At 34.8% G+C, this 57,671-nt stretch carries 52 protein-coding genes (1 of these 52 running past the window's edge); 33 read left to right on the top strand and 19 right to left on the bottom strand.

What is annotated here, in order from left to right:
* The 3 genes from LV89_RS16775 to LV89_RS16765 all read left to right on the top strand — a co-directional run.
* Nucleotides 1-339 carry the end of an arginine deiminase family protein gene (locus tag LV89_RS16775; RefSeq protein WP_109744079.1) on the top strand. It extends 1,101 nt beyond the left edge of the window, so 339 of the gene's 1,440 nt are visible here — the last part of the coding sequence; the start codon falls outside the window, past its left edge; its stop codon occupies nt 337-339.
* Between the two features lie 134 nt (nt 340-473).
* Nucleotides 474-1,403: a citrulline utilization hydrolase CtlX gene (gene ctlX, locus LV89_RS16770; RefSeq protein WP_109744078.1), complete on the top strand. Its 930-nt coding sequence runs from the start codon at nt 474-476 to the stop codon at nt 1,401-1,403.
* Nucleotides 1,404-1,829: 426 nt separating this feature from the next.
* A complete protein-coding gene (locus LV89_RS16765) occupies nt 1,830-3,155 on the top strand; it encodes a tetratricopeptide repeat protein (RefSeq protein WP_109744077.1) in 1,326 nt (441 codons plus the stop codon).
* Nucleotides 3,156-3,251: 96 nt separating this feature from the next.
* Here the strand turns inward: LV89_RS16765 and LV89_RS16760 are convergent, their stop codons facing one another.
* A complete protein-coding gene (locus LV89_RS16760) occupies nt 3,252-4,025 on the bottom strand; it encodes an AMP nucleosidase (protein ID WP_109744076.1) in 774 nt (257 codons plus the stop codon).
* Nucleotides 4,026-4,097: 72 nt separating this feature from the next.
* Between LV89_RS16760 and LV89_RS16755 the strand changes: the two genes are divergently transcribed.
* Nucleotides 4,098-4,553 carry a type I restriction enzyme HsdR N-terminal domain-containing protein gene (locus tag LV89_RS16755; RefSeq protein ID WP_109744075.1) on the top strand — a complete coding sequence of 152 codons (456 nt, stop codon included), beginning with the start codon at nt 4,098-4,100 and terminating at the stop codon, nt 4,551-4,553.
* A 35-nt stretch (nt 4,554-4,588) separates the two neighbouring features.
* Here the strand turns inward: LV89_RS16755 and LV89_RS25830 are convergent, their stop codons facing one another.
* Nucleotides 4,589-4,714, bottom strand: a complete 126-nt coding sequence (locus LV89_RS25830) for a hypothetical protein (RefSeq protein ID WP_262509867.1) — start codon at nt 4,712-4,714, stop codon at nt 4,589-4,591.
* Here LV89_RS25830 and pafA point away from each other — a divergent pair.
* From pafA to LV89_RS16720, 7 genes are all read left to right on the top strand, one after another.
* Nucleotides 4,713-6,371 (top strand): alkaline phosphatase PafA, encoded by a 1,659-nt coding sequence (pafA, locus tag LV89_RS16750; RefSeq protein ID WP_109744074.1) that lies wholly within the window; start codon nt 4,713-4,715, stop codon nt 6,369-6,371. The genes LV89_RS25830 and pafA overlap by 2 nt on opposite strands.
* A gap of 81 nt (nt 6,372-6,452) precedes the next feature.
* A complete protein-coding gene (locus LV89_RS16745; RefSeq protein ID WP_109744073.1) occupies nt 6,453-6,938 on the top strand; it encodes a GNAT family N-acetyltransferase in 486 nt (161 codons plus the stop codon).
* 94 nt (nt 6,939-7,032) lie between these two features.
* Nucleotides 7,033-8,535 carry a malate:quinone oxidoreductase gene (locus tag LV89_RS16740; RefSeq protein ID WP_109744072.1) on the top strand — a complete coding sequence of 501 codons (1,503 nt, stop codon included), beginning with the start codon at nt 7,033-7,035 and terminating at the stop codon, nt 8,533-8,535.
* Nucleotides 8,536-8,967: 432 nt separating this feature from the next.
* Entirely contained in the window at nt 8,968-9,684 is a 717-nt protein-coding gene (locus LV89_RS16735; protein WP_109744071.1) for a MotA/TolQ/ExbB proton channel family protein, read from the top strand.
* Nucleotides 9,685-9,790: 106 nt separating this feature from the next.
* A complete protein-coding gene (locus tag LV89_RS16730; protein WP_109744070.1) occupies nt 9,791-10,189 on the top strand; it encodes an ExbD/TolR family protein in 399 nt (132 codons plus the stop codon).
* Nucleotides 10,190-10,191: 2 nt separating this feature from the next.
* Nucleotides 10,192-10,689: a DUF421 domain-containing protein gene (locus LV89_RS16725; RefSeq protein ID WP_109744069.1), complete on the top strand. Its 498-nt coding sequence runs from the start codon at nt 10,192-10,194 to the stop codon at nt 10,687-10,689.
* A 246-nt stretch (nt 10,690-10,935) separates the two neighbouring features.
* Nucleotides 10,936-11,598: an MgtC/SapB family protein gene (locus LV89_RS16720; protein ID WP_109744068.1), complete on the top strand. Its 663-nt coding sequence runs from the start codon at nt 10,936-10,938 to the stop codon at nt 11,596-11,598.
* Nucleotides 11,599-11,679: 81 nt separating this feature from the next.
* Here LV89_RS16720 and LV89_RS16715 read toward each other — a convergent pair whose 3' ends face one another.
* Nucleotides 11,680-12,993, bottom strand: coding sequence for a gluconate:H+ symporter (locus LV89_RS16715; RefSeq protein WP_109744067.1), 1,314 nt, complete (start codon nt 12,991-12,993; stop codon nt 11,680-11,682).
* Nucleotides 12,994-13,274: 281 nt separating this feature from the next.
* Between LV89_RS16715 and rpsU the strand changes: the two genes are divergently transcribed.
* Both rpsU and LV89_RS16705 read left to right on the top strand, forming a co-directional pair.
* A complete protein-coding gene (gene rpsU, locus LV89_RS16710; protein ID WP_109744066.1) occupies nt 13,275-13,469 on the top strand; it encodes a 30S ribosomal protein S21 in 195 nt (64 codons plus the stop codon).
* Nucleotides 13,470-13,737: 268 nt separating this feature from the next.
* Complete coding sequence (locus tag LV89_RS16705) at nt 13,738-14,622, top strand: phage lytic cycle repressor MrpR family protein (RefSeq protein WP_109744065.1); 885 nt, start codon at nt 13,738-13,740, stop codon at nt 14,620-14,622.
* A 5-nt stretch (nt 14,623-14,627) separates the two neighbouring features.
* On the opposite strand, the gene LV89_RS16700 is transcribed toward LV89_RS16705, so the two are convergent.
* From LV89_RS16700 to LV89_RS16690, 3 genes are all read right to left on the bottom strand, one after another.
* Nucleotides 14,628-14,912: a type II toxin-antitoxin system RelE/ParE family toxin gene (locus LV89_RS16700; RefSeq protein ID WP_109744064.1), complete on the bottom strand. Its 285-nt coding sequence runs from the start codon at nt 14,910-14,912 to the stop codon at nt 14,628-14,630.
* Nucleotides 14,897-15,154 (bottom strand): hypothetical protein, encoded by a 258-nt coding sequence (locus tag LV89_RS16695; protein ID WP_109744063.1) that lies wholly within the window; start codon nt 15,152-15,154, stop codon nt 14,897-14,899. The genes LV89_RS16700 and LV89_RS16695 overlap by 16 nt, the downstream gene beginning before the upstream one ends.
* A 235-nt stretch (nt 15,155-15,389) precedes the next feature.
* Nucleotides 15,390-16,925: a MoxR family ATPase gene (locus LV89_RS16690; RefSeq protein ID WP_109744062.1), complete on the bottom strand. Its 1,536-nt coding sequence runs from the start codon at nt 16,923-16,925 to the stop codon at nt 15,390-15,392.
* A gap of 238 nt (nt 16,926-17,163) precedes the next feature.
* Here LV89_RS16690 and LV89_RS16685 point away from each other — a divergent pair, with 238 nt between their 5' ends.
* Both LV89_RS16685 and LV89_RS16680 read left to right on the top strand, forming a co-directional pair.
* Nucleotides 17,164-17,835 (top strand): hypothetical protein, encoded by a 672-nt coding sequence (locus LV89_RS16685; RefSeq protein ID WP_109744061.1) that lies wholly within the window; start codon nt 17,164-17,166, stop codon nt 17,833-17,835.
* Between the two features lie 66 nt (nt 17,836-17,901).
* Nucleotides 17,902-22,245: a GEVED domain-containing protein gene (locus LV89_RS16680; protein ID WP_109744060.1), complete on the top strand. Its 4,344-nt coding sequence runs from the start codon at nt 17,902-17,904 to the stop codon at nt 22,243-22,245.
* A 285-nt stretch (nt 22,246-22,530) separates the two neighbouring features.
* On the opposite strand, the gene LV89_RS16675 is transcribed toward LV89_RS16680, so the two are convergent.
* Nucleotides 22,531-23,649 carry a vWA domain-containing protein gene (locus LV89_RS16675; RefSeq protein ID WP_109744059.1) on the bottom strand — a complete coding sequence of 373 codons (1,119 nt, stop codon included), beginning with the start codon at nt 23,647-23,649 and terminating at the stop codon, nt 22,531-22,533.
* 409 nt (nt 23,650-24,058) lie between these two features.
* On the opposite strand from LV89_RS16675, the gene thrA reads away from it, so the two are divergent.
* From thrA to LV89_RS16650, 5 genes are all read left to right on the top strand, one after another.
* A complete protein-coding gene (thrA, locus tag LV89_RS16670; protein WP_109744058.1) occupies nt 24,059-26,515 on the top strand; it encodes a bifunctional aspartate kinase/homoserine dehydrogenase I in 2,457 nt (818 codons plus the stop codon).
* Between the two features lie 13 nt (nt 26,516-26,528).
* Nucleotides 26,529-27,605 carry an AAA family ATPase gene (locus tag LV89_RS16665; RefSeq protein ID WP_109744057.1) on the top strand — a complete coding sequence of 359 codons (1,077 nt, stop codon included), beginning with the start codon at nt 26,529-26,531 and terminating at the stop codon, nt 27,603-27,605.
* Nucleotides 27,602-28,288 (top strand): DUF4276 family protein, encoded by a 687-nt coding sequence (locus LV89_RS16660; protein ID WP_109744056.1) that lies wholly within the window; start codon nt 27,602-27,604, stop codon nt 28,286-28,288. The genes LV89_RS16665 and LV89_RS16660 overlap by 4 nt, the downstream gene beginning before the upstream one ends.
* A 129-nt stretch (nt 28,289-28,417) precedes the next feature.
* Nucleotides 28,418-28,963, top strand: coding sequence for a hypothetical protein (locus tag LV89_RS16655; protein ID WP_146199187.1), 546 nt, complete (start codon nt 28,418-28,420; stop codon nt 28,961-28,963).
* Nucleotides 28,960-29,895 (top strand): homoserine kinase, encoded by a 936-nt coding sequence (locus tag LV89_RS16650; RefSeq protein ID WP_109744054.1) that lies wholly within the window; start codon nt 28,960-28,962, stop codon nt 29,893-29,895. Before LV89_RS16655 ends, LV89_RS16650 begins: the two co-directional genes overlap by 4 nt.
* Before the next feature lie 235 nt (nt 29,896-30,130).
* Here LV89_RS16650 and LV89_RS16645 read toward each other — a convergent pair whose 3' ends face one another.
* Nucleotides 30,131-30,499, bottom strand: coding sequence for a VanZ family protein (locus LV89_RS16645; protein WP_109744053.1), 369 nt, complete (start codon nt 30,497-30,499; stop codon nt 30,131-30,133).
* 198 nt (nt 30,500-30,697) lie between these two features.
* Between LV89_RS16645 and LV89_RS16640 the strand changes: the two genes are divergently transcribed.
* The 3 genes from LV89_RS16640 to LV89_RS16630 all read left to right on the top strand — a co-directional run bounded on the left by LV89_RS16640 (nt 30,698) and on the right by LV89_RS16630 (nt 34,042).
* Complete coding sequence (locus tag LV89_RS16640) at nt 30,698-32,311, top strand: beta-N-acetylhexosaminidase (RefSeq protein WP_109744052.1); 1,614 nt, start codon at nt 30,698-30,700, stop codon at nt 32,309-32,311.
* A 114-nt stretch (nt 32,312-32,425) separates the two neighbouring features.
* Nucleotides 32,426-32,746: an MGMT family protein gene (locus tag LV89_RS16635; protein ID WP_109744051.1), complete on the top strand. Its 321-nt coding sequence runs from the start codon at nt 32,426-32,428 to the stop codon at nt 32,744-32,746.
* 183 nt (nt 32,747-32,929) lie between these two features.
* Nucleotides 32,930-34,042: a glucosaminidase domain-containing protein gene (locus LV89_RS16630; protein ID WP_158279613.1), complete on the top strand. Its 1,113-nt coding sequence runs from the start codon at nt 32,930-32,932 to the stop codon at nt 34,040-34,042.
* A 43-nt stretch (nt 34,043-34,085) separates the two neighbouring features.
* Here LV89_RS16630 and LV89_RS16625 read toward each other — a convergent pair whose 3' ends face one another.
* The 10 genes from LV89_RS16625 to LV89_RS16580 form a co-directional block, all read right to left on the bottom strand.
* The gene (locus tag LV89_RS16625; protein ID WP_109744049.1) at nt 34,086-35,009 is read right to left on the bottom strand and encodes a class I SAM-dependent methyltransferase; all 924 of its coding nucleotides are present in this window, start codon (nt 35,007-35,009) and stop codon (nt 34,086-34,088) included.
* Between the two features lie 13 nt (nt 35,010-35,022).
* A complete protein-coding gene (locus LV89_RS16620) occupies nt 35,023-35,802 on the bottom strand; it encodes a glycosyltransferase (RefSeq protein ID WP_109744048.1) in 780 nt (259 codons plus the stop codon).
* A 12-nt stretch (nt 35,803-35,814) separates the two neighbouring features.
* Entirely contained in the window at nt 35,815-36,180 is a 366-nt protein-coding gene (locus tag LV89_RS16615) for a DUF2304 domain-containing protein (RefSeq protein ID WP_109744047.1), read from the bottom strand.
* Nucleotides 36,168-36,902 carry a glycosyltransferase family 2 protein gene (locus LV89_RS16610; protein ID WP_109744046.1) on the bottom strand — a complete coding sequence of 245 codons (735 nt, stop codon included), beginning with the start codon at nt 36,900-36,902 and terminating at the stop codon, nt 36,168-36,170. Before LV89_RS16610 ends, LV89_RS16615 begins: the two co-directional genes overlap by 13 nt.
* Complete coding sequence (locus LV89_RS16605; RefSeq protein WP_146199186.1) at nt 36,895-38,976, bottom strand: DUF7657 domain-containing protein; 2,082 nt, start codon at nt 38,974-38,976, stop codon at nt 36,895-36,897. The genes LV89_RS16610 and LV89_RS16605 overlap by 8 nt, the downstream gene beginning before the upstream one ends.
* 81 nt (nt 38,977-39,057) lie before the next feature.
* Entirely contained in the window at nt 39,058-39,855 is a 798-nt protein-coding gene (gene mtgA / locus LV89_RS16600; RefSeq protein ID WP_109744044.1) for a monofunctional biosynthetic peptidoglycan transglycosylase, read from the bottom strand.
* A 126-nt stretch (nt 39,856-39,981) separates the two neighbouring features.
* The gene (gene hemW, locus LV89_RS16595) at nt 39,982-41,103 is read right to left on the bottom strand and encodes a radical SAM family heme chaperone HemW (RefSeq protein WP_109744043.1); all 1,122 of its coding nucleotides are present in this window, start codon (nt 41,101-41,103) and stop codon (nt 39,982-39,984) included.
* A gap of 47 nt (nt 41,104-41,150) precedes the next feature.
* Nucleotides 41,151-41,483: a hypothetical protein gene (locus LV89_RS16590; RefSeq protein ID WP_109744042.1), complete on the bottom strand. Its 333-nt coding sequence runs from the start codon at nt 41,481-41,483 to the stop codon at nt 41,151-41,153.
* A 3-nt stretch (nt 41,484-41,486) separates the two neighbouring features.
* Nucleotides 41,487-42,017 carry an ADP-ribosyltransferase gene (locus LV89_RS16585; RefSeq protein ID WP_146199185.1) on the bottom strand — a complete coding sequence of 177 codons (531 nt, stop codon included), beginning with the start codon at nt 42,015-42,017 and terminating at the stop codon, nt 41,487-41,489.
* 44 nt (nt 42,018-42,061) lie between these two features.
* Entirely contained in the window at nt 42,062-43,294 is a 1,233-nt protein-coding gene (locus tag LV89_RS16580) for a M16 family metallopeptidase (RefSeq protein ID WP_109744040.1), read from the bottom strand.
* A 112-nt stretch (nt 43,295-43,406) separates the two neighbouring features.
* Between LV89_RS16580 and LV89_RS16575 the strand changes: the two genes are divergently transcribed.
* The 9 genes from LV89_RS16575 (at nt 43,407) to LV89_RS16540 (ending at nt 54,115) form a co-directional block, all read left to right on the top strand.
* Nucleotides 43,407-44,063 (top strand): tetratricopeptide repeat protein, encoded by a 657-nt coding sequence (locus LV89_RS16575; RefSeq protein WP_109744039.1) that lies wholly within the window; start codon nt 43,407-43,409, stop codon nt 44,061-44,063.
* Between the two features lie 39 nt (nt 44,064-44,102).
* Entirely contained in the window at nt 44,103-44,261 is a 159-nt protein-coding gene (locus tag LV89_RS25260) for a hypothetical protein (protein ID WP_158279612.1), read from the top strand.
* Between the two features lie 22 nt (nt 44,262-44,283).
* Nucleotides 44,284-44,523, top strand: coding sequence for a hypothetical protein (locus LV89_RS16570; RefSeq protein ID WP_109744038.1), 240 nt, complete (start codon nt 44,284-44,286; stop codon nt 44,521-44,523).
* Complete coding sequence (locus LV89_RS16565; RefSeq protein ID WP_109744037.1) at nt 44,520-44,927, top strand: HNH endonuclease; 408 nt, start codon at nt 44,520-44,522, stop codon at nt 44,925-44,927. Before LV89_RS16570 ends, LV89_RS16565 begins: the two co-directional genes overlap by 4 nt.
* 51 nt (nt 44,928-44,978) lie before the next feature.
* Entirely contained in the window at nt 44,979-46,061 is a 1,083-nt protein-coding gene (locus LV89_RS16560; RefSeq protein WP_109744036.1) for a glycosyltransferase family 4 protein, read from the top strand.
* Between the two features lie 61 nt (nt 46,062-46,122).
* Nucleotides 46,123-46,773 (top strand): O-methyltransferase, encoded by a 651-nt coding sequence (locus LV89_RS16555; protein WP_109744035.1) that lies wholly within the window; start codon nt 46,123-46,125, stop codon nt 46,771-46,773.
* Between the two features lie 160 nt (nt 46,774-46,933).
* Nucleotides 46,934-48,670: a transglycosylase SLT domain-containing protein gene (locus tag LV89_RS16550; protein ID WP_109744034.1), complete on the top strand. Its 1,737-nt coding sequence runs from the start codon at nt 46,934-46,936 to the stop codon at nt 48,668-48,670.
* Between the two features lie 293 nt (nt 48,671-48,963).
* On the top strand, nt 48,964-52,242 hold the full coding sequence (locus LV89_RS16545) for a SusC/RagA family TonB-linked outer membrane protein (protein WP_109744033.1): 3,279 nt from the start codon (nt 48,964-48,966) through the stop codon (nt 52,240-52,242).
* Nucleotides 52,243-52,351: 109 nt separating this feature from the next.
* Nucleotides 52,352-54,115, top strand: a complete 1,764-nt coding sequence (locus LV89_RS16540) for a RagB/SusD family nutrient uptake outer membrane protein (protein ID WP_211321222.1) — start codon at nt 52,352-52,354, stop codon at nt 54,113-54,115.
* 85 nt (nt 54,116-54,200) lie between these two features.
* On the opposite strand, the gene LV89_RS16535 is transcribed toward LV89_RS16540, so the two are convergent.
* Nucleotides 54,201-56,630, bottom strand: coding sequence for a LysM peptidoglycan-binding domain-containing protein (locus tag LV89_RS16535; RefSeq protein WP_109744031.1), 2,430 nt, complete (start codon nt 56,628-56,630; stop codon nt 54,201-54,203).
* 346 nt (nt 56,631-56,976) lie between these two features.
* Between LV89_RS16535 and LV89_RS16530 the strand changes: the two genes are divergently transcribed.
* On the top strand, nt 56,977-57,549 hold the full coding sequence (locus tag LV89_RS16530; protein ID WP_109744030.1) for a DUF3109 family protein: 573 nt from the start codon (nt 56,977-56,979) through the stop codon (nt 57,547-57,549).
* Nucleotides 57,550-57,671 lie beyond the last annotated feature (122 nt).

Below are 57,671 nucleotides of genomic sequence, written 5' to 3'. Positions count from 1 at the left end.
GACCTTAATTGTCAGCCGCTTGATGTGAAATTTATTTACTCTGGCAATAATGAATTCCCGTATGGAGCAAGAGAACAATGGACAGATTCTTGTAATCTTTTGGCGGTTAAAGAAGGCGTTGTCATTGGTTACGACCGTAACGATAAAACCCTCGAAGCCTTTAAAAATGCAGGTTTTGAAGCCGTGAAAATGGAAGATTTATTACAAGATTTTGAAACAGGAAAAAAGAATCCCGAAACAATTACGGATACATTCATCATGTTGCCTTCCGCCGAACTTTCCCGTGCCAGAGGAGGCTCACATTGTATGTCAATGCCAATATTGCGTTCGGAATTTTAAATTAATATAGAACACGGATTTTACGGATTGGACACGGATGAATATTCTTAGTTTTGCAGGTATTTTACGGAATTAACAAAATTCAATCTGTGTCTAATCCGTAAAATCCGTGTTCCATCATATCACACAAAAATATGCGTTCACAAACTACTTCTAATATACTCATGATTCGTCCAGTGAATTTTGGATTTAACCAAGAAACTGCCGAATCAAATGCTTTTCAAGATGCAGCATTTGGAAAGCAAAATGCAACAAAAGCTCAACAAGTTGCTTTGCAAGAATTTGATAATATGGTAGAACAATTGCGTAAATCAGGCGTAAATGTCATCGTGATTGAAGACACTGCCGAACCGCATACGCCCGACTCAATTTTTCCCAATAATTGGATTTCTTTTCATGGAAATGGCTCGGTTATTACCTATCCAATGCAGGCAGAAAATCGTCGTTTGGAGCGTCGAGAAGATATTATTCAGCAAATAGGAGAACAATTTTATATCAACCGTAGAATTGATTTGTCGGGTTCTGAACAAGATGGAAAGTTTTTAGAAGGAACAGGCTCAATGGTTCTCGACCGTAAGTTTAAAATTGCTTATGCCTGTTTGTCACCCAGAACTGATGCGGATATTTTGAAGGAATTTTCTTCCCAAATGAATTATGAAATTGTGGCGTTTAATGCCGTTGATGGTTCTGGAAAACAGATTTATCATACCAATGTGGTCATGTGCATTGGCGATATGTTTGCGGTGATTTGCTTGGAAGCCATTCCAGATTTTGACGAGCGTTTGATGGTACGAAATTCTTTGGAACAATCAGGAAAAAGAGTGGTGGAAATTACTTTGCAACAAATGAATCAATTTGCTGGAAATATGTTGGAAGTGAAAAGCGTATCAGGAAATAAAATCTTGATAATGTCGAGTTCAGCGTATCATGCTCTTACGCCTAAACAAATAGCTATTTTAGACGATTATTGTGCTATTCATCATTTTGACTTGTCTATGATTGAAGGAAATGGAGGAGGTTCGGCTCGTTGTATGATGGCAGAAGTACATTTGCCAATTAAATAAAAGGCTTATTTGTTAATGTTTTGTTAACGATAAAAAGCATTTTCTCTGTTGAAATTATATTTGAGGGTATATTCGAATAAAAATCAGGTTGATGCTTTTTGACCTAATAATATTTACAGATTAAAGGTCGTTAATGTTCCGATATTTAAAAACGTATAATCGAGAGTTTAACGATTGTTTAAGCCATATTTTTGGCAGTAAGGCATTTTTTAAGTAATTTGGCAAGGATATTGGAGAGTCAAACTCGAAAAAACATGAGAATTTACTCTTTAGTATCGTATTTTAATATCAGAATTTTATCAAGCCACTTGATTGAAAATGAGAGCATTCACCACAGAATATTGAAATGTGTTTGTAATATTTTTATCAAAAGGCATTTCAATGTTTTTGTTTAATCACTAAAAATTGTTTTTTCACATCAGACCCATGAAAAAAAGTTTTTTATCATCATTAGCGTTCTTGCTAATAAGCATCAGTTCTTTCGCACAAAAGTCATTCCAAGAATTGATGGAATATGGTGTACAACAAAGTAATATAGGAAATCATGCTTCGGCTCAAACGGCATTCTCGCAAGCAATTGCTTTGAAACCAGAAGACGCTAATGCTTACTATAACAGAGCCGTTACAAAGGCAAACCTTAAAGATAACCGTGGAGCAATCAATGATTTTGATAAAGCTCTTGAATTGAACCCAAGATACGCTGATGCTTTTGCTGGACGTGGACAAAGTAAGGCTCGTCAAGATGACCACAAAGGTGCTTTGCAAGACTATAACAGTTGTATAGCTCTTAACCCAATTGATGCAAATACTTATTTCATTCGTGGATTAAGTAAATCAAAATTAGAGAACTACAAAGGTGCATTATCTGACTTTAACAAATCGCTTGACCTTACGCCAGACAATGCTCAAGGTTATACCGCAAGAGGTGTTGTGAAACAGAAATTAGAAGATTATAGAGGAAGTTTAGACGATTTTACAAAAGCAATTGAAATTAGCCCAAAACGTTCAACTTCGTACTCTGGAAGAGCATACAGTAAAATGAAAATGGGAGATTTCAAAGGAGCAATTACAGACTATGGTAAGGCTTTAGAAATTACGCCAGAAGATGCAGAATCGTTATATTTTAGAGGATATTGTAAAAGCCAAATGGAAGATTTTCAAGGGGCTCAGGTTGATTTTGACCGTGCTTTAGGACAAGACCCTGAAAATGCTATGGCATACTATGGAAGAGGTTTTGCAAAAAGTAAATTAGGTAGTACAAAATCTGCCATTGAAGATTTTAACAAAGCTGTTTCAATTGGTAATATCGAAAACAATAAAGTTGTTTTCTCTGGAAGTATTACTAAACAAGTATTAGATGATTTAAGAAATGGCGTTCAAGAACGTTTAAAAATGGCAGAAATGTCGCCAGAACGTTCAGAAGTTTATTATAATCGTGGACTTTCAAAAGCTCGTAATGGTGAAACAAAAGCAGCAATTGATGATTATAACAAAGCAATTGCTTTGAACCCAACGTATTCAGAAGCTTATTTTACAAGAGGAATGTTGAAGTCTCAAATCAACGACCAACGTGGAGCAATTCAAGATTGTACAAATGCCATTAAATTGAACTCAAAATACGCTGAAGCATATTATGTAAGAGGAATTATTCGTCACGCTTTAGGTGATACTGACGGTTGTAATGACCTTAGTAAATCAGGGGAATTAGGATACACCCCAGCTTATTCGGTGATTAGAGATTACTGTAATTAATATCAGTTAACAGTAAACAGTTATCAAAAAGCCTCACGGAACAATTCTGTGAGGCTTTTTAATGTTTTACTGATTACTGTTAATTGTTTACTGATATTACTCAAATCTCAAATGCTTTACAGATTCGCCAGAACTTGCTAATTCTTCTAACGCATCAATCCCGATTTGTAAGTGTTTTTGAACGAAGTTCGTCGTTACTTTTTTGTCGCTTTCTTCCGTTTTTACACCGTCGGGAGTCATTGGGTTATCAGATACCAATAACAATGCACCATGTGGAATTTTATTCGCAAAGCCTACTGTGAAAATCGTAGCGGTTTCCATATCAATACCCATTGCCCGAATATCCTGTAAATACTGCTTAAATTCTTCGTCATGTTCCCAAACACGGCGGTTAGTAGTATAAACCAAACCTGTCCAATAATCCATTTCATGTTTTTTAATCATGGAAGAAACCGAACGTTGCAAACGGAAAGAAGGCAAAGCAGGTACTTCCTTAGGCATATATTCGTCGGAAGTTCCTTCGCCACGTACCGCAGCAATTGGTAAAATCAAATCTCCTAAACCCAAATTCTTTTTCAATCCACCGCATTTTCCTAAAAATAAAACGGCTTTTGGCTCAATGGCTGATAACAAATCCATCACAGTTGCCGCCATTGGTGACCCCATTCCGAAGTTGATAATAGTGATATTATTAGCGGTTGCCGTTTGCATTGGGCGGTCTAATCCCTTTATTTCCACGTCAAATTGCTCAGCGAACATTTTAACATAATTAGCAAAATTGGTCAATAAAATGTACTGTCCAAAGTCCTCCAATGGCATTCCTGTGTAACGTGGAAGCCAATTGTCCACAATTTCTTGTTTTGTTTTCATAAAAATATTTGTCGATTAATCGAAGGTTAAAGTAGAGTTTGTAACTTGGCTAAGATTCTAAAAAATATCCCCATGTCCAACGATTTAACATTACTAAACCTTCCTTCATTTGAACACAAATTAAAAAAAATCAATGACAAATTATGTATTTGGGATATTATCAGAAAAAAATATATTGTTCTCACACCCGAAGAGTGGGTTCGTCAGCACTTTATTCATTTCTTGATTAATCAATATCAATACCCCAAAAGTTTGATAAAATTAGAAAGTGGTTTGAGCTATAATCAATTAATGAAACGTACTGATATTCAGGTTTTTGACCGAACAGGAAACTTGTTTATGATTATAGAATGTAAAGCTCCTTATATCGAACTTTCACAAGCTGTTTTTGCACAAGCTGCCCAATATAATCAAGTTTTGAAAGCCCAATATTTAACCATTGCCAATGGAATGTTTTTTCATTGTTGTAAAACAGATTGGGAAAATTTACGTTTAGATTTTTTACAAGATTTACCAATGTTTGAATGATTAAAGACGTTGGCAATCAGCAATCAGCTATACACTTAAATAGCAGAAGTCATTACAATAATCGCTAAAATTTTACGAACTGATAATGAACCGAATTGATGATTATTATTCATTATCTCATTAACTTTAACCCCATAATCACAGAAAATTACCTTCGTCATGTCTAAAAAACTCCCATTATTTCTATTACTCTTTTTTGTAATTACTACTATTTCAGCTCAAAAAAAGAGCGTATCAGATACTCCTCAAACAGTTTATCCAAATAAACCTAAGTTGGTAGTTGGTATTGTTGTTGACCAAATGCGTTACGATTTTCTTTATCGTTACTATGATAAATATTCAGCAGGTGGGTTCAAACGCATGATGAATGAAGGTTTTAATTGCCGTAATCATCATTATGATTATGCTCCAACGGTAACTGCGGCAGGTCATGCCGCTATTTTTACAGGGTCTGTTCCTGCCATTGACGGAATTATCGGTAATGAATGGTTTAATCAGAAAGCGGGAAAATCGGTATATTGTGTAGAAGATTCTACTGTAAAAACAGTAGGTTCTGATAGTAAAGCAGGCTTGATGTCGCCAAAGAATTTATTGGTATCAACCATCACAGACCAATTAAAAATCGCTAATAATTTTCAGTCAAAAACTATCGGAATTGCCTTAAAAGACCGTGGAGCAATCTTGCCTGCTGGACACACTGCTAATGCCGCTTATTGGTTCGATTCTAAAAATGGTTCTTGGATTACGTCTTCGTTTTATATGAACGACTTACCGCAATGGGTACAAGATTTCAACGCTCAGAAAATGCCACAGAAATATATGGTAGAAGGTTGGAAAACGCTTTACCCTATTGAACAATACACTGAAAGCACGGCTGATAATCAAGTGTATGAAGGGAAATTAGCAGGTGAAAAAACGCCTACTTTTCCACATGAATTAGCGGCACAAGCAGGCGTAAATTTATTGGAAGTTATCAGAACGACGCCTTTTGGAAATACTTTGACGAAAGATTTTGCTTTGGCAGCCATCAAAAATGAAAACTTAGGGAAAAGTCCTAAAACAGACTTTTTAACGGTTAGTTTTTCTTCAACGGATTATGTAGGACACGCTTTTGGTCCAAATTCTATTGAAGCAGAAGATACTTATTTGCGTTTGGATAAAGACATTGCTGAGATTTTGACAAACCTTGATAATACACTCGGAAAAGATAATTATTTAGTCTTTTTGAGTGCTGACCACGGAGTTTCTGACGTTCCGGGATTTTGGCAAAGTCAACATTTACCTGCGGGCGTTTTTGATAGAGGAAGTGCTATTTCGGAAGTGAAAACTGCTTTAAAAACTGCTTTTGGCGACGGTGAATTTATCAGAGCAGAAGACAATTATCAGATTTACTTGAACAATGCCCTTTTGCAAGAGAAAAAGCTTTCTTACGCACAAGTTCATGCCGTTGTACGTGAGACTTTATTGAAGCGTGAAGACATGGCTGATGTGGTAGATTTGCACAATTTAGGAAACTCAACTTTACCAGATTATCAGTTGAAAATTGTAAAAAATGGAATCAATCCACGTCGTAGCGGAGATATTATGATGGTACTGAATCCAAGTTGGTTTATGGGTGGAAAAACAGGGACTACTCACGGAACACTTTATCGTTATGATACCCACGTACCACTTTTATTTTACGGTTGGAAAGTTAGAAATGCTGAAACAAATATGAGAACAAATATTTCAGATATTTCTCCAACCGTTGCCGATTTCTTAAGTATTTTAGAACCAAACGGAAGCATTGGAAATGTGATTCAAGGAGCTAAAAAGTAGGTTTTTGATATTTATAAGTCATGAAATTAGCCAACTATCAAAAGTTGGCTAATTTTGTAAATACCCAATTCTTAATAGAAAATGCAGTTTAGAAGAATAACCGAGCAAGACGCTGATGCGGTCTGGAATATCATTCACACCGTTATAAAATCAGGAGATACTTGGGTGTATGCCCCAGATTCGTCACGGGAGAAAATGTTAGATATTTGGTTTGAACCTTCAAAATATGCCTATGTCGCAGAAATTGATGGAGAAATCGCTGGTACATTTTTTTTGAAAGCCAATCAACCCGATTTAGGTTCACACGTTGCCAATGCAGGCTACATGGTACACCCAGATTTTCGTGGTCGAGGTCTTGCAGAAGCCATGTGCCGTTTTTCGATGGAAGAAGCTAAACGTCTTGATTTCAAAGCAATGCAGTTTAATATCGTGATGGCAACCAATACAGGAGCAATTCGGCTTTGGCAAAAATGTGGTTTTGAAATTATAGGAACATTGCCTAAAGTCTATCAACACCAAACACTTGGTTTAACGGATGCTTTAGTGATGTATCAGTGGTTGGCGTAACACAGACTTTAGTTTGTATTTTAGTTGACATAATGCAGATTTCAGTCTGTTTTTACCTACAGACTAAAGTCTGTGCTACTTAATTTAAAATTATATGTTAGAACATAATCAAAATTCAAACGTCGATTGTGATGTTGCACTTATTGGGGCAGGAATTATGAGTGCCACTTTGGGCGTATTTTTAAAAGAATTACAACCCGATTTGAAAATTCAAATTTTTGAACGTTTAGATAAAGTCGCAGCAGAAAGTTCGGACGCTTGGAATAATGCAGGAACGGGACATTCTGCTCTTTGCGAATTAAATTATACTCCTGAAAATGAGGGTGGTAGCATTGATATTCATAAAGCAATCAAGATTATAGAATCTTTTGAGGTTTCTAAACAATTTTGGGCGTATTTGGTAAAAGACGGTTATTTCTGTTCGTCAAAATCATTCATTAATGCCATTCCACATTGTAGTTTTGTGGAAGGCGAAGAGGATGTTACCTACCTTAAAAAGCGTTTTGAGGCACTTCAAAATTGCCATTTATTTGAAGGAATGCAATTTTCAGAAGATACAAAGACGCTGAAAGAATGGATGCCTTTGATGATGGAAAGCCGTGAAGAAACACAGAAAGTTGCTGCTACGCACATTGAAATTGGAACAGATGTAAATTTCGGAGAACTCACTCGAAGCCTTTTCAATCATTTGAAAGAAAGTCATGGCGTAGAGGTGTTTTTGAGTCACGAAGTAAAATCTTTAAGCCAAGATGAAGACGATAAAACGTGGACTGTGGAAATTAAAGATGAAATTAACGACGAGAAAAAATCGGTAAAAACCAAATTCGTTTTCATCGGAGCAGGTGGAGGTTCTTTAGATTTATTAGACGAATCGGACATTAAAGAGGGCGAAGGTTTTGGCGGTTTTCCTGTTAGTGGACAATGGTTGGTTTGTAAAAATGAAGATTTAATCAATCAACATCATGCCAAAGTCTATGGAAAAGCCAAAGTTGGTTCGCCTCCCATGTCAGTTCCGCATTTAGATTCTCGAATTATTGACGGTAAACAAGAATTACTTTTTGGCCCATTTGCAGGTTTTTCTACCAAGTTTTTGAAAGAAGGCTCATACCTCGATTTGCCACTTTCTATTACGGCGGATAATATTCTTCCAATGATTAGTGCAGGTTTGCATAACCTTGATTTGACTAAATATTTGATTCAACAAGTTACACAAAGCTTTGAAGATAAAATAGATGCCCTTCGTGAATTTGTACCCAACGCTCAAGCCGACGATTGGGAGTTATCCATTGCGGGTCAGCGAGTACAAGTTATCAAAAAAGACGAAGAGGAGGGAGGCGTTTTGGAATTCGGTACAGAAATCGTGGCTTCTGCCGATGGAACAATTGCGGCTTTATTAGGTGCATCACCGGGGGCATCAACATCTGTTTCAATTATGGTAGAATTGATGAAAAAATGTTTTCCAGAACAAATGCAATCAGAGGCTTGGTTGTCGAAATTGCAAGAAATGATACCATCTTACGGAAAACATTTAGCCGACGATAAAGAACTGGCGATGAAAGTTAGAAAATGGTCGCATGAAATATTAGAATTAAGCTGAGTGATTCTACTTTGTCATTTTTGAAAAAAGCCGTAGGCTTGAACTATCTTGTAGCTCCGAAATTCATTTCGGGGTGAAAATGACGTAAATCTTTAAATATTCCGTTCAAACGGAACTTTGATTGAATTTTCACTATTTCCCCGAAATAAATTTCGGGGCTACAAAATCTCCCGAGCCTACGGCTCTTTTTAGAGAAAGTTTTAAAGTGTCAAAGTAGAAGTAATTACTCAACGTGAAATGGAATATAAATTATTGGTTATTAGTATTTTAGCTAAAAAAAGTCTGAATTTGACGGTAGTTCATACCATAAAATTCAGATTTTTTCGTTAAACTTGTTAAAAAATAGATTTTAATATAAATCCTTAATGTTTGTTTTGATAAGATGCCTGCTTCATCATTATGAGCGTTATCTTACGTAACCCACGCTAAACTATGCAAACTCTTCTTACGAGTATCCTCCTACAAACCAACGTAATTAATGCCGATACTGTGGCAACTGCTACGACCACTCTTACAAAAACCGATGAAGAAATGAATATCCTAAACCTTTTAGAAAAAGGTGGTTGGGTAATGATTCCGATTTTTATTTTGTTTGCCATTGCTCTTTTCTTGTTTGTTGAACGTTATTTATACATTCGTAAAACAGCAAGAATGGATAATACTTTTTTGTTTTCTATTCGTGAAATGCTTGTGGGTGGCAACGTACAAGGTGCGGTGAATTACTGTAAAAATTCTCAATATCCAATTGCACGTATGTTGGAAAGAGGTTTGAATCGTTTAGGTTCTCCAATTCGTGATATTGAAAATGCTATTGAAAATACGGCAAGAGTAGAAATTTATAATATGGAGAAAAACCTTGGGATTCTTTCTGCCATTGCTAAAATCGCTCCAATGTTTGGTTTCTTGGGTACGGTTTCGGGTATGATTCGTACATTCCATAACATTTCGGTTGCCAACAAAATCGACATCAGTACCATTGCCAGTGGTATTTATGAGAAAATGGTAACGTCTGCTACGGGTTTGATGGTAGGTATCATTGCCTATTTCTTTTATACCATCTTGACGACAATGATTGACCGTGCAGTGAACAAAATGGAAATCACAGCTATCGACTTTTTGGATATTTTACACAAACCTGCAACGAAATAGAGTTTAGGAGTTAGGGGTTAGGAGTTAGGGGTTAGAAATGGCAATAAAATTGTTCAATCTAAACTTTATACTCTAAACTTTATACTCTAAAATCTATCCTAACAATATGAATATTAGAAAAAGACATAGAGAACAATCGGAAGTTGAAACGGGAGCATTAGCGGATATTCTTTTCTTCCTAATGATGTTTTTCTTGATGATTTCAACATTAGCAAGCCCCGATGCCATTAAATTGCTTTTACCAGAATCTTCGACGGCTCAACAAACGGCAACCAAAGAAAATATCAGAGTAACGGTTGATGAAAACAACCAATATTTTGTAGATGATAATCTTGTCCCTTTTGAAGAATTAGAGGTTTATTTGGGTGAAGAAGCCAAGAGAAAAGGCTCTGAAACTGTTATTTTGAGAATTGCTCAAGACCGTACCGTTCAAGATTTAGCCAAAGTGTATGATATTGTGGCTCGTCTAAACTTAGTAATGGTTATGGCGACAGACAAAATGTAAAAATGGATTATCTTATCATAGCTTTAAAATCAATAGCCGTTTACGCCTTCATCGTAGCGGCTATTCGCATTTTCGGAAAGAAAGAATTGTCGCAGTTATCTGTGATAGATTTAACCTTTATCTTGCTCATTTCCAATTCGGTACAAAATGCAATGGTCGGTTCAGATACAACATTGTTGGGCGGTTTTGCTGCCGCAACAGGACTATTTGCAACCAATTTTATCTTGAAAAAATTTATGTTCACACATCATTCCGTAAGTAAATTTATTCAAGGAGAGCCATTAATGTTGATTTATGAAGGAAAAGTTAGGCATCAAGCATTGGAAGCAACAGAATTTTCAATGGAAGAATTAGAAGCTGCTGTTCGTGAACATGGGGTGGCGAGTATTGAAAAAGTAAATTTAGCTATTTTGGAAGTTGATGGAAATATTAGCGTCATAGCCAATGATTACACTCACAAAACCACAAAAAAGAGAAAGACCAAGAAAATTTTGAGATAAACAAAGGGGAAGAAATATTAAGCGAAAAGCGATTTGCGATAAAGCGAATGGGTAAATTGCTGAAAAAAGCTCAGGTAGTTACTTTTTTGCGAATCTCAGTTAGTTAAGCATGAATAGCAAAAAAGAGAAAGAATAATGACAGAAATAAGTAGATAAAAGGAATTTCAATATTTCCCCTAACCCCTAACCCCTAACCCCTAACCCCTAACCCCTAACCCCTAACCCCTAACCCCTAACCCCTAAAATATGAGTGATTTACAGATACTTTTTGAGCATATATTTTACAATGATGATTTTATTAAGATTTTAGCATCAACCGCTGTTGGAGCATTGGTGGGTCTTGAAAGAGAATATCGTAGTAAATCCGCTGGCTTACGGACATTCACCTTGATTTCAGTAGGTTGTACCATTTTTACAATCTTATCTGAAAAAATGGGAATGAAAGCCTCTCCCGACCGCATTGCTGCCAATGTTGTGACGGGTATCGGTTTTTTGGGTGCAGGTGTTATTTTCAAAATGGACGACCGTGTAAAAGGTCTCACTACCGCTACCATTATCTGGGTAACGGCATCTTTAGGCATGGCAATTGGTGATGGTCATATTTTACTTTCGTTTTTAGGAACAACCGTTGTATATGTCGTATTAGGTCTTTTTGTGAAATTGGAAGTGATTATGGAGAAATACGGACGTACTCGTAATTACAAAATAGTGTGCGATTATACCCCCGAGGTTTATAGAAAATTAGAAAGTATTTTTGAACAATGTAATTTGACTGCCAAGCGAGAAAAACAAACCATTACCAAAGAAACCTTGACCAGTAATTGGTCGGTTCGTGGGCGTAGTTCAAAGCATGATAAATTAGTGAAAAAATTGATGGCAGATAAAGATATTCGAGAGTTGGAATATTGAGGAAGTTTTATGGGGGAAAGACGATTTGTAAAATGCTTTAATGTGTATTTTTTTACACATTAAAGCATTTTTTGTAGATTTTTACATCATTGCATTAATAAACAGAACGCCCAAAAGTCCTACTAAAGAAACGATACTTTCCATCATCGACCATGAGCGAAGCGTGTCTTTAATGCTCAAATTGAAATATTCTTTGAATAGCCAAAATCCGGGGTCATTCACGTGAGAGAACATCAAACTGCCTGAGCCAATTGCCAATACCATTAATTCTGGATTTACACCTGTTTGTATAACCATTGGTGCAATAATTCCCGCAGTTGTTAATCCCGCTACCGTTGCCGAGCCTACGCAAACTCGTATAATGGCTGCAACGAACCAACCCGTAATAAGTGGATTGAAAGGTAAGTCTTTCAAAATGCCAGCAATTTCATCACTAACGCCACTTTCTATCAAAATTTGTTTTAATGCTCCTGCTCCGCCAATGATTAAAATAATCATTGAAACATCTTTGACTGCATCGCTATAAAAACCCATGATTTTTTTCATAGAAACACCTCTGTTTAGTCCAAGTGTGAAAGTAGCAACGATTAAAGAAATGAGCATCACAATAGCAGGGTCGCCGATAAAAGAACTAAAAGCTTTTAAAGACTCATTTTCTTTTGCTTGAAACGTAAGAACAGTCGTAAATCCTAATAAAAAAACAGGAAGAAGAGACGTTAAAAAGCTATTGAGCGTGCTTGGTAATTGTTCATTTGGCAATGTTTCATTTTGAAAAGACTCTAATGGTTTTGAATCAATTTTCTTGAGCGTTGTGGCAAAAACTGGTCCTCCTAAAATAATAGCAGGAATAGCAATAGCTAAGCCATAAATTAATGTAAGCCCCATATTAGCGTTGAATTGAGCCACCAATGCAGCAGGAGAGGGATGTGGAGGCAGAAAACCATGAGCAACTGATAAAGATGCTAACATAGGAAGTCCCAAATACACCGCAGGGAGTTTATATTGATTTACCACCGAAAAAATAAGTGGAATCATCAACACAAATCCGACATTATAAAACAAGGGAATACCGATAATAAATCCAGTACAAACTAAACCCCAATGAATATATTTTTTTCCAAAAATGCCCATCATCACCGATGCGATTTTTTGAGCTGCTCCACTTTCTGCTACAATTTTACCTAACATTGCCCCCAAGGAAATAACAATGACCAGTGAGCCAAGCATATCACCGATTCCTTTTTGGAGAGATTTGCCAATATTTGCCAAAGGAACTCCCATACAAATACCCGCCACAATAGAAGCGATAAGAAATGCCAAAAAAGGATTGATTTTGCCCCAAGTAATGAGAAGGACTAAAAGTCCGATACATAGAAAAATGGTAATTAGCGTCATGTATGCAATTAGTAATTAACGGTGAATAATTGATATTTAATAGTATTTTAAAGATTTATAAATCAAGAAGTCTTAAATTTATTACTTTTTATGTTAATTTTTATAGGCTTGTAACAGGTTTGTATAAATAGTTTTTTGATAATGTATCGAAGTAAATGCTTCTAAAAAAGCTTATGAAGCATTTAATCTGGCATAATTGAGTAGTTTCTCTTGACATTTAAAATACAAACCGTTATCTTTGCACCTCTATTTACAAAAAAGATTTTAAACAAACACATAATATGCTGATTATCAATATCAAAGAAAACGAGTCAATCGACAAAGCGTTAAAGAGATTCAAGAAAAAATTTGAAAAAACGGGCGTAGTAAAAGCACTTCGCAAACGTTCGGCTTTTGAAAAACCATCAATTAGCCGTCGTACAGAAATTATCCGTGCGTCATACAAACAAAGAATGTACGGTAACGAAGAGGCATAGGTCATTGATTTTATTTCTAATAACATTATTTTATGTTATCAATTTAATCGTGAATTAAGCCGATAACCGTCAGCATCAAAAAGCGTTAGAATAAACTTAATAGTTTGTTTTAACGCTTTTTTTATGGAAATTTACAGAGTAAAATAGACCACGGATTGTACAGATTTAAAGGATTTTCACTGATAAAGGTATTATCTTAAAATATAGAAATCAGTGTGAATCTGTTAAATCCGTACAATCTGTGGTCTATTTTTATTGAAGCTAACTCATGAATGAAATAATATCTTTTTTCCTCAAATACATCAAATACGAAAAACGTAGTAGCGAACATACCGTGACTGCTTATGGGATTGATATGAAGCAATTTGATGAATATTTAGTCAAATCTTATGACTTTCATCATCCGCAATTAGCTGATTTTCAGATGATTCGTTCTTGGATTGTTTCGATGGTGGAAGGGAAGGTTGAAAATCGTTCTGTAAATCGAAAAATTGCTACGCTGCGGACTTTTTATAAGTTTTTATTGCAGAAAAAAGTCATTGAAAAAGACCCAATGCTTAAAATCTCAGCATTGAAAACGCAAAAAAATATTCCCGAATTTGTACGAGAAAAAGAATTGGATTCACTCTTAGACGATGTAGAATTTCCAGATGATTTTGCAGGTGTACGAGATAAATTAATTTTAGAATTACTATACGGGACAGGAATGCGTTTGTCGGAAATGATTGATTTGAAGGAAACGGATATTGATTTTTATAATCGAACGGTTACGGTTTTGGGTAAACGCAACAAACAAAGAATAATCCCGATTAGTCAGTCGTTGATAAAATTGATTCAAGATTACCAAAACTTTAAAAATACCGAAGGATTAGCACACGAATATTTGATAGTTTCTGAAAAAGGAAATCAGGCTTATCCTGTTATGATTCAGCGAATTACGAAAAAATACTTGTCTTTAGTAACAACATTGGTAAAGAAATCTCCCCATATTTTGCGACATTCCTACGCTACGCATTTACTCAATAATGGAGCAGAATTAACGGCTATTAAAGATCTCTTAGGACACTCTTCACTCTCAGCAACGCAAGTTTATACGCACAATTCGATGGAGAAAATCAAGAAGATTTATGAGCAGGCACATCCGAAGGCGTGAGGTGTTTATGATATTTTTCGTCTGGAATCAACAATGTTTAATAGTATAACTTGTTGATTAACAGTAGTGTAATATAAATAATTGTAAGGTGGGATAAGCAATTTTCTCAATGAAGTTATTTCGGGATGAGATGTTCCTAAATATGGATTCATCTCTAATAATGTTAATCTTTCTATTATTTTATTCGTAAACTCTTCTGCTACTTCAAATGACCATTTTTTCAATAATGAATCAATAATATCTTTATAATTTTCACGAGATTCTCTTGACCAAATTATTTCGTAAGCCATTGTTGAGTTTCTTTTTTAATTTGTTCATTGGTGTAAAGTTTTCCTTGTTTTACTTCAAAAATGGACTTATCAAATTGTTTTAGCCTATCCACAGTCAAGTCAGAGAAGTCTTCTGAAGATTTATGAAATTGCTCTACTAAACATTCATAAATTTTCTTTAAATATTCCATATCTTGAATTTCATCAATCAATCTGTGAAATTCAGTTTTTAATTCTATTTCGGAATCAATTGTTAGTGCCATAGTTTTTCTTTTTTCAAAGATAATAATTTTGGAATAGATGTTTATTTCTCACTGAAGTTTATTTTCAAATCATCAATCGTATCATTACCTGTCATTGCGAACGCAGTGAAGCAATCTGTTGGACTGAGAAATGATATTCAAACACCATTGCATCAATCAAACGGATTGCTTCACTACGTTCGGAATGACAGACATTTATACATTTTTATACTACGTTTTCAATGACAGCAATTTCTTATCTAAAATCTTCTTCATCTTCATCAAATTTGAAATTATCCAAATCAAATAAAGAATCTGTTAAATCTTTGAATTGTAAGCCTTTTTCTAGATTTTTCTTAGAAATAATTGAGAATTCTGATAAACCGTGTAACACAAATTCCATCATAAACAACTTCTCACGACCTTGTATTTGAGGATAAACTTTTTCAATTAAATCGTCTAAACCATCAATGGTTCTAAGTCGTGCTGAATAATCGGAATCGGAACTATCATTCAAAATATCCATTGTGTTTCCGTCCATAAACCAATCAATAATTGGTTTGTATGGATTTTTACCTGCTTTATCTTTCGCTGCTTTCTTAATTTTTTCTGGGTCAGGGAAATAATTTAGAAATTGCGTTCTGATAGCTTTCCCGATAAGGTTTTGAGCCACAATAACAGGACCTTCCACTTCTCCTTCGTAAACCAATTCTACCTTTCCACAAACGGCAGGAATTACGCCAATAAGGTCAGCTACACGCACATAAGTTTTATCTTCTCCGTTTAGTAAAGCACGTCTTTCTGAGGCAGAAACCAAGTTTTCGTAAGCTGAAATCGTCATACGAGCAGAAACTCCCGACTTTGCATCAACATATTCAGAAGCACGAGCTTCAATGGCAATTTGCTCAATCAAATCGTCCATGATATGATTTGTTGTAACAATTTCTTCTTGTCCATCTTTCAATTTTGCTTCTTGCAGGGTAATCTTTTTGCCAATCTCCAAAGTCTTTGGATAATGGGTAACTATCTGAGAATCAATACGGTCTTTCAATGGTGTGACGATTGAGCCACGATTGGTATAGTCTTCTGGATTGGCAGTAAAAACAAACTGTAAGTCTAAAGGCAAACGAATTTTGAAACCACGAATTTGAATATCGCCTTCTTGCAAAATATTGAATAAAGAAACCTGAATACGAGCCTGTAAATCAGGTAATTCGTTAATCACAAAAATACAACGGTGTGAACGTGGAATGAGTCCGAAGTGAACCACACGTTCATCAGAATAAGGTAATTTCAAGGTTGCCGCTTTGATGGGGTCAGCATCACCGATAAGGTCAGCTACCGAAACGTCAGGCGTTGCCAATTTTTCGGTATAGCGGTCGTCACGGTGTAGCCAAGTTACGGGCGTTAAATCCCCATGTTCAGCAATTAAATCTTTGGCAAAACGTGAAAGCGGTTGCATGGGGTCATCATTCAATTCTGAGCCTTTTACAACAGGTACGTATTCATCTAAAAGGTTAACCATCAAGCGAGCAATACGGGTTTTGGCTTGTCCACGAAGCCCCAAAAGATTGATGTGGTGTTGAGATAAAATGGCTCTTTCAATATCAGGAATTACGGTATCTTCAAAGCCCCAAATTCCTTCAAAAACCTTCTCTTTATTTTTGATTTTTAGGATAAGATTCTCTCGCAATTCGTCTTTGATAGACTTAGGTTTATATCCAGACGCTTTCAATGCACTAAGCGTATTGATTTTCAAAAGGTCTTCTGATGTTAGGTTTTTGTATGACATTACAAAGCTTTATTTTAATGAAATGTATATGTAGAACAACAATTTAAGCTTCAAAAAGTTTCTTTTAGTCTTATAAATACTTTGAGTAAGATAGTGTATTGAGGCTTTATCCGATTTATTAAACGGTAAAAACTAATTGAGTATTCTAATTAAATGAAATTAATAAAATGGTAGTTTTACGTAGTTAATTTATAACGTATAATGTATATATCTATCAAAATAAAAACTCAAAAATATTATGGAAAAATTGAAACAAATGGCAGCTGTTTTATTGATGTTGACTGCTTCTACTGTGAAAACTATTGGACAAACTCAAGCACCATTAACCGTAAAAAATCAGTTAATTATTGATTCTCAGGGTAATGGAAGTGGGCTTAAATTTACAGGTCTGAATTCTTCAACTTCAGTTTCAACTGTTCCTGCTAAGGTTTTGACTTTGGATACCGATGGCAATGTTTTAATGGGAAATATGCCCACCATTCCTACGATACCTGTTGGAGCTACTGTTTGGGATTTGAGCAATAATGTGGCATCAACGGCGGCAGGAAGCGTAGTTATTGGAACAGGAGTAACCATTCCTGCTAATAATCCTTATAGTTTATATGTATCAAAAGGGATTTTGACTGAAAAAATGAGAGTTGCCGTAGGAGGTTCATCATTTTGGGCAGATTATGTTTTTGATAAAAAATATCAATTACCAACTTTGAGTAAGGTAGAAAAATTTATAAATGAGAATAAACACTTACCAGATGTTCCATCGGCAGAGGAAGTGTCAAAAAATGGGATAGATTTTGTTGAAATGCAGGCAACTTTATTAAGAAAAATTGAAGAATTGACCCTTTATACTATCAAACAAGAAAAAGAGTTGAAGAAGCTAAAAAGAGAAATTAATTATCTGAAAAAGAAATAGAAAGTCTTATGATTTTTTATTCATTGTAATTCAATTTTTTCTAATCTTCTTTATCATCTTGTTTCGATGAAAAATAAAATAAAATCTATAATTGCCTTAGTAATAGTGTGTGGGTGTTATTGTTCATCAATTTTAGCACAATCACGAACCAGCCGTTTATCGGAAATACTTTTTAAAACAACTGGCGTTAATCTTCAAGCTACTTCCTCCATAGCTAAGCCTGTTAAATTATTTCAGGGAACTGCTTTATCGGCAAACTCAAAAAACCTTGTTGCGAAAAATCTTATTGGAGACAATACCAATAATTTATATGGTTTGGATGTAAATAAGAAGGTTTCTGACAGCTTAATTTTAGCAAGACCCAATTTGTTGGTTTTACAAATTCCAATAGGAGAAAATGCTTTTGTAACACTCAATTTAGCAAGGGTAAATTTAAGTGAATTTAAAGTGGTCAATAGTAAAGACAAAGATGTAACCTCGACGCTTGCAAATTCTGTTCATTATCAAGGAGTTTTTAGCGGAGTAGATGAACCATCGGTTGCTTCTATTTCCATTTTTAGTGATGGTTCAATAATGGGAATGTTGTCTTCAAATGGTTTAGGGAATCGTATTATTGGCAAATCAAATGTTACGTCAAGTTCTCATGTTATTTATAACGTTGATGATTTGAAAATGACGAAAGAATTTGCCTTTAATTGTTCTACTGATGACCGTGAAATACAAGGATTGACTCAAGAAAATGTCCCTGCTTTATTAAATAATGCAGGTAATTCAACTTGTAAGGATATTAAAATGTATTTTGAATGTGATAATGCTTTGTATCAGGCAAAAGGAAGTACGATACAAGGGGTTATTCAATATATGACAGGTATTTTGAATCAAGTAACAACTCTTTACAAGAATGAATCAATAAACATGATTGTGTCTGAGATAAAGGTTTGGGATACTCTTGACCCTTATGCTTCAATTACCTCCACAAGTACCTTAGTCACTACTTTTAGTAATACCCTTAATGGTAATTTTAATGGCGATATTGCCCATTTTGTCAGTGGTCGTTTATCAACATTGGGAGGAGGTATTGCCAATGCCATTCCTGCGAGATTGTGCGTAAATGGTAAAAAAGAAATGTGTTGTGTTAGTGCTATTGAAACTACGTATCAACCTTTACCAACGTACTCATGGACAGTGATGGTACTAACGCATGAAATGGGGCATATATTAGGTTCTCGTCACACACATTATTGTGGTTGGGTTGGTGGCCCAATTGATGGTTGTTCGGGTTTTGCAGAAGCTGATAGTTCTGGTAATAGTTGTTCAGTAGGTCCAATTCCATCAGTTGGCGGAACAATTATGAGTTATTGTCATCTGCAATCAGTTGGAATCAATATGTCGTTAGGGTTTGGGCCTCAACCCGGAAATTTGCTGAGAGCAAAAATTGCCGCTGCTACTTGTTTTACTACGGGTTCTATAACTGCCGACCCAAGTAATCTCCAAGTTTTAAGTACAACAGGTAACGCCGCTCAAGTGCAGTGGGATGTTATTAGCGGAGCAACTTATTATGCCATTGAGTACCGAGTCTTAGGAAGTAGTACGTGGCTTTTTGGTGGAACAGTTAATACAAATTCATTTGTCATTACAGGTTTATCCTTTAATACAACTTTTGAATGGCGAGTTAGGTCCTCTTGTTCAAATTTTACACAAGGAACCAATTTTTCAACTCCACAAGCAGCTTTACAAATTACGATAAGCCCTCAAACACCCTCAACATTATGTATCAACTCCACAATTTCCATTGATTATACAGTGGCAGGGAGTTTCAATAGTGGCAATGTAATGAGCTTACAATTAATAAATAGTAGTAATAATATTGTTTACACCATTGGAAATACAAGTAGTAGCATTAGTGGTAGTATTCAAGGAACGATAAATAATTCTATTCCAAGTGGTACTTATAGAGTGCGTTTGGATGGGTCTTCTCCTGCTATATCAAGTTTAGTAAGTACGCAATTAATTACTATTTCCAGTACAGTTGCTCCAAGTCTTCCAACCATTACAACGTCTAATAATACCGATAATGGTTTTGATATTACAGCAATATCGTCTAACGCACAAAGTTCAGTTTATTACATTATAGTAGGACAAGGAGCTACGGCTCCAACAGCTCAACAAATTATAGACGGAAAAGCGGCTAATGGATTTCAAGCAATACGAGCAGGTTCAATACTTATAACTACACCTAATAGTCCTATTATGAAAAATGTAAGTGGTTTGCTTTCTGGAACAGGTTATGACATTTATGTAACTATTTTAGCTTCAACAAGTGGTTGTCCAAGTAGTGTGTTAAAAGTTTCAGCCACCACTACGGGGGCATTACTAACTTATTGTGAGCCTTCATTGAACTGTACGAGCTACTCTACATTGATTAGTAATTTCAAAATGCCGCTTGCAGGATTAAATAATACTTCTACTTGTTCTGGAAGTACAGGATTTGGATTTAATAATTTGAATGCCTATGATTTAGCTGTTGGAAGTGCCTATAGTTTTAGTCTTACAACTGGCACCTATCCTGAATATATCTATATATGGATTGATTATAATAAAGACGGGTCTTTTTCTTCAAATGAACAAGTATTTGTAAGTACTGGTACATATAATAATCATACAGGTTCGATACAAATACCTGCCAATAGTATAACTGGTTTGACTCGAATGAGAGTAATGGCTACTTACAACTACTATACGCCTAATAGCTGTTTGAATAGTCAAACTTATGGAGAAGCAGAAGATTATTTAGTTAATATCGGTTGTGTTACAACGGTAGCTGCTCCAACGAATCTTCAGCGTACCGCCATCAAAGCAAATAAAGCAACCTTTACTTGGAATGGAAGTTCGACATATAATACGTATCAACTTCGATATAAAAAATTAGGAAATACTACTTGGGACTCTACTGCTATTGTTGTTGGGGCAACTTCAGTTACATTAGAATCTTTCTTACCTAATACAACATACCAATGGGAAGTAGGCGGAGGATGTTCGGGATATTCGGCAGGAGCTAATTTTACAACATTAGTTGGTCAAGTTAATATTGTACCATTGGCTAATAGTAATTTATGTAAAGGAAGCTCTGTAAATCTATATTACTCATCTATTTTAAATACTGCCAATACAAGCCTTAAAGTAGAAATGTCTAATAATAATGGAAGTTTTGCCAATCCAACAACACTGGGTTCGACAAATATAATATTGGCTTCTGGTGGACTGATTTCGTGTGTACTTCCACAAACGGCTTTGGGTAACTATAAAGTACGAATTATCACTCAGCCCAATTTAGTAATTAGCGATACCGTTTCAATTTCAATAACCAATCAAAGTGCTAAAGCTGTTCAACAGGCAATCGTTTCAGTAGTACCCGACGAAAGCTTGAAATTAAAATTTAAAGCTTCTAATACTGGTATGATTTACTTCGTTGTAATTCCAGTCTCAAGTACTACCTTACCAACTTACCAGCAAGTCATATCAGGTTTAGATTCTTATGGAAATATAGCTTATATCAAAGATTCGCTAATGATTTCAGATTCATCACGGTATTCTTCAATTGTGAGAAAGTTTGCTTATAAAGGTTATTATACACTTTGTTCAGTTTTTAAGGATGATAATCCATGTTCACAAAATGTTTTTGTTTCACCTTTTTATAAGCCGACTGGGGTTGTGCCAGGGACAACGGGTGGTTATTGTAGTCCGTCAATGTATTGTGAAACAGGATATTATGTTTCGAAGATTTCGATAGCCAATACAACCTTGAATCTTCAAAAAACAACAGGTTGTGGGCTTTACACACAATATACCAATCAAACTCATAATTTATCATTGGCAACTACTTATAATGTAGCTGTTAACTCGCCTAATATTACCTTTTTAACGATTTGGATTGATAAAAATAATAATCAAATCTTTGAAACAAGTGAACTTATTTACCAAAGTACAACCAATATGCTTTCGCACGCAACTACTATCAATACCAATAATTATGCAATAGGGCAATATAGAATGAGAGTTGTCATTAGAGTATATGGAACGGTATTTGACCCATGTTTATCAGGTTATTATGGAGAAGCAATGGATTTTATTTTGAATATAGGAAATGCAAATTGTTGGGATTATAATTTTACAACCTTAGTATCTCCAACCGATGATGTAGAAGCAAATGAAAATATTCGTCGTGTCGCTAAAGGATTTGATATTAGTAATAAAGTAAATGCTGACGGACGATTAATGCTTGATTACCAACAAGCAGTTGACTTTACACCGGGTTTTGATTCTCAAAAAACAGGTGTTTTTTCAATCAATCAATCTACCAATTGTCCTTCTGTAAATACAAACTCGGTAATTAAAAATTCCGAAAAGTAAGTTTCAAGAGGTTGTCACAAAAGTTTCAAGTATTTCAGACTACAATTTGTTTGATTTCCTTCATGCTTTTAGAACTATCAACTATTTGTCGCTGACAAATTTAGACCATAGATTGAATGGGTTTTACAGATTTACAGTCAGATGAAATAAAGAAAAATCTGCGTAAATCAATATAACCCGTTTCATCAGTGGTCTATCGTTTGTCTTGTAACAAACCCTTTATAGTTCCGAAAACTTTTGAGACAACCTCTTTTCCCTTTTTAATTCTCTAAAATCTATTCTCTATTATCTCACATTCTTCCGACGGTTTTTCTCATAATCCTCAAAAATAAATTCACCTAAACCTTTCAACGAAGAATAATACGCTCGTCCGTTGTTGATTTTGGTAAATTCTTGGACAAATTCTTTCAAATATTCATCTCTCGCAATCATGAAAGTCGTTACAGGAATTTTCAATCTTCTACACTGTGCCGCTAACGTGAGCGTTTTATTCAGAATCTTTTTGTCTAAGCCAAACGAGTTTTTATAGTATTTGATACCTTCTTTCAAACAGGTAGGTTTGCCATCAGTAATCATAAAAATTTGCTTGTTTTTATTCTTTCTTCTTCGCAATAAATCCATCGCCAATTCCAATCCTGCGACGGTATTGGTATGATAAGGACCAACTTCTAAATAAGGTAAATCACGCACTTGAATTTGCCAAGCATCATTTCCAAATACAATTACGTCCAACGTGTCTTTGGGATATTTGGTCATAATAAGCTCCGCCATTGCCATTGCTACTTTTTTGGCGGGCGTAATTCTGTCTTCACCATAAAGAATCATCGAATGCGAAATATCAATCATTAAAACCGTAGAAGTTTGAGCTTTATACTCTTTGTCCATGATTTCGAGGTCATTTTCTGTGAGCATAAAATGTTCTAAACCATTGTTTATCTGAGCATTTCGGATTGATTCAGTCATGGCAATTTGTTCCATCGAATCTCCGAATTGAAATTCTCGACGGTCGGTATTATTTTCATCGCCCGTGCCTTGATAAGGCGTTCGGTGATTTCCTGAATTACTGGTTTTCTTTAATTTGCCGAAAATTTCATCTAAAGATTGTTTCCGAATAGATTGCTCACCTTTGGCAGTAAGAATTTGTTGTTCTTCGCCATCTTCGTTTTTCTCTTCTTTGATGTAACCTTTGGCTTTTAAATCATCTATAAAATCAGCAATTCCGTAAGTTTCATCAGTCAAATTATATTGTTTGTCCAACTGTGTAAGCCACGACAATGCTTCTGAAACATTGCCCGCTGTCATGGTAATTAGCTGATTGAAAATATCAAGCAATTGGTCAAATTTGGCTTTTTTGCCATCTTCTTGTTCTTCGGGTATATATTCAGAGAAACGATAACCTATCATATAATTTCGGATTTAGGATTTTCGATGTTGTTCGCATTTTTTTGTTTGAACTTGGATTCGTGGGATTAGATTAGAGGATTTTGTTGACAAATATTCTAATCCAAAAATCTTTGAATCTTACAAATCCAAGTTCTAATACGAAAGTTCACAGTACCATTCTAACAACAAAACATTATATCAAGTTCTTCCACCGTAAATCTTTCATTTAATTGGCAGGGAGTTTGCCTTGTTGATGAAAATAACAATTGTAGCAGACGATTGTTTAGTATTACTTACAAACTAAGAGCTTATCCGCTTTGAGGTTGATAGCTTTTATGGGTATATTTGTCGCTAATAAAATAAATAAATTTAACCTGCTGTTGTAAAGCAGATAATCCAAGCAGGAATAGGATAACTATTCACTAAAAAAATGAAAGTATTAAAATTCGGAGGAACTTCTTGTGGTACTATTGACAGTATCCAAGCGGTGTTAGGCATCATCAAAAGCAAACAAGCTAAAGGTGAGCAAGTTGCAGCAGTATTTTCAGCAATGGGTGGCGTGACCAACCAATTATTGAAAGCAGGAGATTTAGCGTCGGTAGGAGATACCACCTATTTTGACTTAGTTAAAGAGATTGAAAATCGTCATTTCACAGTTGTACGTGCCTTAATTGACGTAAAATCTCAGTCGAAAGTATTTGCAAATATCCGTACCATTATCAACGAATTAGAAGATTTACTGAAAGGTGTTTCGCTAATTCGTGAAATTTCTGACCGAACATCCGACCTTATCGTTAGCTTCGGAGAACGCCTTTCTACGACCTTAATTTATGAAATTCTTCATGCACAAGGCGTTGATTGTCAGTTTTTAGATGCTCGTAAAGTTGTTCGTACCGATGGTAACTTTGGTATGGCAGCGGTGAATTTTGAGGTAACCAATGCTCAAATTCAAACGTATTTCTCGAAAACAAAATCTCTACAATTAATTACGGGTTTTATTGGTTCAACTGAAAAGGGCGAAACCACAACCTTAGGTCGTGGAGGTTCTGATTATACAGGTTCAATTTTTGGTGCAGCTCTAAATGCGGAAGAAATTGAAATTTGGACAGACGTTGACGGCATGATGACCGCCGACCCACGCAAAGTTAAAAATGCCTTTACCATTCCGACCATCACGTATGCGGAGGCAATGGAATTGACGCATTTTGGAGCGAAAGTGATTTATCCGCCTTCGTTGCAACCTGCTTTTGCCAAAAATATTCCCATTAGAGTTCTCAATACTTTTAATACAGACTTTGTAGGTACGGTGGTAAATCGTGTTGCCGAACCTTCTGAATATATCATTACAGGTATCAGTTCTATTGATAATTTGGCTTTGGTCAATTTACAAGGTTCTGGTATGATTGGCGTTGCTGGGGTTTCAGCCAAACTATTTACTGTTTTAGCCAAACATCGCATTTCCGTTATTTTGATTTCACAAGCTTCTTCAGAACACTCAATATGTTTTGCGATTGAACCTTCGGCATCGGCATCGGTAAAAGCTTTATTGGAAGAAGAATTCAAAACTGAAATTGCCGACGGCGATGTAGAAGGCATTGATATTCAAGAAAATCTGTCTGTAATTGCCGTGGTGGGCGAAGGAATGCGTCGTCATACGGGCGTGAGTGGTAAATTATTCTCGGTTCTGGGTAAAAACGGTATCAATATCGTAGCAACGGCACAAGGTTCGTCAGAATTGAACATTTCTGTAGTAATTGAAAAGAAAGATATTTCAAAAGCCTTGAATGTTATCCATGATTCATTCTTTTTCTCGCAAGCCAAAACCTTAAACCTTTTCTTAGTGGGAACAGGTTTAATTGGAAAAGCCTTGTTAGAACAATTACAGGGACAAGAAAATTACTTGTCGAAATATAAAGCATTGAAAATTAATTTAGTAGGGGTGATGAATTCTCGAAAAATGCTCATTGACCCACAAGGAATTGATTTGAATAATTGGGAAGAAGAACGTGATTCAAAAGGAAAACCTGCTGAAATTTGGGCGTTTGTTGAAGAAGCAAAACGTTTGAATTTACCAAACTCTGTCTTTGCAGATTGTACAGCTAATAAAGAAATTCATAATTATTATTTAGGATTATTTGAAGCGAATATTTCGGTAGTAACGCCAAATAAAGTTGCTAATTCAGGACGTTATGAAGACTACGCCTTATTGCACAGAACAGCACTGAAAAAAGGCGTAAAATTCTTGTACGAAACTAATGTAGGAGCAGGCTTACCTGTCATCAATACGCTACAAGGATTAATTTCTTCGGGTGATAGATTTGAGAAAATCGAGGGTGTTTTATCTGGAACATTATCATATATTTTCAATAATTTCAAAGCAGGTGTAAAATTTGCCGACATCGTAAAAGAAGCCAAAGTAAAAGGTTATACCGAGCCAGACCCAAGAGAAGATTTGAGCGGAATGGACGTAGCCAGAAAGATTCTGATTTTAGGTCGTGAAATTGGTTTGAAATTAGAACCAGAAGACGTTACGATTGATAAGTTATTACCAGAAAACTGTGAACAAGCCCCAACAGTTGAAGATTTCTTTACTGAGTTAGAAGTTTCAAATGCCTATTTTGAAGCAATGGTAAACGAAGCAGATGCGAAAGGCGAAGTGTTGAGATTCATTGCGACTTTAGAAAATAACAAAATCAACATTGGCGTAAGAAGCATCGGAAAATCACATCCATTTTATATGATGGACGGAGCCGATAACGTGATTTCCTTCACCACCAAACGCTACCACGACCGCCCATTGGTCATCAAAGGACCGGGAGCAGGAGCAGAAGTAACCGCCTCAGGTGTGTTTGCAGATATTGTGGCAATTGGGAGTTATTTGGCTTAAACATATATGTTACATGATAAATTTAATAAGAATTAGAAATTTCAAATCCATCAGAGAAATGGAGCTGAAGCTCTTGCCTATCAATGTACTAATTGGTGCTAATGGAGCAGGCAAAAGTAATTTTATTAATTTTTTTAAATTAATCTATAATATTTATACTCAAAATTTACAAAACTATATTGCAGAAGAAGCAGGAGCAGAAAATGTTTTGTACAATGGATTAAAGGAATCTGAACGTCTTTTAGGAAGAATTGAGTTTGATAATACTAATGCTTACTCTTTTACTTTGAAGCCAAACCAACAAGGATATTTGTTTTTTGAATTTGATATAACTCGGTTTCATCATGGATATGGAAAAACTGATTGGGATGAAGTATCGCTTGGAAATGGATATTTAGAGAGTAGATTGAAAAATGAAGAAGGAGGACGATATAAGTATGTGAAAAAATATATGTCTTCATTTAAAATTTTTCATTTTCACGACACCAGTAAAACGGCAAAAATTAAGCAAAAATGTAATATTGATGATAATCAATTTTTATTTGAAGATGCTGGGAATTTAGCTGCTTATCTATATTTTCTTCAAGAAAAACATCCTAAAAGTTTCAAAAAAATAGAAATGATTATTAGGTCTGTTGCTCCATATTTTGACTGTTTTGTATTAGAACCTGACAGAATTAGAGAGGATAAAATACAATTGTCGTGGAGGCAAAAAGATTCAGATATGAATTTGTATGCAATGCAGTTATCAGATGGGACTTTACGCTTTATGGCTTTGGCAACATTACTATTACAGCCAGAACTTCCTTCAACCATCATTATAGATGAACCTGAATTAGGCTTACATCCTTTTGCCATCAATAAATTGGCTGGGCTAATCAAAAAAGCATCGGCTCAAAGTCAAATTATTATTTCGACCCAGTCCATAAATTTGGTTGATAATTTTAGTCCAGAAGATATTATTACTGTTGATAGAGAGGATAATCAATCGGTATTTGTTCGACAAAATAGTGAAAGTCTCAAAGATTGGCTTCGAGAGTATAGTATTGGTGATTTGTGGAATAAAAACGTAATAGGAGGTATGCCATGAAGCACTTATATATCATAGTTGAAGGACAAACGGAAGCTGAATTTGTCGAAAGATTGCTAATCTCATATTTATCAAATCAGGGATTACATACAAACATTCAACCTATTAAGATAACAATGAGTGGTGGCGGACATGGGTTTAACAATATTGAGCATTTTCGCAATACAATAAAACCTATTATGTATTATAAAGATGAACCAATAATAACAACCATGATTGACTATTCGGGTATTAATAGTGAGAAGAAAATGCCAAATTATCTGAATTGTATAGAAAAAAGTGACGTTGAGCAACGTATTTTGTGTATGGAAGAATCATTAAAAAACTATGTTAATACAATCAAACCATATACTAACTTTATTCCAAATATTCTACGGCATGAGTTTGAAACGTTACTATTTGCTAATCCTGAGGATGGATTTGATTTGGAAGACGAACAAATAAAAAGGGAAATAATTGATTTGAAAAGTAAATATTTAAGTATCGAAGATATAAATAGTTCCCCAGAAACTTTTCCTTCTAAAAGAATAGAGTCAATTTACTCAAGTATTAATAAAAAATATAATAAAATTGCGGATGGAGTTGATATTGCTGAATTAACGGGTATAAATAGTATTCTAAAGGAATGTCCCCATTTTAAGAATTGGCTTGATAAAATAACTCATGTTGTTTTAGAATCTTGATAGAGTTAACGAAATAAGTTTACTATTAGATGGGCTGTGGAAAGAAGCTGAAGTTGGATGAATTTTTATGTCCAAACAATCATTTCAAACCAAAATTCGTCCTAAGCATACACTTAAAATTCAAAACCTATGAAAACATCTATATTAACTCTTGTTCTATTTTTCTCATGCTTCTCGTTTGTATTGGCACAGAAAAAATATATGGTAAAAGTTACCACATTAGATAACAAAGTCTATAAAGGATTGATGTTTCAAGTTAGAGATAAAGACTTTTTAGTGTTACCAAACTCTACTCATTGGGATTTTAATGTTAAAGAAAATAATATTCCTCGAACCAAATCATTTGATTTTGGGATTGTGAAAAATATTAAAATTAGAAAAAGAGGAGGTGTTGGGAAAGGTGCTATTGTCGGATTTGTTGTAGGAACAACACTTTCTGGATTTGCAACCAGAAGTATTGTTAGAGATAAAAGTTTGAATCTTATGAGTCAGATTTTGGGTGGAATATCTGTACTGGTAATAGGGATGTGTGTTTCTCCTATTGTTGGAGGTACAATTGGAGGTTCATACCCTCATAAATTTGAAGTAAAAAAAGACTCAATTTCTCTCCAATCATTAAAGACAGAATTGAAAAAATATGCGTGGTATCATGCCAATGAAAGTATAGTTAAATGACAAATACAATAAAAGTTTTCGCCCCTGCGACGGTGGCAAATGTTGCCTGTGGATTTGATATTTTCGGTTTTGCCGTTGATAATCCTGGAGATGAACTAATCTTGAAGAAAGCGAATCATAAAGGCGTTAAAATTCTTAGTATTGAAGGTGATGAAGGTCGTTTGCCCTTAGATGCTGAAAAAAATACGGCAGGAATTGCCATTCTGAAATTCTTGGAAGCTATTGGTGAAGAAGGGCAAGGGTTTGAAATGAACCTTAAAAAGTTGATGCCGTTGGGTTCGGGATTGGGTTCTTCGGCGGCTTCTTCGGTGGCAGGTGTTTTTGCTGCTAATGAATTGATGGGCAGACCTTTGGCTCAAAAAGATTTATTGCCTTTTGCGATGGAAGGCGAGCGTATTGCTTGCGGTTCTGCTCATGCTGATAACGTGGGACCAAGTTTGATGGGTGGTTTTGTGGTTATTCGTTCTTATGAACCTTTGGATATTATTCAACTAAAAACGCCTCAAGAATTGTACGCAACCATCGTTCACCCGCATATTGAAGTAAATACGAAAGATGCTCGCAACATTTTGAAAAGAGAAATTTCTTTGAAAAATACCATTACCCAAATGGGGAATGTGGCGGGTTTAGTAGCAGGTTTAATGTTGCCAGATTACGACTTGATTTCGAGAAGCTTGGTAGATGTAATCATTGAGCCAATTCGTTCGATATTAATTCCTCAATTTGATGATGTAAAAAATGCTGCTTTAGACAGCGGAGCTTTGGGCTGTTCAATCTCGGGTTCTGGACCTTCAATGTTTGCTTTATCAAAAGATTTATTTACAGCCAATCGGGTTGGGAAAGCTATGCAAGATGGTTTTGCCAAAGTTGGGATTGGTTCAGAATGTTATGTTTCTGGCATTAATCAGGCGGGCCCTGTGGTGTTAGGATAAAGTTTTAAAAATTTCTTAAAAATAAAATGTCTGCAAAATTATTTGTAGGCATTTTATTTTAATAGACTTCCTTCGAAAGTGTTTTAAGTCGTAAAACAACATCTTTTCGGCTACAAATAGCGAAAATTTTTCAAGATTGGGCATCCCCCCATTTCTCTGCTATGCTTTCAAAATTCCCGCTATTTTCACTCGAAAATATACCATTTTTCAATCATAAAACACTTTCGCAGGAAGTCTAATGACGAATAATATTGACAACTTTTCTAAAAATCAAGTAAATAAAATAGCCAATTACTCCTCCAATACTATCCGCTAAAGCATCATACCATTCAAATCCTCGATGAAAAGATGCGGGTAAAATAGCTTGCCAAAACTCTATTCCAATACCATAAATTATAGCAATCAGTATTATTTTTAAAGGTTTATTAAATGAGAAAAGCCAAAAGAAAGTAAATCCTGCAAAAGCAATGAAATGGTTTGCTTTGTCACTTAAATTTTGTGGTGTAGGAATGTGTTGGCTTGGAATGGTACAGAGAATAAAAATAATGAGTGTCCAAATAGGGGCTGTATATTTAGATTGAAGTAGTTTTAGCAATTTTTCCATCTTGCAAAATTACGAAACTATAAATCAATGTTTTAAAAATATAAAAATATCGGCAATAAATTTCTTAATCGGAATTTTATTGCCGATTTGTGTTTTAAAATAAATGAATTACCCTATAAGAAAGCTTGTTTTTTGTATTATTTGACATACTTTTGAATTATTAAACCCGTTTCAAATCTTTATCAAAAACTATTTCTAATGAAAAAACTGATTTTTATCCTCTCTATTTGGACAATTTCGTTCGGTATTTTTGCCCAAAATCAATACAATATTATTCCTGTCCCTCAGAAACTCGAAGCACAAATAGGTGTTTTTACTGTTAATGATAAAACCGTTATTGTGGGTAATGCCGCTTGGGGAGATGTTGCGGAGCTATTGAATACGCAACTTAATACTTTAAATGGATGGAATAAAAAAGTAGTTGCTGATTCAAAGAAATTAGTAAAAGGTTCTATTCAGTTTGTGCAAGATGGAAGTATTCCTGAGGAGGGTTATAAATTGGATGTTTCTACAAAACAAGTAGTGATTTCTGCTAAAACGGCAAAAGGTGCATTTTACGGAGTTCAAACTTTGTTACAATTATTACCAACAGATGTTTTTAAAGACGGTAAAGTTGAAGGTGTAAAATGGTCGATTCCATGTTGTAAAATAGAAGATGCTCCAAGATATTCTTATCGTGGATTACATTTAGATGTTGGTCGTCATTTTTCTCCAGTATCTTTTATCAAAAAATATATTGATTTAATTGCTTTACATAAATTCAATACTTTTCACTGGCACTTGACAGAAGACCAAGGTTGGAGAATCGAAATCAAAAAATATCCCAAATTAACCGAAATTGGCTCTGTTCGTAAAGAAACTTTGGTAGGAAAATATGGAAGTGGCAAATATGATGGAAAACCTTATGGCGGCTTCTATACGCAAGAAGAAGTAAAGGAAGTTATTGCTTATGCTAAGAAAAAATACGTAACCATTGTTCCAGAAATTGAGATGCCTGGTCATGCTCAAGCGGCTTTGGCGGCATATCCAGAATTGGGTTGTAATCAAGATAAAATTTATCAAGTACATACAACTTGGGGTGTTTCAAACGATGTTTTTTGCCCAAGAGAAGAGACTTTTACATTCTTAGAAAATGTTTTGACAGAAGTAATTGATTTGTTCCCAAGCCAATATATCCACATTGGAGGAGACGAATGCCCGAAAGACCAATGGAAAACAAGTCGTTTTTGCCAAGATTTAATGAAGAAAGAGGGCTTGAAAGATGAACATGAATTACAAAGTTATTTTATCCGTAGAATCGATAAATTTATTACCTCAAAAGGTAGAAAAATGATTGGTTGGGATGAAATTTTAGAAGGAGGTTTGTCGCCAAATGCAACAGTAATGTCGTGGAGAGGTGAAGAAGGTGGGATTTTGGCAGCAAAACAAAACCATGATGTAATAATGACACCGGGTTCTCATTTGTATTTAGACCATTATCAGGCTGACCCGAAAACAGAACCATTGGCAATTGGCGGATTTTTAACTTTAGAAAAAGTGTATAGTTATGAACCCGCTCCGAAAGAATTAACGGCTGAACAAAAGAAATTTATACTTGGACTTCAAGCCAATGTTTGGACAGAATATATGCAAACGACCAATCAAATTGAGTACATGGTTTTCCCAAGAGCCTGTGCCGTTTCGGAAGTAGCTTGGTCGCCAAGTTCATCAAGAAATTTTGGAGATTTTACCAATCGCTTAAAAACACACATTGAACGTTTAGGAAACTTAAAGGTAAATTATGCCAAAAGTTTCTTAGCAGAAAAGAAATAAACACTTCAAAATCAATAAATTAATGCTTGTTCATGGTAGAATAACCTTTTAGGATATTCTACCTTTTTTGTTTAAAATGATTTGAGCATATTGAAATCTAATTTACTTTGTAACATGAAAAATTCCTTTGAAGATATTTATCAAGTTGTTCGCCTTATTCCTGAAGGCAGAGTAACGTCTTATGGTGCGATTGCAGAATATTTAGGCTCAAAAGGAGGAGCAAGATTTGTGGGCTGGGCTATGAATGCCTGTCACGGAGATGCTACTATTCCAGCACATAGAGTGGTTAATAGGGCAGGGGTACTAACAGGAAAAGCGTTTTTTGGAGGTGATAAAATGCAAGAGTTACTTGAAAACGAAGGAATTGTTGTTGAAAATGATAAAATAAAAAACCTTAAAAACCACTATTGGATTCCCAAAGATGAATTGCTTTAAACAGCGTGAAAGTCATCGTTATGAGATATAATTGAGCATCTTGTTCCAAAAAATATTATCTCGTACTTGCTCCTTCATGTTTATATCCTCACACGGCATGATTTTTGATATTTTTAGCACATAGACTCAGTTACCGCCATAGTAGAGTTTTAATAGCTAAGGATTTACAGAAATTTTATGCAAATGAATAAGAAACTTTTTCGTGGCGGGATGATTAGTGCATTATGCCTTTTGGGTATTGCTCTACTTGCATTTTCCTATCAAAAACTCAAAAAAATTGGACTCAGTGTTGAGTACGTTCCTACGGCTACAGTTGGAGAAGAAGTTAAATTCTTGTTTAGTGCTGGAGATAATATACAACGCATTAAAATTTTCTCTGATAAAGGAAGCCTTGGAACGATAAAAACCAGTCAGAATAAGGCTGAATTGAGTTTTGCGTTCGGTTTTCCGAGTGTTAAGAAATTGAGATTTGTAGGAATTTCTGCTACCAATGATACCGTTAGTGTAGCTTATGGGGAAATTGCCGTTACAGGAAAATCATTGGGAAATGTAGTGGTTATTCAAAACCCTCCGAGTAATTCATCGGCATCTACCTCTGGCGAACCTGATATTTCAAAAGCATCTTATCCATTACCGACGACCAATCTACGGTTTAATCCAACACCTGCTGAAGACCCATTTTTAGGTAGAAATCAAAATGTTTATGGGACAGCCATTGGGCATCCGACCCAAGATGAAGCCAGAGCATTTTTAGCAGATATTAAGCCAATTGCCATAGAATTAGGGCAAAAATATCAAGTGCCAGCCAGTGTAATTATGGCAATGGCAGCAATGGAAAGTGGTTATGGATATAGCAGAAATGCGGTTTTTGCCAATAATTTCTTTGGAATAAAACAATGGTGGGGAAATGAATCAAACGCCTATCAGTTGAAAGGACAGCCCGATGAATATGAAGGTAAAGTGCCAATTCTTAAAAAATCAGATGATGGACAAATCATTTATGATGAAAGTCGCCGTCCAGATAATTGGTATCGTCGTTTTGGGTCGAGACGGGAATGTATAGAATTTTTAGTAGAAGAAGTTTTCATGCACAAAACAGGAGCTTGGAAGCGAGATTATAGCGATATTGCCAAATATTATCGAGGACAGATTGCCTCAGGCGTGGAAAAATATTCAGCAGCCTACACATTCATTTATTCAGTTGGTGAACGTGGATATACCCACAAAGGAGGCAAATTTTACGCCGATAGAATCATGAAAGTAGTAGATAGATACGGATTGATAGAGAATGATTAATCATAGAAAAAGCCTCAAATTTGATTATTTGAGGCTTTTTTGTTTATTTGTTTTCAAAAATACAATTTAAAATTGGACTGTCATCTCTTAAATTTTCCCAAAATAAAATTGGAATTGATAACAAGCAAAATAAACCAAATTTAGCATGAATAAGCCATTTATTTGGATTGGGTTTTGCCCACTCTTGCCGAATATTAAATTTAAAAACACTGCTTAAAATAGTAGATGGATGTAAAATGGAGTTTTTGCAATTTTGCCCTTTGGTGATAAATCCCCTTTCTTCCATCATAAATTTTATACTTCTTTTATTGAAATGCCAAAAATGTCGAGGAACTTCATAAAGATTGTCATTTTGTGGATATTTCTTGAATTGCCAGCAATCTACATTGGGAACTTGAATAATTAAGTATCCTCCTTTTTTCAGAATATTGGTTTTGATATGATTAATTTGAGCGTCAAATTCTCTTAAATGTTCCAAGACGTGGTACATAAAAACGACATCATATTTCTGTTCTGGGAAAAAATCAATAGGATTTTTAATAACATAAAGACTCTTGTCTAAATCTGTTGTTATCATGTCAAATTCATCAATACCTGTTGCTCTAAAACCTTTTTGGCGTAAATATTCTACTCTCGACCCATTTCCACATCCATAATCTAACATGGTCATATTTTTTGAAAAATACTTACTATAAATACCAAAATCGTATCTATATTGGTCAAAACGATATAAGTTTTCAAAAAACGATAACTTGTTATCAATGCCAAAATAATTGCCTTCGTATAAAAAACCGAGGTCTTTATTCAAAATCATAGGGTCTGTAAAGTGAAAGCCACATTTTGTACAAGCTAAAACATCAAAGGTATCTTGCACCGATTCTTGTGGGTCATGTAGATTTTCAGCGACTTTATTGAGTTCTTCGCTTCCGCAGAGCCTACAAGTTTTACTATGTTGATATTGAACCATGATTTATTCTGTATTATAATTCGTTAGATTTATAACTATTCGCATAAAATTTACTGATGATATTACCAATGGTTTTTCCCCAAAGACTGGTAAATATTTCTATATCTTCTTTATGTCTGAAATTATCATCCAAATTGGCAGTAGTTGCAGACTGTGTATGGATTCGGTGGTACATTAATGCTTTATTGGTATAAACAAAAGCTCCTTGCATTTTAGCAACTCTCAGCCACGAGTTCCAGTCTAAGTTTACTTTAAAATGATTGTCAAATTGCCATTCTCCCAATTTTTCTTTGTTGTACATCACTGACGGACAACAAATTGGGCTACCAAATGCTAAACATAACCATTTATTGATTTTGCTCTTTCCTACATAATTTATTCCTAAAGAAAGCAATAAAATCCGCTTGATAAATAACAATAAATTTGTTTTTACGATTTGTTTATTACGGATTTCATAATAATTACAAAACGCAATTGAAGTATCATATTTAGAGGCTTTCTGTAATAAATTTTGGGTATAATTGGGCAAATAAATATCGTCTTGATGTGCTAATGTTATGTACTTTGTAGTGGCTTGGGCGTAAGCAAAAGTCCAATCATTGGCAATTGTTGGAACGCCTTTTCTGATAGCTAAAGAGAGGTTATATTTTTGAGCAATACTGTCGATGAAGCTGTTTGGAGTAGCAGTAGAAATAATGATTGTACTTTTTTCTGTTTGATTAATCAGCGATAAAATACATTCTTCCAAATAAACAGATTCTTTGTATGCCAGCACTACAAATGTATGTTTCATGTTTAGAAAATCTTATTTTATGGTACTTTCATTGAGTTGCTTTTCTTTCAAAAAAGCAACTTCATGAGCTAAATCTTTTATTTGACTTTGTAATTTAGAATTGACTATTGAAAGGTGGACTAAAAAGGTTACGATTGCCCCAATTGCTAATAAAAACAAAAGTGATGGAGGATAAAATACGCCTAATGCCAACGAAATTTGTTCTAAACCTTTTCGCCAAAAAGAAAAAATCAGTAACACAATTGTACAAGCAAACCAAACGATGGAATATTCTTCACGAAGTTTCCCACGAATAATTTGTCGGACAATAAAATACATGAATCCTAATGTGGCTAAGATACTGATTATCTGTATTTTGAAAGGTACTACATTTTCCATTTTCCTTTGAGTCTGATATAAACGAAAATTATTCCTAAACTAACTTTGAACATATAGTAAATCGCTCTGAATGAGTTGATTGAAGAAACGCCACCTTGTCTTTCGCACATTTCTACGGGTACTTCCTTCATGATTAATTTTCTCATTCCGAATAATACAATCGCTTCTGGTTCGGGGTATTCATCGGGATAATATTGGTTGACAAGTTCAAGCGTTTTTCTATTAAATACCCTAAATCCTGATGTACTGTCATGTATCGTCTGCCCAATCAAAAACTTATTTAACCATTTAAAATAAGTGATACCTAATCTCCTAAAAAATGAAGATTGAAAGCCTTTTCCTTCTAAAAATCGTGAGCCAATAATTACATCTGCTTTGTTGGTTTGTGCTTCTTGCAAAAGTTTTGGTAATTCAATGGCTGGATGTTGTCCGTCTCCGTCCATTTGTACCGCAAATTGATAGCCATTTCGGTATGCGTATTTATAACCGCTTTGCATTCCTCCGCCAATGCCTAAGTTTACAGGTAAATCTAAGTATAGACAATCTAAAGATTTAATAACTTGTAGCGTATTATCTTTAGAACAATCATTTACCACTAAAATATCAATCGGTAAGTCATGTTGTTTTTTTACCGATTGAATATCATTGACCAAATTTTGGATAGACGCTTCTTCGTTATAGCAAGGAATAATGACTAATATTTTGGCTCTTTGCTTAGTCATTTCTTTGGTAGATTTGAACCGTAGAATCTGCAATTCTTTTCATACAACGCACTTCTACGGGTTGTGGCTGTCTATCAAAAATCATGTATTTAACTTTCAATTCCTTCAAGCGTGGCGAACAACCATCAATACCAATTGAATATCCATCTTCAAAATTGAGAGCTACTACGGTTGAGTCTTTTCCGTCTATATACGAACTATAAACTGTATGAGCATAACGGTTATAAACGGTATCACGCTTGTATTTACCATCAATTACTTTCATCGTTTTGAAGTCTGGAACATATTTTACACCTCCTAAAACATTTACGCCTGTGGCTTGGGTGATATATCCGTAAAATTGACTACCATTAACCATCCATCTTTGGTGTGGGTCAGCTTTATCAATTGCTTTTATTTGCTGATAAATATTATGTTCAGTTATTGGGGCAAGTCCTTTGGCAATAGGGTTTACCATGATATTTGGCACTAAGGTAACTGCAATTACACTGGTAAAAATAACTTCTCTAAACTTTATATTGAGAGGAAATAAGAGCATAATATTGGCAATTCCGAAAAGAATAACGCCGATTACTAATTGTGGTGCTTTGAAGAAATTTCCAGAACTGCTATCGTTTGTCGCAGCCGTAATTCCCATAAAAAGAATGGTAATAATAATGGAAATCACTTTTTTAGAAATAGGCAAATCTGAAATTTTCATGTATTTCAATTGACTTACATAAATAATGGCGAGAATAACGTTGGCTACACCAAAAGGAATTTGTGTTCTTTTGGGTGGACTCATACTCATTAGAGTCAATTTAGCAATGCTTTCAGGGAAACCAACTTTTATCCAAATCAAGATGAAAACGACAAAAATGCTTGGCAATAAAACTAAATAATTGATTTTTTGGGTAGTTGCATAATACCAAATCATGCAACCAACAATGACAGGAGCAAAATTGATATAGTGAGATAATTCACAAATATTTATCCAAGCCTGTGGAAAACTATCGGAATTGACAAATAAATGATAATACTCTGAAAACATATTGGTAGGAAAACCTGAGCCTCCAAAATCTGTTCTTTTACCCGGATAAGCCGTATTCATCATGGCTTCGATAGTTGGTTTCGCATCCGAATAAAACTTAAAAAAGATGATTCCTAATGCTGCAAAAGCACCTAAACCCAAACCTAATTTGATGAATAATTTATCGAAAATAATGTCTTTATTAAAATGATGAATTACGTAACCTGCTAATAAAAATATTACAAAATAAGCTAATGGTAATTGGTATGGCGGGTATAAAATGGTAGCATAATACACACTAAACAGGACGAAAAGTAAGGTGCTGATAATGAGCGAAATAATATTTTTGCTAAAAATTAGATAAACGGCACAAGTAAATAAAATAGCTGCCAAGAAAATACAGTCAGGCCAAGAGGTTGAATACCACCATTGTGTTCCCGAAGAATATAAAAGCCAGAAACCTCCGAAGATTGATAATAACAAATTATTGCCTGTTAATAACATCAACATTAAGGTAACTGAAATTAATATACCGAAAGTCTTGAAGTTCCAAGCCCATGCAAAAGCCTGTTCTTGCGACAAGAAATAATATGCCCAAAAGTTTGGTCTGAAAGCTGTAACAAAGTGATTGACAGGAACAAAACCAATTAAAGGAGCATTCTGACCACCAATAGCTTGATTTGCCGTAGGAAAATTATTATTGTATTGGGAAAGTGTAAAAGGCGTTAGAACGGCATATTCATCCATTCTAATTCTTTTGGGAGTTCCTGCTAAAATGCTTTTTGTGGAGGTTGAACCCTCTGGAATAATGTCATTCCATGAAGCAACAGACGAACCATGAATTTTTAGAAGTGATAAAATTAAGAATGCTAAAACACAGATTCCTAAGTAAATATTGAGTTTTTTGTCGAAACGAATTAACTCAAAAGGCTGAGTTATTTCATTCAAATGTTCAATTTTATTGTCAGCCACAGGAGATTTAGCAGAGCTATTCTCATTAATAGTGTTGCTTGGCGGAATCACAGGACTGTTTGTAGAAACCTTTTGGGTTTTGTGTTTTTTCATTTTATGGGTATTTAATAAGGAACATTTATCAATAATTATTCCAAATTTTACCATAATTCTGATTGATTCCAAAAAATGGAATCAAAACTTCAAATACGCTTTGCCTCCTAAACCTCTCATTTGGCGTACGATAAAATTCGTGCGTCTTTGTACATATCCAGATGGATTGGCAATTGAAAAACGATTTGGACTTGGAAGCACTGCGGCTATTCTGGCGGCTTCTGTTCTTGTTAAACTTTTAGCTCCGTGTCCGTAAAAGCGTAAAGAAGTTGCTTCTACGCCAAAGGTCATTTTCCCCATTTCTGCCACATTTAAGTAAACTTCCAAAATGCGTTCTTTCCCCCAAATTACCTCAATCAAAAAGGTAAAATACACTTCTAATACCTTTCTGACGTAACTTCTGCCTTGCCATAAGAAAACATTTTTGGCAACTTGTTGAGAAATGGTACTTGCTCCTTTGATTTTTTTTCCTTTTAAATTATGACGAAATGCACCCCACATTGCCCCAAAATCAAAGCCATAATGTTGTGGGAAAAGCTGGTCTTCTGAGGCAACAACTGCCAAAGCGGCTTCTTTTGAAATATTTTCGTAAGGCTCCCAATCTGAATGGATTTCCGAGTCTCTTCCTTCGGCAATAGCTGTAATTTTACGGTCAATCATCGTTGGCGTTATCCAAACGGGTACGAATTTTAAGAGTACCACCGTAACCAATGAAACGCCAATACCATAAAGAATATATTTGAATAATTTATTGATGATAAATCTGATAATAGGCTGACGTTCACGAAAAGCCTTAAAACGTTGCCAAGCATTAAGTTTTGCAGGTTCGTTTTGTGGTTGTTCTTCATGTTGTGGATTTCTGAACGTATTTTTTGCCATAATGTTATGAATGATTTTTGCGATGAGGAGAATAGAGTTTAACCTAATTCGGAAGGTCTTGTTTCAAACTACAAAATTACGATTCTTTTTGAAGGTAGGCAATCTAAAAATGTGAAACTTCAAGTTTTACATGAATAAATCAGAAGCTATTCTGTCAGCAAATAATTTTCCTTTGGATGTAAGTAACAACGTATCGTTTTCAATCAAGATGAAATTGTCAGCTAATTGATTTTGAATGATTTTTTTATTCAGTTCTATGAAGTTTGAATCTGACAACTGATTGATTTTCTGAATATTACAGCCCCATTTGGTACGTAAGCCTGTCAATAAATATTCGTTGACTTTATCTTCCAAACTTAAAATTTCAATTTCTGAAGGGACTGAGTTTTGTTGTAAAGCTTTGATATATTGTGTGTTATTTGGCACATTGTATTGTCGGCTTACATGGTTGAAACTGTGTGCCGAAGGACCAATACCCAAATATTCTTCTTGTTTCCAATAACTTGTATTGTGGCGTGAATATTGATTGTTTCGTGCAAAATTGGAAATTTCATACTGCTCAAAACCACTTTGTGCTAAATAAGTTACTAAAATATCAAATTGTGTTGCGGCATAATCATCATCAATCGTTTGTATTTTTCCTTGTTTTAACCATTTTCCAAAAACGGTTTGTGGCTCAATCGTAAGGCAATAAGCAGATATATGATTGGTATTTAGTGCCGTAGCTTTTTCTAAGTCGGTATATAAAATATCGTCTCTTTCGGCAGGAATGGCATAGATTAAATCAATCGTAATGTTCTCAATCCCAGAGTCTTGTGCTGATTTTACGCAAGTTTCTGCTTCTTCTGAACTATGAATTCTATTAAGGCTTTTTAAGTGTGGTTCATGAAAAGACTGAATGCCAATACTAAGTCGATTGATATTGTACTTTTTGAATAATTGAAGTTTCTCTTTCGTCAAATCATCAGGATTGGCTTCAAGGGTAATTTCAGCGTCTGATTTTATGTTAAAATATTTTGAAATGGCTTCAAAAATCTGGGCAAAATCGTCATCTTCCAATAACGAAGGCGTTCCACCACCAAAGTAGATAGTTTCTAAATTCTTGTCTTTCAAATAATCCTTTTGCAAAGCAATTTCCTGACAAAGAGCGTGTACAATTTCATTTTTAGTTTTCAAAGAAGTGCTAAAATGAAAGTCGCAATAATGACAAGCTTGTCGGCAAAAAGGTATGTGGAGGTATAAGTGCATTTTATGGAAAAATGTGCATATTATTTATGATATACACGAAGAGCCTACTAATCTTTTAGTTCAAAGCCTGACTGGGACTTTTTGTGTAATCTCCAAGCAGGATTATCATTGACATTCTCATAGTTTTTAAATGACAATTCGTCTTCTATAAATTCTTTTCTGAGAGATAATTTACCAATCAAATCCATTAATTGAGCAATAGTTTTTTTTTGTAGTGTCATTGCTCCATTTACTAATTTTTGTTTCAAGAAAAATAGCTCAGAGTCAATCCATTCAATTTCAAGGCTTTTATCTTTTTCATCAAATGAATAGTCTGCTACTACCTGAAAAATTGTAGGGGTATTTATTATTTCTATGTCAGTTTTGCTTGTAGTTGTCATGACCTAAATTTCGATAAGTTTGATATGCTTTTTTATCTCATTAACTTCAATTACCCTAAATTGACTATTATAATTGATAAGAACTTCTTTTTCTGAAGCGTATTTTGAAATGCTCCCAATGTTTTTACCTCTTTGGCAAAAAATCTCAAATCGTATTCGTCCGAATTGGTTACCAATTAATTGACTTCTGCTTGTGGATATAAAAAAAGGTTCAATTATTATTTCATCGTTTTGAAAAGCAGTTAAATATTTATTGTATTCAATATCATTCAAATTTATACTTCTGTACACATTACCAATGAAATTGGGTAGCTTTTCTAAAGATTCATATAAAAGTTGACCAAAGTTGGAGATATTTTCTCCCTTACTGATTCTGAGTTGCTCATTCAAATCTTGATAACCATCCTCTGAATATTTGTAGATAAGTGCTTTTTCAAAAATGTTTAATTCTGGAGCTATAGTTTGTCTCTCAGAATTTTCAATTATTTTAACTTCATCTTTGAGGTAACTATTAGCATATTGTTCAGCACTCATATCAAATAGGTATTTTTTATACAAATATACAAAAAAAGCACTTGTCACTCTGGCAAAAACGTCAAATAACTCAAATCATCTTCCTGAAACATTTCATTGGCTAAATCTTGAAGTTGTTCTGCCGTAACTGCTCTAATCTGAACAAAAAGGTCTTCTAAGCTATCAATTCTATTAATATCCAATAAACTTTTTGCCATCATCAACATAAAACTCATGTTGCCTTCTTCCGACATTGCCATTTGTCCCATCAATTGTTCTTTGGTATTGTGTAACTGAGTTTTTGTAAGTTTTATATCTCTTAATTTTTGTAATTCTTTTAATATCAGAGAATTAACCTTATTTAAACGTTTGGCTTCGGTGGCATACGAAATACTCCAATAACCCGTGTCAATGAATGGCGTGTAACCTGCATCAATAGAATAAACTAAACCGTTTCGTTCTCTGACAGCCAAGTTCAAGCGTGAGTTCATCCCAAAACCTCCTAAAAGATTTACCAACATGAAAAAAGGTAAACGCTTGGTGTCTGAAAGACAATACGCTGTGCGTCCAATGGAAACGTGAGCCTGAGAAATGCCACGAGTAACGCTTTGATTTTGAGGTGAATAAGCCGTAGGAGCAACTCGTGTCAAGTTTGATTTTTTAGCAGGAATATCTTTAAAGAATTTTTCGGCTAATTGTAAAACTTTTTTGAAAGGCATATTGCCAATGGATGAAAAAATCACTCTTTCTGTATCAAGATTTTCAGAAATAAAATCTAATAAATCTTTACGAGTAAAGTTTGAAACACTTTCTTGATTACCAAGTGTATTTTTCCCTAATTGATGATTGGCAAAAATAATATCATCAAAATCATCTTGAATAGCATCTTCGGGCGAGTCGTAATACATCGCCATTTCTTCCAAAATTACGCCACGTTCACGCTCAACTTGTTTATCGGGAAAGATTGAATTGAACGTAATGTCCGACAAAAGTTCCAACGCACGCTCATAGTGTGGCGTAAGCACAGAAGCGTGAAAACAAACTTTTTCTTTGGTTGTATAAGCATTTAATTCTCCTCCGACAATCTCTAAACGGTTGATAATCTGCAAGGAAGAACGTTTTTGAGTGCCTTTAAAAGCCATGTGTTCCCAAAAGTGAGCAAGTCCTTGTTGGTGAGCTTTTTCGTCTCGACTCCCCATGTCGAGCATAATTCCAATATGAGAAATAGTAGTATGCGTAACCTGACGGTGTACGATTCTAATTCCATTAGGCAGGGTATGATGATTGATTGATTCCATTAAAATTTAGCACGACTCCACAATTCGTAGAAGACATAAGTACAAAAATAACTAATTTTATACTTGAAAGATTCATTAGATTGCTTTACACTCAAAAATCAATGATAAATTTATGAAATACCAACGTTGTATAATTCTTGTAATGCTCTTTATTATGTCTTGTTCTTCTACGCAAGATTGTCTTGAAAATATTAATCTCTTACCTATGTATGGGAGTCAGAAAAAATGTCAAGAACAGATTGATATTGACCAAGATTTTTTCAGGGAATGTGATAACGGTTTCAAAAATCGTCAGGAAGCTTCGAAATTTTACACAAAAAAAGCATGGGGATATTTTTATAAAAATGATTACGATACTGCTATGAAACGCTTTAATCAAGCGTGGCTGTTAGATTCTTTAAATGAAGAAACTTATTGGGGATTTGCTAATATTTTAGGAATGAAAGAGAAACCAGAAGAATCTCTTATCTATTTTAATAAATCAATAAAAATTAATCCAAATAATTCAAATGTTTGGCTTGGATTAGGTGTTAGCAATGGTCAAATATTCTTTAAAACACAGAAGCAAGAGTATTTAGATAGAGCGATTGAATGTTTAAAGAAATCTGTTCAACTTAATCCTAAAAATGCCTTAGCTTATGGACAGTTAACCGCTTCATATTCGTATTTTATGGAAAAAGATAGTGCTTTAAAATACTTAGAATTGACCGATAAAATAGACCCAAATGCTATAAATCCAGAGGTTAGAGAAATTTTAAGAAAGAAATAGTCTGAACATAAAATTGATAAAATCGTAAATTGGCAAAATGTGTCTATTCTTCCAAACATTAAACATATTCACGGTACATCAGATAGAATTTTGCCGTATAAATTTGTTTCAGCAGATGTGAAAATAAAGGGTGGAGGTCACTTTATGACAACCAATCGGGCAGAAGAGTTGACACTGAAAATTAGAGAATTATTGTAACTTTGTTAAAAATGAGAATACTATGACAGCTTTCGTTTCAGCACAAGACCAAATAGCTTCTTTTATGGCAGATGTGATGCCACAACAAATATTATCATTCAAATTCTCGAATGACCTTCAACGCCGTATCCAATTATTAACGGATATGAAAAAAAATGGAACAATCTCATCATCAGAATCCGAAGAGTTAGAGAAATATTTAAACTACGATTTATTAATTGGTTTAGCGAAAGCTCGTGCCTATCAACTTGTTGCTAAATGATTCGTATTTCAGAAAAGTTAAGACTACAAGTAGCTCAAAACGCTGATTTTAAGTGTGAATATTGTCTAACACCCGAATTTTTCTTAGCTACCACTTTTCATATTGACCATATACGAAGCGTCAAACACGGAGGGAAAACCATACTTCGTAACCTCGCTTATGCTTGTCCACATTGCAATCAAAATAAAGGTTCAGATATTGCTTCATATTCAAATGACGATGAAATAGTACGTCTCTTTAACCCGAGAATTGATTTTTGGATTGAACATTTTGAAGTATTATCCGATGGAACTATTGCGTCATTGTCTTCCATTGGAGAAGCTACAATCAACACTTTGAGATTTAATCAATTAGAACGCATTATTTTTAGAAAATCATTGATTGAAATTGGCGTTATTTCTTAATTGTATTTTTGAAAATTTACACGACGGACAAGGCTGTCCGTAAAACACAGAATGAAAATAGGTTTTGATGCCAAGCGGGCATACCATAATAATACAGGCTTAGGAAATTATAGTCGATTTATCATTGAGGCATTGCTGAAATATGCTCCTCAGCATGAATATTTGGCTTATACGCCTAAATCAGGTGTTAGAGATTTTGGCATTAAATCTGTTACGCCTAAAAAGAAATTTTTGTGGCGTAGTTGGTTGATTAAGAATGATTTAGAGCGTGATAAAGTAAATGTTTATCATGGATTAAGTAACGAATTGCCTTTCGGAAGTATTCCTAAAGAGATAAAAACAGTAGTTACCATTCACGATTTAATTTTTGAAAGATACCCTCGACTATATCCATTTTTTGACACGCTCATCTATAAAATCAAGTTCCGACAAGCCTGTAAAAAAGCGGATGTTATTGTTGCCGTTAGCGAACAGACCAAAGAAGATATTGTTGAATTTTACGGTACAAATCCTGATAAAATTAAGGTAATTTATCAAGATTGTGACGAGGCTTTTCAAGTAAAACAAAGCTCCGAAACTATTAAAAATGTTACTGAAAAATATGGAATTCGGAAGAAATATATTTTGTCAGTAGGGTCAATTATTGAACGTAAAAATCAGTTTTGTTTGGTTGAAGCCTTTCAAAAATTGAATTTGAGTAATTATCAATTGATTTTGGTTGGAAGTAAATCGAAATATCAAACTCAAATTGAAGATTATATACAAAAGTATGATATTCAGAATGTTAAGATTTTGAATAAAGTCCCATTCCAAGATTTGCCCGCTCTTTATCAAGGTTCTTCGCTCTTTGTTTATCCTTCTTTTTTTGAAGGTTTTGGCATTCCTATCGTGGAGGCTTTACATTCGGGCGTGCCTGTTATTGGAGCAACGGGGTCATGTCTGGAAGAAGCAGGTGGCGAAGGGGCTTTATATGCCGACCCCGCCAGTTCAACTGATTTAGCCAATAAAATCTTACAAGTTTTAGCCAATAAAGATTTGCAAAAACAATTGATAGCAGCGGGACAAAAACACGTTGAACAGTTTTCTGCCAAGAACATTGCTGAACAATTAAACGAATTATATCAATCATTGTAACACAGACTTCAGTCTGTAAAAATAAATATACAGACTGAAGTCTGTGTTACTAAATACTATCATGGATTTTTTACCACAAAATATCAACGATTATTCAGAAAATCATACTTCTCCCGAAAGTTATTTGTTAGCACGATTAAATCGTGAAACTCACGTTAAAATATTACAATCCAGAATGTTGTCAGGACATATTCAAGGGCGAGTTTTATCGATGTTTTCGCACATGATGCGTCCCGAAAATATCTTGGAAATAGGGACTTATACAGGTTATTCAGCTCTTTGTTTGGCAGAAGGATTGACCGAAAATGGCAAAATTATCACCATTGATGTCAACGAAGAATTGGAAGATTTTACCAGAAAATTCTTTAACGAATCTCCATTAGCAAACAAAATTGATTATCGAATTGGTGATGCAGGAGAAATTATTCCGACATTGACAGAAACATTTGATATGGTTTTTATTGATGCCGATAAAATGAACTATCATAAATATTATGACTTGGTTTTTGATAAAGTGAAAATTGGTGGTTATATCATTTCTGATAATGTACTTTGGAGTGGTAAAGTGGCTGATATTCAAGAAGGTAAGAAGATAGATAAAGACACTCAAAATCTTCTCAATTTCAATAAAATGTGCCATGACGACCCAAGAACAGAAAATCTTTTAATGCCAATTCGAGATGGATTAATGATTTCGAGAAGGTTAGTTTAGAGTAGAAAAAAGGAATGACTAATACTCATTCCTTTTTTGTTAATATACAATTCTGAAAATTGGCACGGCATTTGTGAAGGCATCATTGTAGGTATGTAAAGGCTCAATATTTCTGAATCCATCCTGGTCATTCTGCAATCACATAATCCATATCAGTAAAATGAAAAATCCGCCAATTGTTCATCTTACTGTGCTACTACTTTATTTAGCTTCTTTTTGCTCAGTAGCCCAGTCTTACCCCGTGCCAGAAACCGTAGAGTTTGCTGGTGTCAGCATCAATATTTCTAAAGATGCTCAGGGAATAATTCAAAACGACATCAAAACTCTTTTGGGGAACAAAACCTATCTAAATGCGAAATTAGACCGTGTTGCTTTATATTTTCCAATCATCGAAACAATGTTGGCAGATGAAGGTATTCCCGAAGATTTCAAATATTTGGCAGTACAAGAATCTGGACTTTTACCAGATGCTGTGTCAAAATCAAATGCAGTAGGTTTTTGGCAATTTAAAAAAGAAACGGCAATGGAATTTGGTCTAAGAGTGGACGACCAAATCGACGAGCGTAAAAATATTCATGCGTCCACAAGAGCCGCTTGTTTATATCTAAAAAGAAATAATTTAGTATTGAATAACTGGATTTCTTCCCTGAATTCTTATCGTACAGGTTTGAGCAATGTTTATAAATACATTGCGAAAGAATGGTACGGCTCAAAAGAAATTTCAGTAACTGCCAAAACAGATTTTTATGTATTGCGTGCTATTGCTCATAAATTAGTCCTTGAAAAAGAAATCGCCAAATATAAACCGTCAGACATTACTTTTTTTGAATATACTTTCAATGCAGGAAAAGCTATTTCGTTTATTTCCAAAGAGTTAGTTGTTTCTGAAGATGATATTTGGAAGTATAATCGTTGGATGAGTGGAACAACTGTTCCAGAAGATAAACCTTATACAATGTTGATTGCTTTGTCGGAAGATGAAATTGCTCCGATGAAAGAAAAAGTGCTAACCATGAACGGTAAAGCAGACATTTTTACGGAAGATTTAGGTTTTCCTGTTTTAACAAGAATTACAGCTAAAACAAAAAATAAAAATGTACCAATTTTCTATAATATCAATAACAAAGCAGGTATTCAAGCACAAGTAGGTGACGACGTAGAGTCAATCTGTGTGAGAGCTGATTTTGACGTAGAAGATTTTATTAAGTTCAACGATTTAGCAGATGGTTTAGACACGAAAATTGTTCCGAACGAAATTTACTACTTAGAGAAAAAAGCAAAAAAAGCTCCCGTGCCTTTTCATACCGTGACAAACGCCACAGAACAAAGCCTTTGGAAAGTTTCGCAGATGTACGGAATTTGTTTGTCTAAATTGTTGAAATATAATCGTTTAGATGCTCCTCAGCGTTTGGTAGATGGGAGAGTGTTATGGTTACAAAAAACTCGTCCATCCAATAGTCCTGTGGAAGTAATTACTGTACCAAACAAACCAGTTATCAAAGAAATTGCGAAAAATACAGAAGTTGTAGCCTCTAAAAATGTTTCACAACAAAAAGAAGGTGAAGGTGTGAAAGTGGTTGATTTGACGTTGACAGAAGCGAAAGAGCCAAAAGCTACTCCCGTTAAAGAAGAAGTAGTTGCTCAAACAACAGAAACAGAAGAATTTAAGCCAAATATTCCTGTACAAATTCATCAAGTAACCAATTATACGCATACTGTAACAAGCGGAGAGAATTTTTATAGCATTGCTCGAAAATATAATATTTCAGTGAGTGATGTTTGGGCTTGGAACAAAATGAATAAAGATGTAAAATTAGGAATTGGCAAGAAATTATTAATAAAATTTGGTCATTATTATGAGCCAACATCAGGTACTTTGGCTCAAGGAACTAAGTAGTAACATTATAGATTTGGGTTTGATTGATGGTAAAGCCTCTCGAAATTATTTTTCGGGAGGCTTTCTTTTTGCACAATGTTATTTTATGAACCTTAATTTTAACTTGCAAAAGTCAGAATAATGATAAATATTTTTAAATAAAGTATTATTTATGGTTTTTTTATAATTTTTTTAATTGAAAAAGTTTTGTTTTTGTATTATTTTAATAAATATTTATATAATATTTATCATGATGTGGTAAGTATAAATTACCTTTTTCAATACAATAAATCATACTTAATCATTTAACTTTTATGAAAAAAAACTACTCAATTCCCATCGGAAAGAGATTCCTTTTGCTATTCGTATTTGTGTGTTGCTCACTTGTAGCTATTTCCCAACGAAAAATTACAGGTAGAATTATTGACAATGAAACAAAGGCGGGCGTTCCTGGTGCAAGCGTTCAGGTGAAAGGTACCAATAAGGGTACAACCTCAAGCAATGATGGTGCATATACTATTGATGTTCCGAATAATGCTACTTTGATATTCTCATCATTAGGTTTTTCTTCACAAGAAATCGCAGTTGGCGGTCAAGAATCAATCAATGTTTCTTTAATAGTTGATGTAAAATCTTTATCAGAAGTAATCGTTACGGGTTACGCTTCTCAACGTAAAAAAGATATTACAGGTGCGGTAACAGTAGTAGGTGCAAAAGAATTAACTGCTTTGCCAAGTGCCAGTGTTACCCAAATGTTGCAAGGTAGAGCTGCTGGGGTTACGGTTGGTAATGATAACTCTCCCGGAGGAGGAACAATGGTACGTATTCGTGGTTTTGGTTCAATCAACAATAACAGTCCCTTGTATGTAATTGACGGTGTACCAACGCAAGGAACACTTAACCAAATCAACCCAAATGATATTGAGTCGATGCAAGTATTGAAAGATGCTTCGTCTGCCTCTATTTATGGAGCTCGTGCTGCCAATGGTGTGGTTATCATCACAACCAAAAGAGGAGCTGTGGGAGAATCAAAAATTACATTTGATGCTTATACAGGGATTCAAACGGTTGGAAAAACACTTAGTTTGTTGAATACCAAAGAATTGGGACAGTATTATTATGAATCTGAAATTGGAGCAGGAAAAGCCGCAGGAACTTCTCCTTCAGCACAATATCGTTTTACATCTACGGGTGAGCAAACCATTGCAGATTATATCTATCCAAACGTTTATGGTACCTTACCTGCTAATTATACTTATACAAATGACATTGCAGACCCTAAATTGGGTGTAACTGCATTCAACATTACGAAAGCAAATAAAGAAGGTACAGACTGGCAACGTGAAATATTTGGTCCTGCTAAAATCTCTAACTTCCAATTAGGAGCAACAGGAGGAACTAAATCAGGTAGATATGCCATTTCTGGTAATTATTTCAATCAAGATGGTATCTTGAAATATACAAATTACACTCGTTATTCGGTAAGAGCCAACACTGAATTTACAAGAGGTAAATTGACTTATGGAGAGAATTTTACTTTATCTTATGATGAAAAAGTAGGTATTACAAACGGTGCTGCGGGTTTTCCGAGTGGTAACAATAATGAAAGTAATCCTATTATGTTTGCTATTCGTGTTCAGCCAATTATTCCTGTATTTGATATTACGGGTGGACCTGTTGCTTTGGGTGGAACAAATACTTCTGATTTCAACGGTTTTGCAGGAAGTAGAGGTTCAAACCTTGGAAATGCTCCAAACCCAGTGGCAAGATTATGGCGTGAAAGAAATAACGTAGTAAAAGGAACGCATATTTTCGGAAATATCTTCGCAGAATATGCTCTCATTGCAGGTTTGAAAATCAGAACAAGTTTAGGCGTTGAATTTAACAACTATAACCTTTCTCAATATTTCAACCGTGATATTGAAGCCGCAGAACCACGTAGCTCAAACAGTTTAACAGTATTTAATAACTTTGATAGAGCCGTAACATGGTTTAATACAGTTAATTATGCAAAAACGATTGGAAGCCACAGCTTTAATGTGTTGGCAGGAACAGAAGCCGTTACTACTTACGCATTTGGTTTTAATGCTGGTCGTAGTAATTATGCTTTTGATGACCCTTCTTATCAATACTTAAATCTTGGAGCTGCTGCTGGTTTATCAAATGCTGGAGCTGGTGCAACGCTTAGTAATTTGTTCTCTTTGTTCGGAAAAGTGAATTATAGCTACAAAGATTTCCTTTTGGCTGACTTTACGATTCGTAGAGATGGTTCTTCAAGATTCTCTCCTGCGTACCGTTATGGAGTGTTCCCTGCATTCTCATTGGGCTTACGTTTAACAGAAATGGAGTTCATGAAAAAACAAACTTTGTTTGAAGATTTAAAAATCAGAGGAGGTTGGGGCGTAACTGGAAACCAATTAATTCCAAATGTGTACAATGCTTATACTTTGTACAATCCAGACCCACTTAACAATGCTTATGATATTACAGGTTCTGGAAATGCCATTGCTAACGGTTTTGACTTAACACAATTCGGAAACCCGAACGGTAGATGGGAAACTAACACTTCCACAAACATTGGTATTGATGCAAGTTTGTTGAAAGGAAAATTGGAAGTAATTGTCGATTTATACACTCGTACTACTTCAAATATGCTTACCCAAGTGCCAATTCCAAGAACTGCGGGAACGGGTACAATTCCTTACGTAAATATTGGAGAAGTAAACAACAAAGGACTTGACTTGAATATTACTTACAAAGATAAAATCGGGGATTTCAGATATACTGTAAGCGGAATGTTCAGTACGTACAAAAACAATGTGGTAAAATTGAACGATGACCCTAATGCAACAGTATTTGGATTCTCGACTCGTCTTCCTGCCATTTCGGTAACAAAAGCAGGCTTACCAATTGCGAGTTACTACGGATATATTGTAGATGGTGTAATTAAAGATGATGCAGAAGCGGCGACTGCTCCAAAATTCGGAACATACACAAGAGCAGGTGTTTTCAAGTTTAGAGATATAAATGGTGATGGCGTAATTACGGCTGCTGATAAAACAATTATTGGAAATCCGCACCCAGATTTTACTTATGGTTTGAATCTAAATTTAGGGTATAAAAACTGGGATTTAGCCATTTTCGCACAAGGTTCTCAAGGAAATCAAATCTTTAACTATTTGAAATACTGGACAGATTTCAACACTTTTCAAGGAAACCGCTCGACAGATATGTTGTATAATTCTTGGAAGAAACAAGGAGATAATGCTTTGTTGCCACGTCTAAATTCACAAGATGGTACAAGTCAGCAAATCTCAACATATTTTGTTGAAGATGGCTCTTATATGCGTATCAAAAATATTCAATTGACTTACAACGTTCCTGCGGCATTCTTGACAAAAATCAAGTTAAGTTCTGCTCAAATTTATATTCAAGGTCAAAATTTACTCACTTTTACAAAGTATAAAGGTTTAGACCCAGATATTAATTTAAGAGCTTCTGGAACAGACAATCAAGATATTCACATGGGTATCGACGAAGGTGCTTTCCCAGTTGCTAAATCTTATAACGTAGGCGTTAGATTAGGCTTCTAATTTTTCTGTAAGTCAACAAAGTATTTTTAAATAGCAATAAACGTCTTTGTGTTATATCAAAAATATGGTTTGCCTATTGTGTATAACATAAAGCATTTAATAAAATATCATGAAAAAATTATTGATACTCGGACTACTTGGACTAACATTCTCTTGTTCAGAGTCTTTCTTTGATATTCAACCGCAGGGAGCTGCCTCTTTGGTATCATTAAGTAATAAAAATGGGGTGAATGCCATATTAATTGGTGCTTACTCGCTTATGGATGGAGTAGGAGCTGGAAATACAGGTCGTCAGTCCACAATTTCAAATTATGTATTTGGCGGTATCACGAGTGGCGATGCCGTGAAAGGTACAGATATTGGTGACCAACCAGAACAAGAATATATTGAACAATATAACTGGTTGTCGGACAATACATACTTTTTAGGGAAATGGCAACATTCTTACGATGGCGTAGCTCGTTGTAACGAAACCATTCAGCTCGTTCAAAGCCCTGACATAAAAGATATGACTGATGCCGAGAAAACACAAGTGATAGCTGAAGCGAGATTTTTGAGAGGACATTATCATTTTGAGGCAAAGAAAATGTGGAATAACGTTCCATACATTGACGAAAAAACGTATGTAGCGTCTGACCCAAATTCTACTAAAATTCCTAATGATAAGGATATTTGGTCAAATATTGAGGCTGATTTTACGTTTGCCGCAGCAAATCTTCCAGCGGTACAATCTCAAAAAGGTAGAGCCACGCAATGGTCAGCAAAAACGTATTTAGCAAAAGCTTTAATTTTCCAGAAAAAATATGCTGCTGCTAAAACATTATTAGAAGATGTTTTGAAAAATTCGGGTAAGAAATTAGTAAGTAATTACCATGAAAATTATAGAAACATTACCAATAATAATGCAGAGTCAATTTTTGAAGTAGAATTTTCTGTAAATGATGGTACAAACGGTAATAATGGAAATGCAGGAGATAACTTAAACTGGCCATATTCTGCGAATGCACCGGGTAGAGGATGTTGTGGATTTTATTTGCCATCACAAAATTTAGTGAATGCTTTTAAAACGGATAAAGACGGATTACCAATGATTGGTTCATCTGCTGACGGAACTGCTGATACTTATAACCAAGTAGATTTACCAAACGACCAAGGCTTGAAGTCTGACCAAGCGTTTAATTTAGATAGAACCGTGGCTGTTGACCCTCGTTTAGATTGGACTGTTGGACGTAGAGGTGTAAATTTCCTTGATTGGGGACAAATGCCGGGATATTCATGGATTAGAAATCAAAATTATTCTGGACCTTATACGGGTAAAAAATGGATGTATTATTTAGCAGATGAAGGAAGTTCAACTCACTCAACTTCAAGAAGAAACGTAAATAATAACTATCGTTTATTGAAATTGTCGTCGGTAATTCTTTGGTTAGCAGAATGTGAAATTGAATTAGGAAATTTGCAAGCAGGTGAAGACTATGTAAATATGATTAGAAACCGTGCAAAAGGAGGTTCTGTACAAGATGCGTCTATCAATTATATGGTAAATCCTTATCCAAAAGGAACATTTACTACTAAAGGAGCAGACTACGCACGTAATGCAGTACGTATGGAAAATCGTTTAGAATTTGCGATGGAAGGTCACCGTTTCTTTGATTTGGTACGTTGGGGAATTGCAGAAAAATACTTGAACAAATACGTTCAGGAGGAGTCTAAAGATGGAAAGGATTTATCAGGACGTACTTATAACAAAAGAGGTTATTTAGTAGGAAAAGTATTTAGTTCAAAGAATAATTACTTCCCATTACCCAATGACGAAATTTTGAATAGCCAAAAGAATGGTCAGCCAACGTTGAAACAAAATGCTGGTTATTAAGCATTGATTCAATAAAATTCTGATTGAAGTGAAAAAGCAAGAGCCAATTTCTCAGTGATGGGAAATTGGCTTTTACTTTTTCAATCTATTTCTTAATCACAATTTTCTGACCAACACTTACGGAGAAATTCTTGATATTATTCCATTTTACGACTTCATCAACAGTAACACCATAAATTTGAGAAACTCTAAAAACGGTTTCACCTGCTTTCAAAATATGATATTTGTAATTGTTATTTTGGGTAGCTTGAGACGTTGTAGTTGTTGGTTCATTTGAAGAATTTGGAATGACATTGCCACCCAAAATCACTAATTCTTGCCCAATTTCAACGGTATTATGGGATAAATTATTCCAACTTTTAATGCTCTCAACACTTACACCATAAGTTTTTGAAACTCGATAAATTGTTTCTCCTGCCTGTATTGTATGAATAATTTTATAATTCGGTTTTGTATTGACTGCGGCAGGCGTAAATGGTTTGTTAACGGTTGTAGGCGTAGCGGGTGCGGGCGTATAAACCGTTGTTGGTGCTGTATTTACAGGCGTTGTTGTAATGGTTGGACTTGGGTTTGTTGATGCCACCTCAATATTTTCAGCAGGAGACGTCACCACTTCTCTGACAATCGTTGTTGTTGTATTTTCTGGTGTTGGAATCGGCTTGTTTGCAGGAGGATATGTATAAGTTGTCGTTGTTTTAGGCTCTGTTCTGGTTGCTCCTGTAATTGGCGTTGAGCTTGGTTGATATACTTTTATGGTTTGTCCAATTCTTAACGGACTCCCAGAATACATATCGTTTAAACTGTACAATTCATCTACTGACATATTGTAAAGTCTTGCAATGCTAAAGAAAGTTTGCTTCGGTTCAACAATATGACTTTTAATAATTTTATTTGATTTCCCACTATTTGAAGTCGGGTTATAAACCACAGGAGGAGGCGTAGATATACTTGAAGACGACGGTTTCGTGGTCACGGAAGTATTACTTGCCTGAGTATTTGTATTGTCTAAAGGTTTAGTGCTTGGTGTATTTACAGGTTTCGAAGGAGTGGTAACGATAGGGTTATTTGGCTCATTTTTAGTCTCAATAATTGTCACTTCTGATTGATTATTCTGTGGAGGTGTTGGCTTTTTGGTTGCTGGTGGAGTTACGGGTTGTTTTTTAGGTTCAACAGCTACTGGTTTTTCAATAATAGTAACGGGCTTATCTTCTGGAGACTGTACATATTCAACACTTTGTCCTTCTGGACGAGTTTCAATTAACCACAATAAACGACCTTTTTGAAGTCGTTGAATTTGAGTAATACGGTTTTTTGTCATTAAATCCTCCAATTGCACACCGTACATTTGAGAAATTTTCCACAGCGTTTCGTATCCTTCTACTGTATGATATGCCACCACAGCACGGCGGTCTTTTCTCTTTAAATAATAAACTTCATTAGGAATAATTCTGTCGTTATCATCAAGGTCGTTGAATTTCAAGAAACGCTTTAAATTAATTCCTGCACGTTCTGCAATACTTTCTGGCGTATCTCCCTGACGAGCTAAAATCCCTTTTTTACCATTTATTTCGTAAAATATTGGTTCATCTTTAGTAGCTGTATTTGTTAGTTTAACCAATACAGGAAAACCTAAATCTTTATTAACCGCAACTTGGTCTTCAGAAAACTTCTGTTGGTCATTTTTAATTTTTAAGTCTAAATATTGCTGACTATTCACAGGAAGATAAACGATATAATCTTTATCGTCTGGAATAGTGGTTGATTTCAACCACGTATTATTAACAATAACATCAGCTAAAGGAACTTCTAATTCTTGAGCAATATCAGTTAAGTTTTTTCCTCGACTATTGGTATATTCAAAAATATAATTGCTCGAAACTTGATTTTTAGATTGTTTATATTGTTTTTCCAAGAAATGACGATGTGCCAAAAAGCGTAAAACGTACCAATCAGTAGAAGCGTTTACGGATACTTCATTTTTATAAGCCCAGTCAATATCACTCATTCTTCGCACCGCTCCAAGTCCTAAACGATAGGAAAGCAATGTTGAAACCCAGTTTTTTAAAATTAAATTATTTCTTGAAAGATAAACCGCTGCTCCTTTAGTTGCGGCTGCGATATGCTTACGTTCGTCGATAACGCCATCAACTCTCATGCCTACTTCCTGAGCAGTTTCTCGCTTGAATTGCCAATATCCAATAGCATTGGAAGTAGAAATGGCATCTGGATTAAAAGCACTTTCTTGTACACATAAGTATTTGAATTCGTCGGGAACGCCTTCTTCAGCCAATATTTTTTCAATAATTGGAAAGTATAAATTCATTTTTGTAGTCAATGAATTCAAATATTTTTGATTAGCATTGAGATTGTCAATTTCTCTTTCAATGATAGCTTTTGCATCTGACTCAATCTTGACATTGACAGAACCCACAAAAAGGCTACGTGGAAGGTCTTGTGCCGTTGCCCAAACACAAGTAAGAAAAGCCAATATTAGCAGCGAAAGACGCTTTTTCATAAATAAGGAATATTTTATGGGTGATAGTTACTTTATTTTCAAGGAAAACAAAATAGCATCTTTATCTAAATCATTGGCGGTTTATTTAGACAACCTTTTAGATAGGTTAATACAAAAATAAATAAAAAAAAGCAAAATATTCATTTGTATAAACTTTGCTGAACCGCATCTTTTAAATCTTAGTCAATAAAAATGCCAAGTCGTTTAAAAGTACCAGATTTAACGTAATTTTGTGAGATTATTTATTGTAACACTCGGTGCTGAGTTTGAGATATTGAAATTAGGGAAGTAATAAATAGACTGAAAAATAGTAGAATTTATTGCTTACTACATAAAACATTTTAAAATGATATTGATAGAAAATACTGTCATTAGTGATGATATAGCTGAAAAATTCTTCGTTTGTGACCTCCTTAAATGTAAAGGTGCTTGCTGTGTTGAAGGAGATTTAGGAGCTCCTCTTAATGATGACGAATTGCCGATTATGGAGGAAATCTATGAAACAGTAAAACCATATCTTTCAGAAATTGGTATTCAAGCCATTGAAAAAGAAGGCGTTTATGTAAAAGATTGGGAAGGAGATTATTCAACACCAGTGATAGAAGGGCGTGAATGTGCGTATGCCATTTACGACGAAAGAAATATCTTGAAATGTGGAATTGAGCAAGCGTATCTTGATGGTAAAATCTCATGGAAAAAACCGATTTCTTGCCATTTGTATCCAATCAGAATTACAAAATACGAACATTACGAAGCCCTAAATTACGACCGTTGGCATATTTGTTCTGATGCTTGTTCGCATGGAGAAAATTTGGGCGTTGAAGTTTATAAATTTTTAAAAGAACCACTTATCCGAAAATACGGAGAGGCTTGGTATCAAGAATTATTACAGGAAATTAAAGATAGAGAGGAGGAGTAAAAAATTGGTTCAAGCCTCCAGCCTTGAACCACAATAGAGCCTCAAGGCTCGTAGAATGTAAATTAGTTCCGTGAGTCTGGAGACTCATATTCGTTCAAGTCTGGAAACTTGAACGAGAGCAA

Source organism: Arcicella aurantiaca (genome assembly GCF_003148625.1).
GTDB lineage: Bacteria > Bacteroidota > Bacteroidia > Cytophagales > Spirosomataceae > Arcicella > Arcicella aurantiaca.
The sequence above is the reverse complement of the archived record's forward strand: the minus strand, read 5'-3'. Positions and strand labels throughout refer to the sequence as shown.

What these genes read in the sequence shown, in the direction of transcription:
- ctlX (WP_109744078.1), top strand. Translation starts at nt 474, where the DNA reads ATGCGTTCACAAACTACTTCTAATATACTCATGATTCGTCCAGTGAAT.
- LV89_RS16765 (WP_109744077.1), top strand. Translation starts at nt 1,830, where the DNA reads ATGAAAAAAAGTTTTTTATCATCATTAGCGTTCTTGCTAATAAGCATC.
- LV89_RS16760 (WP_109744076.1), bottom strand. Translation starts at nt 4,025, where the DNA reads ATGAAAACAAAACAAGAAATTGTGGACAATTGGCTTCCACGTTACACA.
- LV89_RS16755 (WP_109744075.1), top strand. Translation starts at nt 4,098, where the DNA reads ATGTCCAACGATTTAACATTACTAAACCTTCCTTCATTTGAACACAAA.
- pafA (WP_109744074.1), top strand. Translation starts at nt 4,713, where the DNA reads ATGTCTAAAAAACTCCCATTATTTCTATTACTCTTTTTTGTAATTACT.
- LV89_RS25830 (WP_262509867.1), bottom strand. Translation starts at nt 4,714, where the DNA reads ATGACGAAGGTAATTTTCTGTGATTATGGGGTTAAAGTTAATGAGATA.
- LV89_RS16745 (WP_109744073.1), top strand. Translation starts at nt 6,453, where the DNA reads ATGCAGTTTAGAAGAATAACCGAGCAAGACGCTGATGCGGTCTGGAAT.
- LV89_RS16740 (WP_109744072.1), top strand. Translation starts at nt 7,033, where the DNA reads ATGTTAGAACATAATCAAAATTCAAACGTCGATTGTGATGTTGCACTT.
- LV89_RS16735 (WP_109744071.1), top strand. Translation starts at nt 8,968, where the DNA reads ATGCAAACTCTTCTTACGAGTATCCTCCTACAAACCAACGTAATTAAT.
- LV89_RS16730 (WP_109744070.1), top strand. Translation starts at nt 9,791, where the DNA reads ATGAATATTAGAAAAAGACATAGAGAACAATCGGAAGTTGAAACGGGA.
- LV89_RS16725 (WP_109744069.1), top strand. Translation starts at nt 10,192, where the DNA reads ATGGATTATCTTATCATAGCTTTAAAATCAATAGCCGTTTACGCCTTC.
- LV89_RS16720 (WP_109744068.1), top strand. Translation starts at nt 10,936, where the DNA reads ATGAGTGATTTACAGATACTTTTTGAGCATATATTTTACAATGATGAT.
- LV89_RS16715 (WP_109744067.1), bottom strand. Translation starts at nt 12,993, where the DNA reads ATGACGCTAATTACCATTTTTCTATGTATCGGACTTTTAGTCCTTCTC.
- rpsU (WP_109744066.1), top strand. Translation starts at nt 13,275, where the DNA reads ATGCTGATTATCAATATCAAAGAAAACGAGTCAATCGACAAAGCGTTA.
- LV89_RS16705 (WP_109744065.1), top strand. Translation starts at nt 13,738, where the DNA reads ATGAATGAAATAATATCTTTTTTCCTCAAATACATCAAATACGAAAAA.
- LV89_RS16700 (WP_109744064.1), bottom strand. Translation starts at nt 14,912, where the DNA reads ATGGCTTACGAAATAATTTGGTCAAGAGAATCTCGTGAAAATTATAAA.
- LV89_RS16695 (WP_109744063.1), bottom strand. Translation starts at nt 15,154, where the DNA reads ATGGCACTAACAATTGATTCCGAAATAGAATTAAAAACTGAATTTCAC.
- LV89_RS16690 (WP_109744062.1), bottom strand. Translation starts at nt 16,925, where the DNA reads ATGTCATACAAAAACCTAACATCAGAAGACCTTTTGAAAATCAATACG.
- LV89_RS16685 (WP_109744061.1), top strand. Translation starts at nt 17,164, where the DNA reads ATGGAAAAATTGAAACAAATGGCAGCTGTTTTATTGATGTTGACTGCT.
- LV89_RS16680 (WP_109744060.1), top strand. Translation starts at nt 17,902, where the DNA reads ATGAAAAATAAAATAAAATCTATAATTGCCTTAGTAATAGTGTGTGGG.
- LV89_RS16675 (WP_109744059.1), bottom strand. Translation starts at nt 23,649, where the DNA reads ATGATAGGTTATCGTTTCTCTGAATATATACCCGAAGAACAAGAAGAT.
- thrA (WP_109744058.1), top strand. Translation starts at nt 24,059, where the DNA reads ATGAAAGTATTAAAATTCGGAGGAACTTCTTGTGGTACTATTGACAGT.
- LV89_RS16665 (WP_109744057.1), top strand. Translation starts at nt 26,529, where the DNA reads ATGATAAATTTAATAAGAATTAGAAATTTCAAATCCATCAGAGAAATG.
- LV89_RS16660 (WP_109744056.1), top strand. Translation starts at nt 27,602, where the DNA reads ATGAAGCACTTATATATCATAGTTGAAGGACAAACGGAAGCTGAATTT.
- LV89_RS16655 (WP_146199187.1), top strand. Translation starts at nt 28,418, where the DNA reads ATGAAAACATCTATATTAACTCTTGTTCTATTTTTCTCATGCTTCTCG.
- LV89_RS16650 (WP_109744054.1), top strand. Translation starts at nt 28,960, where the DNA reads ATGACAAATACAATAAAAGTTTTCGCCCCTGCGACGGTGGCAAATGTT.
- LV89_RS16645 (WP_109744053.1), bottom strand. Translation starts at nt 30,499, where the DNA reads ATGGAAAAATTGCTAAAACTACTTCAATCTAAATATACAGCCCCTATT.
- LV89_RS16640 (WP_109744052.1), top strand. Translation starts at nt 30,698, where the DNA reads ATGAAAAAACTGATTTTTATCCTCTCTATTTGGACAATTTCGTTCGGT.
- LV89_RS16635 (WP_109744051.1), top strand. Translation starts at nt 32,426, where the DNA reads ATGAAAAATTCCTTTGAAGATATTTATCAAGTTGTTCGCCTTATTCCT.
- LV89_RS16630 (WP_158279613.1), top strand. Translation starts at nt 32,930, where the DNA reads ATGAATAAGAAACTTTTTCGTGGCGGGATGATTAGTGCATTATGCCTT.
- LV89_RS16625 (WP_109744049.1), bottom strand. Translation starts at nt 35,009, where the DNA reads ATGGTTCAATATCAACATAGTAAAACTTGTAGGCTCTGCGGAAGCGAA.
- LV89_RS16620 (WP_109744048.1), bottom strand. Translation starts at nt 35,802, where the DNA reads ATGAAACATACATTTGTAGTGCTGGCATACAAAGAATCTGTTTATTTG.
- LV89_RS16615 (WP_109744047.1), bottom strand. Translation starts at nt 36,180, where the DNA reads ATGGAAAATGTAGTACCTTTCAAAATACAGATAATCAGTATCTTAGCC.
- LV89_RS16610 (WP_109744046.1), bottom strand. Translation starts at nt 36,902, where the DNA reads ATGACTAAGCAAAGAGCCAAAATATTAGTCATTATTCCTTGCTATAAC.
- LV89_RS16605 (WP_146199186.1), bottom strand. Translation starts at nt 38,976, where the DNA reads ATGAAAAAACACAAAACCCAAAAGGTTTCTACAAACAGTCCTGTGATT.
- mtgA (WP_109744044.1), bottom strand. Translation starts at nt 39,855, where the DNA reads ATGGCAAAAAATACGTTCAGAAATCCACAACATGAAGAACAACCACAA.
- hemW (WP_109744043.1), bottom strand. Translation starts at nt 41,103, where the DNA reads ATGCACTTATACCTCCACATACCTTTTTGCCGACAAGCTTGTCATTAT.
- LV89_RS16590 (WP_109744042.1), bottom strand. Translation starts at nt 41,483, where the DNA reads ATGACAACTACAAGCAAAACTGACATAGAAATAATAAATACCCCTACA.
- LV89_RS16585 (WP_146199185.1), bottom strand. Translation starts at nt 42,017, where the DNA reads ATGAGTGCTGAACAATATGCTAATAGTTACCTCAAAGATGAAGTTAAA.
- LV89_RS16580 (WP_109744040.1), bottom strand. Translation starts at nt 43,294, where the DNA reads ATGGAATCAATCAATCATCATACCCTGCCTAATGGAATTAGAATCGTA.
- LV89_RS16575 (WP_109744039.1), top strand. Translation starts at nt 43,407, where the DNA reads ATGAAATACCAACGTTGTATAATTCTTGTAATGCTCTTTATTATGTCT.
- LV89_RS16570 (WP_109744038.1), top strand. Translation starts at nt 44,284, where the DNA reads ATGACAGCTTTCGTTTCAGCACAAGACCAAATAGCTTCTTTTATGGCA.
- LV89_RS16565 (WP_109744037.1), top strand. Translation starts at nt 44,520, where the DNA reads ATGATTCGTATTTCAGAAAAGTTAAGACTACAAGTAGCTCAAAACGCT.
- LV89_RS16560 (WP_109744036.1), top strand. Translation starts at nt 44,979, where the DNA reads ATGAAAATAGGTTTTGATGCCAAGCGGGCATACCATAATAATACAGGC.
- LV89_RS16555 (WP_109744035.1), top strand. Translation starts at nt 46,123, where the DNA reads ATGGATTTTTTACCACAAAATATCAACGATTATTCAGAAAATCATACT.
- LV89_RS16550 (WP_109744034.1), top strand. Translation starts at nt 46,934, where the DNA reads ATGAAAAATCCGCCAATTGTTCATCTTACTGTGCTACTACTTTATTTA.
- LV89_RS16545 (WP_109744033.1), top strand. Translation starts at nt 48,964, where the DNA reads ATGAAAAAAAACTACTCAATTCCCATCGGAAAGAGATTCCTTTTGCTA.
- LV89_RS16540 (WP_211321222.1), top strand. Translation starts at nt 52,352, where the DNA reads ATGAAAAAATTATTGATACTCGGACTACTTGGACTAACATTCTCTTGT.
- LV89_RS16535 (WP_109744031.1), bottom strand. Translation starts at nt 56,630, where the DNA reads ATGAAAAAGCGTCTTTCGCTGCTAATATTGGCTTTTCTTACTTGTGTT.
- LV89_RS16530 (WP_109744030.1), top strand. Translation starts at nt 56,977, where the DNA reads ATGATATTGATAGAAAATACTGTCATTAGTGATGATATAGCTGAAAAA.